54 protein-coding genes and 1 pseudogene (2 of these 55 running past the window's edge) are annotated in these 55,779 nt (G+C 61.9%); 24 read left to right on the forward strand and 31 right to left on the reverse strand.

The features are described 5' to 3' along the window. Both AERO9A_RS09615 and AERO9A_RS09620 read left to right on the forward strand, forming a co-directional pair. Nucleotides 1–679 carry the 3' portion of a GTP-binding protein gene (locus tag AERO9A_RS09615; RefSeq protein WP_159971731.1) on the forward strand. Its footprint begins 299 nt before the window's first position, so only the last 679 of its 978 coding nucleotides appear in the window; its start codon lies beyond the left edge, outside the window; its stop codon occupies nt 677–679. Nucleotides 680–715: 36 nt separating this feature from the next. Then, entirely contained in the window at nt 716–1,594 is an 879-nt protein-coding gene (locus tag AERO9A_RS09620; RefSeq protein ID WP_159971732.1) for an alpha/beta fold hydrolase, read from the forward strand. 31 nt (nt 1,595–1,625) lie between these two features. On the opposite strand, the gene AERO9A_RS09625 is transcribed toward AERO9A_RS09620, so the two are convergent. Further along, nucleotides 1,626–2,018, reverse strand: coding sequence for a DUF3301 domain-containing protein (locus AERO9A_RS09625; RefSeq protein WP_159971733.1), 393 nt, complete (start codon nt 2,016–2,018; stop codon nt 1,626–1,628). A gap of 123 nt (nt 2,019–2,141) precedes the next feature. Here AERO9A_RS09625 and AERO9A_RS09630 point away from each other — a divergent pair, with 123 nt between their 5' ends. Continuing rightward, nucleotides 2,142–2,675 (forward strand): zf-TFIIB domain-containing protein, encoded by a 534-nt coding sequence (locus AERO9A_RS09630; RefSeq protein ID WP_159971734.1) that lies wholly within the window; start codon nt 2,142–2,144, stop codon nt 2,673–2,675. Between the two features lie 36 nt (nt 2,676–2,711). Here AERO9A_RS09630 and AERO9A_RS09635 read toward each other — a convergent pair whose 3' ends face one another. From AERO9A_RS09635 to AERO9A_RS09645, 3 genes are all read right to left on the reverse strand, one after another. After that, a complete protein-coding gene (locus AERO9A_RS09635; protein WP_159971735.1) occupies nt 2,712–3,206 on the reverse strand; it encodes an acyl-CoA thioesterase in 495 nt (164 codons plus the stop codon). A gap of 140 nt (nt 3,207–3,346) precedes the next feature. Then, nucleotides 3,347–4,714, reverse strand: coding sequence for a glutamine synthetase family protein (locus AERO9A_RS09640; protein ID WP_159971736.1), 1,368 nt, complete (start codon nt 4,712–4,714; stop codon nt 3,347–3,349). Between the two features lie 100 nt (nt 4,715–4,814). Beyond that, nucleotides 4,815–6,206 carry an aspartate aminotransferase family protein gene (locus AERO9A_RS09645; protein ID WP_159971737.1) on the reverse strand — a complete coding sequence of 464 codons (1,392 nt, stop codon included), beginning with the start codon at nt 6,204–6,206 and terminating at the stop codon, nt 4,815–4,817. A gap of 216 nt (nt 6,207–6,422) precedes the next feature. Between AERO9A_RS09645 and AERO9A_RS09650 the strand changes: the two genes are divergently transcribed. The 3 genes from AERO9A_RS09650 (at nt 6,423) to AERO9A_RS09660 (ending at nt 9,424) form a co-directional block, all read left to right on the forward strand. Further along, nucleotides 6,423–7,073 carry a GntR family transcriptional regulator gene (locus AERO9A_RS09650; protein ID WP_159971739.1) on the forward strand — a complete coding sequence of 217 codons (651 nt, stop codon included), beginning with the start codon at nt 6,423–6,425 and terminating at the stop codon, nt 7,071–7,073. Between the two features lie 69 nt (nt 7,074–7,142). Beyond that, nucleotides 7,143–8,747, forward strand: coding sequence for a tetratricopeptide repeat-containing response regulator (locus AERO9A_RS09655; RefSeq protein ID WP_159971740.1), 1,605 nt, complete (start codon nt 7,143–7,145; stop codon nt 8,745–8,747). Continuing rightward, entirely contained in the window at nt 8,744–9,424 is a 681-nt protein-coding gene (locus AERO9A_RS09660; protein ID WP_159971741.1) for a sensor histidine kinase KdpD, read from the forward strand. Before AERO9A_RS09655 ends, AERO9A_RS09660 begins: the two co-directional genes overlap by 4 nt. A gap of 41 nt (nt 9,425–9,465) precedes the next feature. Here the strand turns inward: AERO9A_RS09660 and AERO9A_RS09665 are convergent, their stop codons facing one another. Beyond that, entirely contained in the window at nt 9,466–9,873 is a 408-nt protein-coding gene (locus AERO9A_RS09665; RefSeq protein ID WP_159971742.1) for an SMI1/KNR4 family protein, read from the reverse strand. A gap of 107 nt (nt 9,874–9,980) precedes the next feature. Between AERO9A_RS09665 and AERO9A_RS09670 the strand changes: the two genes are divergently transcribed. Next, complete coding sequence (locus tag AERO9A_RS09670) at nt 9,981–10,439, forward strand: GNAT family N-acetyltransferase (protein ID WP_159971743.1); 459 nt, start codon at nt 9,981–9,983, stop codon at nt 10,437–10,439. A 964-nt stretch (nt 10,440–11,403) separates the two neighbouring features. Here AERO9A_RS09670 and AERO9A_RS09675 read toward each other — a convergent pair. From AERO9A_RS09675 to AERO9A_RS09720, 10 genes are all read right to left on the reverse strand, one after another. Further along, complete coding sequence (locus AERO9A_RS09675) at nt 11,404–12,258, reverse strand: Tim44 domain-containing protein (RefSeq protein WP_159971744.1); 855 nt, start codon at nt 12,256–12,258, stop codon at nt 11,404–11,406. Between the two features lie 145 nt (nt 12,259–12,403). After that, complete coding sequence (locus AERO9A_RS09680; protein ID WP_159971745.1) at nt 12,404–13,486, reverse strand: TRAP transporter substrate-binding protein; 1,083 nt, start codon at nt 13,484–13,486, stop codon at nt 12,404–12,406. 52 nt (nt 13,487–13,538) lie between these two features. Next, nucleotides 13,539–14,633 (reverse strand): TRAP transporter substrate-binding protein, encoded by a 1,095-nt coding sequence (locus tag AERO9A_RS09685; RefSeq protein ID WP_159971746.1) that lies wholly within the window; start codon nt 14,631–14,633, stop codon nt 13,539–13,541. Nucleotides 14,634–14,708: 75 nt separating this feature from the next. Further along, nucleotides 14,709–16,892, reverse strand: a complete 2,184-nt coding sequence (uvrD, locus tag AERO9A_RS09690) for a DNA helicase II (protein WP_159971748.1) — start codon at nt 16,890–16,892, stop codon at nt 14,709–14,711. Between the two features lie 117 nt (nt 16,893–17,009). Then, the gene (locus AERO9A_RS09695; RefSeq protein WP_159971749.1) at nt 17,010–18,362 is read right to left on the reverse strand and encodes a D-serine ammonia-lyase; all 1,353 of its coding nucleotides are present in this window, start codon (nt 18,360–18,362) and stop codon (nt 17,010–17,012) included. A 24-nt stretch (nt 18,363–18,386) separates the two neighbouring features. Continuing rightward, nucleotides 18,387–19,877 (reverse strand): amidase, encoded by a 1,491-nt coding sequence (locus AERO9A_RS09700; protein WP_159971751.1) that lies wholly within the window; start codon nt 19,875–19,877, stop codon nt 18,387–18,389. A 49-nt stretch (nt 19,878–19,926) separates the two neighbouring features. Beyond that, complete coding sequence (locus AERO9A_RS09705) at nt 19,927–21,555, reverse strand: ABC transporter ATP-binding protein (protein ID WP_159971753.1); 1,629 nt, start codon at nt 21,553–21,555, stop codon at nt 19,927–19,929. 2 nt (nt 21,556–21,557) lie between these two features. After that, nucleotides 21,558–22,436: an ABC transporter permease gene (locus AERO9A_RS09710; RefSeq protein WP_159971755.1), complete on the reverse strand. Its 879-nt coding sequence runs from the start codon at nt 22,434–22,436 to the stop codon at nt 21,558–21,560. Continuing rightward, nucleotides 22,436–23,377 (reverse strand): ABC transporter permease, encoded by a 942-nt coding sequence (locus tag AERO9A_RS09715; protein WP_159971757.1) that lies wholly within the window; start codon nt 23,375–23,377, stop codon nt 22,436–22,438. The genes AERO9A_RS09710 and AERO9A_RS09715 overlap by 1 nt, the downstream gene beginning before the upstream one ends. Before the next feature lie 52 nt (nt 23,378–23,429). Next, on the reverse strand, nt 23,430–25,037 hold the full coding sequence (locus AERO9A_RS09720; RefSeq protein WP_159971759.1) for an ABC transporter substrate-binding protein: 1,608 nt from the start codon (nt 25,035–25,037) through the stop codon (nt 23,430–23,432). 157 nt (nt 25,038–25,194) lie between these two features. Here AERO9A_RS09720 and AERO9A_RS09725 point away from each other — a divergent pair, with 157 nt between their 5' ends. Both AERO9A_RS09725 and AERO9A_RS09730 read left to right on the forward strand, forming a co-directional pair. After that, nucleotides 25,195–26,097: a LysR substrate-binding domain-containing protein gene (locus AERO9A_RS09725; protein ID WP_159971761.1), complete on the forward strand. Its 903-nt coding sequence runs from the start codon at nt 25,195–25,197 to the stop codon at nt 26,095–26,097. 104 nt (nt 26,098–26,201) lie between these two features. Continuing rightward, nucleotides 26,202–29,084 (forward strand): bifunctional diguanylate cyclase/phosphodiesterase, encoded by a 2,883-nt coding sequence (locus AERO9A_RS09730; RefSeq protein ID WP_159971763.1) that lies wholly within the window; start codon nt 26,202–26,204, stop codon nt 29,082–29,084. Here AERO9A_RS09730 and AERO9A_RS09735 read toward each other — a convergent pair whose 3' ends face one another. Next, on the reverse strand, nt 29,085–29,510 hold the full coding sequence (locus AERO9A_RS09735; RefSeq protein WP_159971765.1) for a VOC family protein: 426 nt from the start codon (nt 29,508–29,510) through the stop codon (nt 29,085–29,087). It lies immediately after the preceding gene. Nucleotides 29,511–29,652: 142 nt separating this feature from the next. Between AERO9A_RS09735 and AERO9A_RS09740 the strand changes: the two genes are divergently transcribed. Continuing rightward, nucleotides 29,653–30,522 carry a LysR family transcriptional regulator gene (locus AERO9A_RS09740; protein WP_159971767.1) on the forward strand — a complete coding sequence of 290 codons (870 nt, stop codon included), beginning with the start codon at nt 29,653–29,655 and terminating at the stop codon, nt 30,520–30,522. Nucleotides 30,523–30,582: 60 nt separating this feature from the next. Here AERO9A_RS09740 and AERO9A_RS09745 read toward each other — a convergent pair whose 3' ends face one another. From AERO9A_RS09745 to zur, 10 genes are all read right to left on the reverse strand, one after another. Further along, the gene (locus AERO9A_RS09745) at nt 30,583–33,195 is read right to left on the reverse strand and encodes a TonB-dependent receptor (RefSeq protein WP_159971769.1); all 2,613 of its coding nucleotides are present in this window, start codon (nt 33,193–33,195) and stop codon (nt 30,583–30,585) included. A 103-nt stretch (nt 33,196–33,298) separates the two neighbouring features. Next, on the reverse strand, nt 33,299–34,234 hold the full coding sequence (locus AERO9A_RS09750) for a FecR family protein (RefSeq protein ID WP_159971771.1): 936 nt from the start codon (nt 34,232–34,234) through the stop codon (nt 33,299–33,301). A 61-nt stretch (nt 34,235–34,295) separates the two neighbouring features. Further along, entirely contained in the window at nt 34,296–34,817 is a 522-nt protein-coding gene (locus tag AERO9A_RS09755; RefSeq protein ID WP_159971772.1) for an RNA polymerase sigma factor, read from the reverse strand. 247 nt (nt 34,818–35,064) lie between these two features. Beyond that, nucleotides 35,065–35,835, reverse strand: coding sequence for a MetQ/NlpA family ABC transporter substrate-binding protein (locus AERO9A_RS09760; protein WP_159971773.1), 771 nt, complete (start codon nt 35,833–35,835; stop codon nt 35,065–35,067). Between the two features lie 55 nt (nt 35,836–35,890). Further along, a complete protein-coding gene (locus tag AERO9A_RS09765; protein ID WP_159971774.1) occupies nt 35,891–36,559 on the reverse strand; it encodes a methionine ABC transporter permease in 669 nt (222 codons plus the stop codon). Continuing rightward, the gene (locus AERO9A_RS09770; RefSeq protein ID WP_159971775.1) at nt 36,559–37,566 is read right to left on the reverse strand and encodes a methionine ABC transporter ATP-binding protein; all 1,008 of its coding nucleotides are present in this window, start codon (nt 37,564–37,566) and stop codon (nt 36,559–36,561) included. Before AERO9A_RS09770 ends, AERO9A_RS09765 begins: the two co-directional genes overlap by 1 nt. A 170-nt stretch (nt 37,567–37,736) precedes the next feature. After that, nucleotides 37,737–38,111, reverse strand: a complete 375-nt coding sequence (locus AERO9A_RS09775; protein WP_159971776.1) for a hypothetical protein — start codon at nt 38,109–38,111, stop codon at nt 37,737–37,739. Between the two features lie 97 nt (nt 38,112–38,208). Beyond that, nucleotides 38,209–38,997 carry a zinc ABC transporter permease subunit ZnuB gene (gene znuB / locus AERO9A_RS09780; RefSeq protein WP_159971777.1) on the reverse strand — a complete coding sequence of 263 codons (789 nt, stop codon included), beginning with the start codon at nt 38,995–38,997 and terminating at the stop codon, nt 38,209–38,211. Continuing rightward, the gene (znuC, locus tag AERO9A_RS09785) at nt 38,997–39,785 is read right to left on the reverse strand and encodes a zinc ABC transporter ATP-binding protein ZnuC (RefSeq protein WP_159971778.1); all 789 of its coding nucleotides are present in this window, start codon (nt 39,783–39,785) and stop codon (nt 38,997–38,999) included. The genes znuB and znuC overlap by 1 nt, the downstream gene beginning before the upstream one ends. Continuing rightward, nucleotides 39,782–40,267 (reverse strand): zinc uptake transcriptional repressor Zur, encoded by a 486-nt coding sequence (gene zur, locus AERO9A_RS09790; protein WP_159971779.1) that lies wholly within the window; start codon nt 40,265–40,267, stop codon nt 39,782–39,784. The genes znuC and zur overlap by 4 nt, the downstream gene beginning before the upstream one ends. Nucleotides 40,268–40,333: 66 nt before the next feature. On the opposite strand from zur, the gene znuA reads away from it, so the two are divergent. Continuing rightward, nucleotides 40,334–41,272: a zinc ABC transporter substrate-binding protein ZnuA gene (znuA, locus tag AERO9A_RS09795; protein ID WP_159971780.1), complete on the forward strand. Its 939-nt coding sequence runs from the start codon at nt 40,334–40,336 to the stop codon at nt 41,270–41,272. 207 nt (nt 41,273–41,479) lie between these two features. After that, complete coding sequence (locus AERO9A_RS09800) at nt 41,480–42,721, forward strand: MFS transporter (protein WP_159971781.1); 1,242 nt, start codon at nt 41,480–41,482, stop codon at nt 42,719–42,721. 20 nt (nt 42,722–42,741) lie between these two features. Here AERO9A_RS09800 and AERO9A_RS09805 read toward each other — a convergent pair whose 3' ends face one another. The 3 genes from AERO9A_RS09805 to AERO9A_RS09815 form a co-directional block, all read right to left on the reverse strand. After that, the gene (locus AERO9A_RS09805) at nt 42,742–43,026 is read right to left on the reverse strand and encodes a hypothetical protein (RefSeq protein ID WP_159971782.1); all 285 of its coding nucleotides are present in this window, start codon (nt 43,024–43,026) and stop codon (nt 42,742–42,744) included. A gap of 76 nt (nt 43,027–43,102) precedes the next feature. After that, nucleotides 43,103–44,146 (reverse strand): hypothetical protein, encoded by a 1,044-nt coding sequence (locus AERO9A_RS09810; protein ID WP_159971783.1) that lies wholly within the window; start codon nt 44,144–44,146, stop codon nt 43,103–43,105. Nucleotides 44,147–44,154: 8 nt separating this feature from the next. Next, nucleotides 44,155–44,634 (reverse strand): hypothetical protein, encoded by a 480-nt coding sequence (locus AERO9A_RS09815; protein ID WP_159971784.1) that lies wholly within the window; start codon nt 44,632–44,634, stop codon nt 44,155–44,157. A 152-nt stretch (nt 44,635–44,786) separates the two neighbouring features. Between AERO9A_RS09815 and AERO9A_RS09820 the strand changes: the two genes are divergently transcribed. The 9 genes from AERO9A_RS09820 to AERO9A_RS09860 all read left to right on the forward strand — a co-directional run bounded on the left by AERO9A_RS09820 (nt 44,787) and on the right by AERO9A_RS09860 (nt 49,675). Beyond that, complete coding sequence (locus AERO9A_RS09820; protein WP_159971785.1) at nt 44,787–45,062, forward strand: hypothetical protein; 276 nt, start codon at nt 44,787–44,789, stop codon at nt 45,060–45,062. A gap of 82 nt (nt 45,063–45,144) precedes the next feature. Beyond that, nucleotides 45,145–45,651 carry a HEAT repeat domain-containing protein gene (locus AERO9A_RS09825; RefSeq protein WP_159971786.1) on the forward strand — a complete coding sequence of 169 codons (507 nt, stop codon included), beginning with the start codon at nt 45,145–45,147 and terminating at the stop codon, nt 45,649–45,651. A gap of 88 nt (nt 45,652–45,739) precedes the next feature. Next, entirely contained in the window at nt 45,740–45,976 is a 237-nt protein-coding gene (locus AERO9A_RS09830; RefSeq protein ID WP_159971787.1) for a hypothetical protein, read from the forward strand. Beyond that, nucleotides 45,973–46,443: a hypothetical protein gene (locus AERO9A_RS09835; protein WP_159971788.1), complete on the forward strand. Its 471-nt coding sequence runs from the start codon at nt 45,973–45,975 to the stop codon at nt 46,441–46,443. The genes AERO9A_RS09830 and AERO9A_RS09835 overlap by 4 nt, the downstream gene beginning before the upstream one ends. A gap of 87 nt (nt 46,444–46,530) precedes the next feature. Beyond that, complete coding sequence (locus AERO9A_RS09840) at nt 46,531–47,001, forward strand: hypothetical protein (RefSeq protein WP_159971789.1); 471 nt, start codon at nt 46,531–46,533, stop codon at nt 46,999–47,001. Between the two features lie 802 nt (nt 47,002–47,803). Continuing rightward, nucleotides 47,804–48,295 carry a YfbU family protein gene (locus tag AERO9A_RS09845; RefSeq protein WP_159971790.1) on the forward strand — a complete coding sequence of 164 codons (492 nt, stop codon included), beginning with the start codon at nt 47,804–47,806 and terminating at the stop codon, nt 48,293–48,295. Next, on the forward strand, nt 48,292–48,789 hold the full coding sequence (locus AERO9A_RS09850) for a hypothetical protein (protein ID WP_159971791.1): 498 nt from the start codon (nt 48,292–48,294) through the stop codon (nt 48,787–48,789). Before AERO9A_RS09845 ends, AERO9A_RS09850 begins: the two co-directional genes overlap by 4 nt. A gap of 82 nt (nt 48,790–48,871) precedes the next feature. Next, nucleotides 48,872–49,282 (forward strand): hypothetical protein, encoded by a 411-nt coding sequence (locus tag AERO9A_RS09855; protein ID WP_159971792.1) that lies wholly within the window; start codon nt 48,872–48,874, stop codon nt 49,280–49,282. Nucleotides 49,283–49,384: 102 nt separating this feature from the next. Then, entirely contained in the window at nt 49,385–49,675 is a 291-nt protein-coding gene (locus tag AERO9A_RS09860; RefSeq protein WP_256665899.1) for a hypothetical protein, read from the forward strand. Between the two features lie 270 nt (nt 49,676–49,945). Here the strand turns inward: AERO9A_RS09860 and AERO9A_RS09865 are convergent. Continuing rightward, nucleotides 49,946–50,386: pseudogene (locus AERO9A_RS09865) on the reverse strand (transposase); the annotation flags it as partial. Nucleotides 50,387–51,059: 673 nt separating this feature from the next. On the opposite strand from AERO9A_RS09865, the gene AERO9A_RS09870 reads away from it, so the two are divergent. From AERO9A_RS09870 to AERO9A_RS09880, 3 genes are all read left to right on the forward strand, one after another. Continuing rightward, nucleotides 51,060–51,890: a p-hydroxycinnamoyl CoA hydratase/lyase gene (locus AERO9A_RS09870; protein ID WP_159971793.1), complete on the forward strand. Its 831-nt coding sequence runs from the start codon at nt 51,060–51,062 to the stop codon at nt 51,888–51,890. A gap of 64 nt (nt 51,891–51,954) precedes the next feature. Further along, nucleotides 51,955–53,397, forward strand: coding sequence for an aldehyde dehydrogenase (locus AERO9A_RS09875; protein WP_159971794.1), 1,443 nt, complete (start codon nt 51,955–51,957; stop codon nt 53,395–53,397). Between the two features lie 164 nt (nt 53,398–53,561). Next, nucleotides 53,562–55,430 carry a feruloyl-CoA synthase gene (locus tag AERO9A_RS09880; protein ID WP_159971795.1) on the forward strand — a complete coding sequence of 623 codons (1,869 nt, stop codon included), beginning with the start codon at nt 53,562–53,564 and terminating at the stop codon, nt 55,428–55,430. Nucleotides 55,431–55,778: 348 nt separating this feature from the next. Here the strand turns inward: AERO9A_RS09880 and pobA are convergent, their stop codons facing one another. Next, nucleotide 55,779, reverse strand: a 1-nt sliver of a protein-coding gene (gene pobA / locus AERO9A_RS09885; RefSeq protein ID WP_159971796.1) for a 4-hydroxybenzoate 3-monooxygenase. It continues 1,184 nt past the right edge of the window; only 1 of the gene's 1,185 nt is visible here; its start codon lies off the right edge, out of view; only part of the stop codon is in view: it crosses the right edge, with 1 base visible at nt 55,779.

Consider the following 55,779-nt stretch of genomic DNA (forward strand, 5'->3'; position numbering starts at 1 on the left):
GGGCCATCCTGCACAGTTGTTGGCGCAATTGCGCCAGCCGCCCTGGTGCGGCGTGTTGGCCGTGCAGCCGCCGTTGATGGTGCTGGATGCCGCCGCGCTGGCAGCCGGAGAGCCCATGGCAGAGGTACAGCGCCAGGCGTTGCCCGAGGCCGGTCTGCTGCTGCTGAACAAGAGCGAAGCGCTGGACGAGGCGCAGCGCGCGCGGATTGCCGCCGAGCTGCCTGACGTGCCGTTGCGCTGGAGCGAGCAGGGCCGACTGGAGCTGAGCGCATTGCCGGGCGTGAGCGTACAGGCTGCGGCGGCGCTATTGCCGAGCGACTTACCCACAGGCGCTGTGGGCCTGGCGCAGGTCTGGCGCAGCGCCGCTGAGCCAATCTGCCAGGTGCAGGCACAGGCTGAAGGCTGGAGCATCGGCTGGCGCTGGCAGCCGAGCCAGCGCTTCGACCTCGCCCAAGTCAGCCGTTGGCTGCAGGATCTGCCCTGGCGCCGGGCCAAGGCCGTGCTGCAGGGCGCCGAGGGTTGGCGTGCGCTCAATGCCGTGCACGGGCAAGGTCCGCTGCTCTGGGTGCCGAGTGAGTGGCGCAAGGATTCGCGCCTGGAACTGATCTTCGCCCAAGCGCAGGAGGCCGAAGCCCTCAGCGCCGCCTTCACGGCCTGCCGAATCGCCCCGGCTGGCTGATACACTCGCCGACGTTCCTCGCTGTGGATAACCTTCATGCAATTGCTGCCCTGGTCTCACGACACCTCTGCTGGCTTCACCCTGCGCGGCTGGCACACGCCGCCGTCGGGTAAGCCGCTGCTGCATTTTCTGCATGGCAATGGTTATTGCGGGCGCGTTTACACGCCCATGCTGGCCGTGCTGGCCGAGGACTTCGACCTCTGGCTGTGCGATGCACAAGGCCATGGCGACAGTGACCACGGCGGCCGTTTTCACGGCTGGAACCGCAACGCCGAGCTGGCCGTGGAGGCGTTCGAGGCGCTGCGTGGGCCGTTCGGCGAGGTGCCGCGTTTTGCTGTGGGCCACAGCTTCGGTGGGGTGCTCACCAGCCTGATCCTGGCGCGCCACCCGCAGTTGTTCCAACGCGCGGTCTTGCTCGACCCGGTGCTGTTCAGCCCGGCGATGATCGGGGTGATGGCGTTGTCGGATGTGGTCGGCCTGGCGCAGCGCAATAGCTTGGCGAAGAAGGCGCGCAAACGTCGACGGCAGTGGCCGGATCGCGCCAGCGCGCATGCGGCGCTGCATGGCCGGGGCATGTTCCGGGGCTGGGACGAGGCGGCCTTTGACGCCTATATCGAGCATGCGCTGAAAGACGTCGACGAAACTGTCGAACTCAAGTGTCGGCCTAGCCGCGAGGCGGAAATCTTCAGTTCTTTCCCGCGCCGTCTTTGGCCGTCACTGGCCAAGGTGATGACACCCACCGAGGTGATTCACGGCGCCGACACTTATCCTTTCGTGGTGCGTTCGGTGGCGCGTTGGTGCGCGAGCAACCCGCACGTGCGCGCTCAGGTGGTGCCGGGTGGGCATTGCTTCATGCAAGAACATCCCGCAGACAGCGCGGCGCAGGTAGCGGGCTTTCTGTTGCAGCGTAGCTAGTAGGGCGGGTGAAACCCGCCACCCGCGCGGGTTACGCCTTGCGCCGCCAATCTTCCAGGCGGATCACGTTACTGCGCAGTTGCACCGCTACCGGCTCGGGTTGCGGCTCCAGAACCGGATGAGGCTCCAGCTCGATGCTGCCGACATGCGGGCCGAACATGCGGATATGCCCGCGCAGGCGCTGCTCGCCGGTGACGGTGAACTCGAAATCGTAGAGCCGCGCCAGGCGTCGATGCCCCTTGGCGTCGCGCTCGATGGCCAGGCGGCGTAACGCCACCGCACCGTCGAGCAGTTCCACGTCGAGCTTGGCGCAGTGCTGCTTGGCGCACGCCAGTGCCCGCTCACGGATACCATGGCCACGCCATAGCCAGGCACAGGCGGTGGCGAAGAGCATCAGCAGGAAGACATCGAACAGGTTGATCATGGCGACTCCAGCTTCGGGAGGCAGAGCTTAGCCTATCTGCCCGGCCGTTCTTAGCATAGCTGCTTGCTCATTGCATGGCTGTACACTAGCGTGCACGCACTTCATTGCGAAAAGGACGTCTCCATGCATTGCCCCGCCTGCCGTAGCCCCCGTCTGCAACCGGCAAAACTCGAAGATGGCCTGCTCGGCCATGGTTGTCCGCAGTGCTCGGGCACGCTGGTCAGCCTGCTGCATTATCGCGATTGGGCCGAGCGCCAGCCTGTCACGGATGTGCCTGTGACCCTGGCGGCCGAGCCGCAGGTGGACGAAACCAGCCATGCCCTGAGTTGCCCCAAATGCGCCAAGCTGATGAGCAAGTTCCAGATCAGCGGCACCCGCGCCAACCGCCTCGATCTGTGTGGCACCTGCGACGAAGCCTGGCTCGATAGCGGCGAGTGGCAATTGCTCAAGGCGCTGGAGCTGAGCCACAAGATGCCGGCCATTTTCACCGACGCCTGGCAGCGCCAGGTGCGTCAGCAGGCCAGCGAGCAGGCGCGGCGCGAGCGCTTCAGCCGCATCGCCGGGGATGAGGCCATCGCCCGTGCCGATGAGATCCGTGAATGGCTCAAGGATCATCCGCAGCGCCGCGAGTTGCTGTTCTACATCGGCCACGATTGAGCAGCGAGACGCCTTCTGCGGCGGCCTGTACCCGCCCTAGGCTTCGGCGTTCTTCTCTTCGCTCAGCGCTTTGTAGCGTTGCTGCAGTTCATCGCGGATCTGCCGCCGCTGCATGGCCTGGCGCTGACGGCGCAGGCCGTCCGGGGAGTCTGGCTGCAGGCTTGGCACCTGCGCTGGGCGGCCCTGGTTATCCACAGCGACCATGGTGAAGAAGCAACTGTTGGTGTGGCGCACCGAGCGCTCACGGATGTTCTCGGTGATGACCTTGATGCCAATTTCCATGGAAGTACGCCCGGTGTAGTTGACCGAGGCGAGAAAGGTGACCAACTCGCCGACATGCACCGGCTCGCGGAACATCACCTGATCCACCGACAGGGTCACCACGTAGCAACCGGCATAGCGGCTGGCGCAGGCGTAGGCCACTTCGTCGAGGTACTTGAGCAGCGTGCCGCCGTGGACATTGCCGGAGAAGTTGGCCATGTCCGGGGTCATCAGTACGGTCATCGTCAGGTGTGCGGTTCCAGCTTCCATGGCTACTCCTAAGGCCTGTGGGAGAACGCAGGTCATGCAAGAAGCCTGCTAGAGCGGCCAATGATCGCACAGCCATATGACCATACGCTTGAATCCCGGCGGCGTGCTGCTTAGTGCGCGCGCTGGCGGTGCAGGGCTGCTCAGGCGTGGTTCAGATACCAGCGCCAATCCTGCTCGCCCACTTCGCCCATGAACTGGCGAAACTCGGCCCATTTGATCGCCAGGAACACCTTGAGGAAGTCTTCGCCCAGCGCTTCGCGCGCCCAGGCTGAGCCTTCCAGGTTGCGCAGGGCGGTGAGCCAGTCGGTGGGCAGGGTTTCGCGGGCTTGCTCGTAACCGTTGCCGACGATGGCTGCCCCTGGATCGATCTGCTCGCGGATGCCTTTGTGAATGCCGGCGAGGATCGCCGCTGCCGCCAGGTAGGGGTTGGCGTCGGCGCCGCAGATGCGGTGTTCGACGTGGCGGCTGCCCGCCGGGCCGCCCGGCACCCGGAACGATACGGTGCGGTTGTTCACGCCCCAGCTCTTGGCCAGCGGCGCGTAGCTGTTGGCCTGGAAGCGGCGGAAGGAGTTGGCGTTGGGGCAGAAGATTGCCAGGGCGTCATTGAGCGTGGCCATCATGCCGCCGATGGCATGGCGCAGCAGCGGCGTGCCCTGTGGGTCTTCGCTGGCCATCAGGTTGTTGCCCTCGGCATCGGCCAGCGAGACGTGCATGTGCAGGCCGCTGCCGGCCAGGTCGCTGAACGGTTTGGCCATGAAGCAGGCCTGCAAGCCGTGTTTGTTGGCCACGCCCTTGACCAGGCGCTTGTAGCGCACGCCTTCATCGACCGCCTGCAGCGCATCGAAACGGTGCTCTAGGGTCAGTTCGAGCTGGCCGGGGGCGTATTCGGAGATCGCCGTACGCACTGGCAAACCCTGTACTTCGCAGGCGGCGTAAAGGTCGTCGAGGAACGGCTGCACCTGCTCCAGCTCGTAGACGCCGTAGACCTGCGGCGCCTGTGGGCGCACGCCGTTCATCTGTACGGCCGGCTGCGGGCGGCCATTGGCGTCGCGCTGTTTGTCCAGTAGGTAGAACTCCAGCTCCACCGCCATCACCGGGTGGTAGCCGTCGGCCTTGAGCGCGTCGATGGCGCGCACCAGCACATGGCGCGGATCGCCCGGTGTGGCCGGCAGGCCTTGGCTCGGGTGCATGCTCACCTGCAACTGCCCGGTGGGCACTGCGCGCCAGGGTTGCAGAGTCAGGCTGCCGGGCAGCGGATAGGTCCAGCAGTCGGCGTCGGCCACTTCCCAGACCAGGCCGCTTTCCTCGACGTCCTTGCCCTGGATGGTCAGCGACAGGATCGAACTGGGCAGTGGCCGACCGTTCTCGTAGATGGCCAGCAGTTCGTCGCGATGCAGCAGCTTGCCGCGTGGGATGCCGTTGGCGTCGAACAGCATCAGCTCGATGCTGCGCACCTCGGGGTGGCGGTCGAGAAAGTCGCGGGCTTCCTGGGGATCGGCGAATTGCATGGTGGTTCTCGCAAAAAGGGGGGGCGTAGCTGATTCCGTGGGAGGCGCTTCAGCGGCGACTATCGCGGCTAAAGCCCCTCCCACAGGCATCCTTTTGAGCTCACTCGCGTGCGCCGGGGATGGCCAGCAACTCGGTGAGGGCCGTATCGAGGGTTGCGATCAACTTATCCACATCTGCTGCCGTGGTGCTCGGGCAGCACAGGGTCATGTTGTGGAACGGCGTGATCAGGATGCCGCGGTTGATCAGGTACAGGTGCAGGGCCATCTGCAGTTCGTCATGGAACGCCGCCTCGGCCTCGGCGCCGGTGCGTGGCGCGGTGGCGCAGAACTGAAACTCGCAACGCGCGCCCAGTTCGGTCACCGACCAGTTCAGCCCATGTTTGCTGATCAGCGAACGGAAGCCTTCGGCCAGGCGTGCCGCCAGCGGCAGCATGTGGTCGTAGGCGGCCTGGGTCATCACCTGCTCCAGATTGGCGCGCATGCAGTGCATGGCCAGGGCGTTGGCCGACAGGGTGGTGCCCATGCCGCTGTGGCCGTGACCATGGCTTGCCTCGCTGACGCGTTGGCGGGCCTGGGTCATGGCACCGGCCATCGCTGCGCTGCAGCCGAAGATGCCGCACGGCACGCCACCGGCGATGGGCTTGCCGACCACGAAGAAGTCCGGGTCGAGGCCCCACAGGCGCGTGCAGCCGCCGATATCGGTGGAGATAGTGTGGGTTTCGTCGATGATCAGCAGGCTGCCGTACTTGCGCGTCAGCTCGCGGCATTTCTGCAGGAACCCCGGATCGGGCAACACCATGCCGATATTGGTCATCGCCGGTTCGCAGAGCAGGGCGCAGACATCGCCCTGAGCCAGCGCGGCTTCCAGCGCCTCGATATCGTTGAAGGGGATGGCGCGGCTGTGCTCGGTCAGGTCATAGGCCTGGCCGACCAGGCCCGAGCGGTGCACGGTCTGACCGTCACGGTGGCGCACCATCACGTCGTCGACGGTGCCGTGGTAGCAACCGTCGAACACCAGCAGCGTCTTGCGCTGGGTGATGGCGCGGGCCCAGCGCAGCACGTAGCGGTTGGAGTCGGTGGCGGTGGCCGTCACCTGCCAGTACGGCAGGCCGAAGCGTTGCGCCAGCAGTTCGCCGCAGACCACGGCGTCTTCGCCGGGCAACATGGTGGTCAGGCCGTTGTTCGCTTGCTCGGCGAGTGCGCGTGCCACTGGGTCGGGCGAGTGGCCGAACATGGTGCCGGTGTCGCCCAGGCAGAAGTCGATGTACTCGTGCCCGTCCACGTCGAAGAAGCGCGCGCCCTTGGCGCGTTCGACAAACAGCGGCACCGGGGTCGACCAATCGGCCATCCAGTGCATCGGCACGCCGCCGTACAGCGAGTGGCGGGCACGCTCGGCGAGGGCCTGCGACTTAGGATTACGTTCGAGGAAACGGCTGCGTTCACGAGCAGCGAAGGTTTCCACAGCCGTTGCGGCGAGACCACTGGCAGTCATCTTGAACGCCTCGTTCGATTTTTCGCACATGGTATTTTGTGATCACAAAAGGCGCAAGTTATCGATCAAGGGGCGCATGGGTTAGCATTGACGTTTATTTGTGATCACAAGTGGCGGCGATCGACGTCTTGTGTCACCTGATCCCGTGGAGAACCTTATGCGCGACTGCCTGCTTACTCTGTGCCAACTGCCTGCCCCGCCGAAAGGCCTTGAAGCATGAGCGACAATCTGCAGGAACAGCTCTATCAACGTATGCGCGCGAGTCTGCTGGCCGGGCGTTTTCAGCCTGGCCAGGCCATGAAGATTCGCGATCTTGCCACGCAATGGGGCACCAGCTCGATGCCGGTTCGTGCAGCCCTGCAGCGCCTGGTGGCCGAGGGCGCGCTGGAGGGCGAGCCGCAGCGTTCGGTGCGGGTGCCGGTGATGACCTCGCAACGCTACGAACAAATCGTGCAGGTGCGCCTGGCGCTGGAGGGGCTTGCCGTGGAGTTGGCCACGTCGCGTCTGGACAAGGCTGACCTGGCAATCCTGCGCGACTGCGTGCAGCGCATGGATCAGGCCATCGAGCAGCGTCAGGTGCAGGCTTACCTGGATGCCAACAGCCAGTTCCACCTGCATCTGTACGGCGCCTGTGGCAACCCGGTGCTGCTGCGTTCGATCGAGTCGCTGTGGCTGCAGATCGGGCCCTTTTTCAACCGCCTGTTCACCGATGCTGACTTGTCGCTGCGTCTGAACGACCTTCACGAAGAGGCCTTTACCGCCATCGAGGCGGGTGACGCCAAGGCCGCTCGTCAGGCCATGGAGCAGGATCTCGCCTACTTTGCGCGTTTTCTGCTCAATCTGCTGGAATTAGAACAGGTGAGATAGCAGAGAGCCATCTCGCCTGGCCTGCCCGCTGCCTTATAATTCGCGGCTGGTTTAATAAAGGATGCTTTCATGCTGGATTACAGCGGCAAGCGGTTTCTGATTGTCGACGACTTCTCCGATTTCCGTAATTCGGTCAAGGCGATGTTGCGCGAGATGGGCGTCAAGGATGTGGACATGGCCGACCGTGGCGAACAGGCCATCGCCATGTGTCGGCACAAGCGCTACGACATCATTTTGCATGACTACAACCTGGGCGCAGGCAAGAACGGCTTGCAGACCCTGGAAGAGCTGCACGCCGCGCGGCTGATCAGCAACCAGTGCATCTTCGTCATGGTCACGGCTGAGAGCAGCCAAGCCATGGTCCTCAGCCTGCTCGAACACGAGCCGGACGCCTACCTGACCAAGCCTTTCAACCTCGCCAGCCTCGCTCAGCGCCTGGATAAACTGGTCGAGCGCAAAACCCTGCTCAAACCTGTGCTGCAAGCGCTCGACAAGCGCAACCCGGCAGAGGTGCTCAGTGCCTGCGAAACCCTGGCCAAGCAGGATAAACGCCTGCAGCCGCTGTGCCTGAAGTACAAGGCCGGAGCCTTGCGTGACCTGGGCCAGGTACAGGCGCTGGAGCGGCTGCTCCAGGCGGTGCTGGCCGATCGCGCCGTGCCCTGGGCTTACCAGGCGTTGGGTGCACTGTTGCTTGAACGTGGCGATCTCGACCGCGCTCGCGAAATCTACGAGCAAGGCCGCAAGGCGTTCCCCATGCAGCCTGGCCTGTACGACGGTTTGTCTGCCGTGCTGGAGCAACAGGGCGATGCCAAGCACGCCCAGCAGGTGCTCGAAGATGCCGTGCGGATCTCACCGCTGGCCATGCGCAGGCAGATGCAGCTCGGCAAACTGGCGATGCACAACGAAGACTTCGCCGGTGCCACCAAGGCCTATCGCAGTGCGGTCGAGCAGGGCAAGAACTCGCGCCTGAAAAGCCCGGAGAACTACCTCGCATTGAGTCAGGCGCTGATGGCCGACGCCGGTGAGGAAACGCTGAGCAAGCGGGCCCAGCTTGAGATCAGTCAGACGTTGAGCGAGCTGGGTAACCAATATTCCGCCGACAAGACCATTCAGGTACGCCGCCGCCTGATGCAGGCGAGCAGTTTGCAGAAATCCGCAGAGCCCAAGCGCGCCGCGCAAATCGCCGCAGAGGCGGCAGCGGAGTTGCAGGAGTTGGGTGAATTTCTACCCGCCGAAGTGGCGCTGACCTTGGTTGGGCAACTCCAGCAGCTGGGCCAGAAAGAGGCCGGTAACAAACTGCTCAAAGATTGTCTGGAAGTCTACGGTGATGACGCCAAGGTCTTGCAGTCGATCAGCCGCTTGACCGATGACCCGAGCGTTTTCGCCGCCAGCAAAGAGGCCACCGACCTCAACCGTCAAGGCGTTCAGGCCTACAAGCAAGGGCAGGTCGGCGAGGCGCTGGCGCTGTTCCGCCGGGCACTGGGCATGCAGCCGAAGAACATCAGCATCGCCCTCAACACGGCCCAGTCGCTGTTGCGTCTGAGCACCGAACAACCGTCGGGCGAATGGCTCGAAGAGGCGCGTCGCTGTCTCGATGGCGTGCGTATGATCGCGCCCAGCGATGCCCGCCATGAGCGTTATCAGCAACTGCGACGCAGGGTGTTTGACACATGAGCGGCCTCGATCTCAGCACCATCATTGCCTCCACCGTGCACGACATGAAGAACTCCCTGGCGCAACTGGGCCAGGCGCATGCCCACTGGTTGGCGCAGTTGCCATCCGAGTTGCAGCACACGCCCGAGCGCGGGGTGATCGAGTACGAAACCACGCGCCTGAACGGCATGCTGGTGCAGTTGCTTGGCTTGTACAAGCTGCAGGTCAACCAGTTGCCGTTATTCCCGGCCTATCACGAGGTGGACGACTTCATCCAGGCGCAACTGGCGCGTCACCATGACGTACTCGACAGCCGTGGTATTCAGGCGCGTGGCGAGGTCAGCGAATTCGACCTGATGGGCTTCTTCGACCAGGAACTGCTGGGCTCGGTGCTGGGCAACGTGATCGCCAACGCCATCCGCTATGCGCGCAGTGCCTTGTTGATCAGCGCCCGTGAGGAAAACGGCGAGCTGCTGCTGTACGTCAACGACGATGGCGCCGGTTATCCACAGGCCATGCTCGAACGCCAGGGTGACTACATCCTCGGCCTCAGTCAGAGCAGCGGCAGTACCGGACTGGGCTTGTACTTCGCTGCACGCATCGCCCAATTGCACCAGCGCGATGGCCGTCGTGGGCGCATCGAACTGAGCAATGGCGGCCCACTAGGCGGCGGCGAATTTCGTATCTACTTGCCCTGACCCTCGGCGGCGCGATGCCGCGAGGGGGGGCAGGTCTTTGTTCAGCTTTCCAGCCAGACGTCACGGCACCAGTGCCAGACCGAATCCCAGCTCTCATCGGTCAGCTCGCCTTCGTCGCCATCCCATAGCCAGACCTGGCCTTCCACGTCCACCGCGTAATAATCGCGGCCATCCTGGCACAGCGGCACCAGATCGCGCGGCAGGCCGAGATCCCAGGCCACCGAGGTGACTTCCGGCAGGTAGGTGTGTGACTGCGGGTCACTGGCAGTGACTGGCTCCAAGCGACCGTAGACCACATCGCTGACCTTGAGCAGGAACTCGCGTAGCTCGAAAGGCAGGTGGATAAGGATTTGCTCCTGAATCTCCACCAGCGTCTCTTCATCCGGCAGCTCCAGCGGCACCGGTACTGGCTCGTTGAGTTCGCGCAGTTGTTCGATGACTTCTTCCACAGCTTCGGCTCCTCTTCAGGTGGGGGTCGGCTTTATACAGTAGCCGGTGGCTGCAATGAAAACATGCTGCCGTCATTGCATACTGGCGTTTTTCATGGAGCCTCTGCATGTCATCTTTTGCCTGGCACTGTCTGCACCACCGCGAACTCGATACGGCCACGCTCTATGAGCTGCTGGCGCTGCGCACTCAGGTGTTCGTGGTCGAGCAGCGCTGCCCTTATCTGGAAACCGATGGCCAGGATCTGCTCGGCGATACCTGCCACCTGCTGGTACGTCAGGACGACGTGCTGGTTGGCTATCTGCGCCTGCTCGATCCGCAGCGCATGGGTGGTGAGGCGGTGATCGGCCGCGTGGTAATTACCGAGGCTGCACGGGGCTCAGGCCTGGGCCATCGGCTGATGGAGCGGGCGCTGGTCGAGTGTCAACAGCGTTGGCCGGGTGTGCCGGTTTATCTGTCGGCGCAGGCGCACCTGCAGGGCTATTACGGGCGGTATGGGTTTCAGGCGGTGACCGAGGTGTATCTGGAGGATGACATCGCGCATATCGGCATGCGCCGGGCGGTGTAGCCGGTAGGAGCGGATTTATCCGCGATGGGGCATGGTGTTTCGTTTTGCAGATGGGGTGATGCCGGACTGGCAAGTTTGTGTGTGATCTTGTTGTCTTGGTTTGGTGTTCAGGACGCCGCATTGGGTGTTTTCAGATATTCCGGGTTTCGCCCCCTCGGGCGACTCACTTTTCTTTGAAATGCGCAAAGAAAAGTAAGCAAAAGAAAGCGCACCCCATCATCCGGCCCCGGCTGCGCCGGGGTTCGTTCGCTCCATCGCTGCTTCGAGGGTCGGCGTACATGGGCCATCCCTGGCCCATTACGCCTCTCGCGGCATCCATGCCGCTCGCCCCTCTACGCAACGATTCCGCTCACCCTCCTGAAGGGGACACTTGCGCGCCTGAACGAGTGGGCATTCCATAGGTTGCTCGGCGTGCTCTAGTTATTGTGAAGTCGCGGCTGGGTCGTCGAGTTAAACCAAAACTTTCATTCGCGCAGTTTCATGCGCTTGGATCGCTTGCCGGCTTTCAACCGGCATCCCGGTCAGCCCTAGGGCTGACCATGTTCAAGAACTCTGTGCCCATTCTGGGTTACCTCTGGTTCAGGCGCGTGCAGAGCCCGCCCAGGAGGGTGAACGGAATCGTCGTGGAAGAGGTTGAGCGACATGGATGTCGCGAGAGCCACGGCGGGCCATGGATGGCCCATCGTGGCGGGCCTCTGGAGCGGCGATGGAGTGAGCGAACCCTGGCGCAGCCAGGGCCGGATGAACGGGCGGAGGTTTTGGTTACTTTTGCCTGCAAAAGTGACTCGCCCAGGAGGGCGAAACGAGAGCCATCAGCAGAACGCTGATAGACAGCTTTACACCGAAAACGAAAGCACACTCACACAAACTTGCCAGTCCGGTATCAAACCCACCCTCGCATCACATCGCCAACACCATAAAAAACCCCGGGAAATCCCGGGGTTCTGGATGACACGATACGCGATCAGTTCTGACGGATGCCCGCCACCAGCCAGGGCTGGTTTTCACCCTGGGCGCGCTCCAGGCGCCAGCTTTCGCTGAACGGCTCGCCCTGGTCGAAACGCGAGGTCTTCGACACGCCGCTGAAGGTCAGGGTGGCGATGGTCTTCTCGGCGTTGTCGTCGACGCCATCGAGCTGTACCTGCAGGTCGTCGATGTAGGTGGACTGGAAGCCATCACCCAGATCAGCACGCTCGCGCTTGAGGAATTCCAGCATCTGCGGGGTGACGAACTCGGCGATCTTGTCCATCTCGTTCGCGTCCCAGTGTTGCTGCAGGCTCAGGAAGTGCTCACGGCCAGCGGCGATGAAGCTCTGCTCGTTGAACCAGGCTGGGGCGTTGATCACCGGCGCGGCGGAGGCCAGGCGAGCGCCGAAGATGTTGCTGCCTGCGGCTGGCGCGTTGTCGGTGCTTGGCATTTCACGCTGGTAGGGTGCACCGGCAGCGGCCATCTGCGGCTGCTGGCGAGCGCGACGGGCAGCCAGGAAGCGGAAGATCAGGAAGGCGATCAGGCCGAAGATCAACATGTCCATGATCTGCAGGCCTTCAAAGCCTTCACCCATGAACATCGAGGCCAGCAGGCCACCAGCAGCCAGGCCAGCCAGCGGGCCGAGCCAGCGCGAAGCGCCACCGGCGGCTGCAGGTTGACGGCCAGCGGTCGGTGCGGCTGCGGCCGGTTGCGCAGGCGCTGCAGCCTGGCGGGTTTGGTGGCTCGGGGCGGAACCGAAGGATTTACCACTGCCGAGGCGCTTGGCGTGGGCTTCGAAGCTGAAGGTCAACGCCAGGCAAAGCACCATGGCGATACTGAGGAAACGCTGCATCAGGGTCTTCTCTCTGATAGGGATTGCTGCGCGGCATCTTGCCCGGCGTGCTCCGGGTTGACCAGCCGCAGAATGTTTCCGGCTTTTGCTCAGGGTGTGCTGGCCGGTGGTGTGTGGCCTGCCGGCTGGGCAGGCCTGGGAGGTGTCAGCGCCAGTTGTACAGTTCCTTTTCCGTCAGCGCCTGCATGGGGGTGGCCAGGGCTTGGAAGGCTTTCATCGAGGCCCAGATACGGCCATTGAGGTCGCTCTGGGCGGCCAGTTCGCCGAGCACGTTTTCGGTTTCGTACTGCATGGCGTGCAGCACGTCGTCGGGGAGGCGTTTGAGCTGGGTGCCGCCTTTTTTCAGCTCCTGCAGCGCCTTGGCGTTGTTGAACACGTAGTCGTCCATCATATCCAGGGTCGAGGCGCGCGCGGCTTCGCTGACGATGGCTTGCAGGTCGGCCGGCAGGGCGTCGTAGGCTTTCTGGTTGATCAGCAGTTCCAGCACCGACTGCGGTTCCTGCCAGCCGGGGTAGTAGTAATACTTGGCGGCTTTTTGCAGGCCGAAGGCCAGGTCGTTGTACGGGCTGACCCAGTCAGTGGCGTCGATAGCGCCGGTTTGCAGGGCGGTGAAGATTTCCCCGCCCGGCAGGACTACGGTGGTGGCGCCGAGCTTGCTCCAGACTTCGCTGCCCAGGCCGGGTATGCGGATCTTCAGGCCTTTGATGTCGTCCAGGCTGTTGATCTCTTTGTTGAACCAGCCGCCCATCTGCATGGTGCTGTTGCCGGCGGTCAGAGGTTTCACGCCGAAGGGGGCGTAGGCCTCGTCCCACAGCGCCTGTCCGCCGCCGTGGCTGAGCCAGGCGTTCATCTCCAGGGTGGACAGGCCGAAGGGCACGGCGCCGAAGAACTGTGCGGCCGGCACCTTGCCCTTCCAGTAATACGGCGCGCCATGGCCGAGTTCGGCGGTGCCGCGCGAAACGGCGTCGAACACTTCCAGGGCGGGCACCAATTCGCCCGCGGCGTAGACCTTGACGGTCAGGCGCCCGGCGCTCATGGCGTTGATACGCTCGGCCAGGCGCTCGGCAGCGGTGCCGGTGCCCGGAGCGTTCTTCGGCCAGGTGGTGACCATCTTCCAGTGGAAGGTCTGCGCGGGCGCGGCGGCCTGGTTGGCAGGGGCGGAATCGTCCTTGCAGCCGATCAGGCCGAGGGCGAGCAGGGGCAGGAGAAGCAGAGAGCGAAGGCGCATGGGCAGTCATTCCTAAGAAAAACGGGGCCTGTTTCGGCCCCGTTCGGTTGGCTTAACGCCAGTTGTACAGCTCTTTCTCGGTCAGCGATTGCATGGCGCTGGCTTGTTCGAGGAAGGCTTTCTGCGAGGCCCAGATACGGCCATTGAGGTCGTTCTCGGCGGCCAGGCTGTTGAGCACGACCTCGGATTCCTTGCGCATGGCCTGCAGCACGTCATCCGGCAGGCGCTTGAGCTGCACGCCCTCTTTCTTCAGGCTGTCCAGCGCCTTGGCGTTGTTGAACACGTAGTCGTCCATCATGTCCAGGGTGGCGGCACGTGCGGCTTCGACGACGATGGCCTGCAGGTCGGTCGGCAGGGCGTCGAAGGCCTTCTGGTTGACCATCGACTCGACCACCGCCTGCGGCTCTTGCCAGCCGGGGTAGTAGTAGAACTTGGCGGCCTTGTGCAGACCGAAGGCCAGGTCGTTGTACGGGCCGACCCAGTCGGTGGCGTCGATGGCGCCGGTTTGCAGCGAGGTGAAAATCTCGCCGCCAGGCAGGTTGACGGTGATGGCGCCGAGCTTGCTCCAGACTTCGCCGCCGAGGCCCGGCATGCGGATCTTCAGGCCCTTGATGTCATCCAGGCTGTTGATTTCCTTGTTGAACCAGCCGGCCATCTGCATGGTGGTGTTGCCCGCCGACAGCGGTTTGACGCCGTACGGTGCGTAGGTTTCGTCCCACAGGGCCTGGCCGCCGCCGTGGCTGAGCCAGGCGTTCATTTCCAGGGTGGAGAGGCCGAACGGCACGCTGCTGAAGAACTGCGCAGCCGGCACCTTGCCCTTCCAGTAGTAGGGGGTGCCGTGACCCATTTCGGCGGTGCCGCGCGAGACGGCGTCGAACACTTCTAGGGCCGGCACCAGCTCACCGGCGGCGTAGACCTTGACGGTCAGGCGCCCGGCGCTCATGGCGTTAATACGCTCGGCCAGGCGCTCGGCGGCGGTGCCCAGGCCGGGGAAGTTCTTCGGCCAGGAGGTGACCATTTTCCAGTGGATGGTTTCTGCCGGCTTGGCAGCGGCTTGTTCGCTGCCGGCCTTGTCATCCTTGCAGCCAACCAGGCCGATGGCGGCCATCAGGGTCAAGGCGGCGCCGAACAGATTGCGGCGTTTCATCGAGTCGTCTCCAGAGTAGGGGTCAGTGGCGTGTGGGGGGCGCCAGTCGCGCCAAGGCCCATGCACGCCCGGTCGTTACAGGGCTTCGAGCTTGGCGTACGCCAGCATCAGCCATTTGCTGCCTTCGTTTTCAAAATTCACCTGCACCCGCGCCTGCGCGCCGGCCCCCTCGAAGTTGAGGATGGTGCCTTCACCGAACAGGCTGTGCTGCACGCGCTGGCCCAAGCTGAAGGGCGTTTGCGGCACGGCGCTGCCGGCGAACAGGCTGCTGCCACCCATGCTGGTGGTGCTCACCGGGCGGCTGACGCTGTTGGACAGGCGCACTTCCTGAATCAGCGGTGCGGGTATTTCGCGGACGAAGCGCGAGACTTTGTTGTAGGTCTCGCTACCGTAGAGACGTCGGGTTTCGGCGTAGCTGATCACCAGCTTCTGCATGGCACGGGTAATGCCGACATAAGCCAGGCGGCGTTCTTCTTCCAGGCGGCCCGGTTCTTCCAGGCTCATCTTGTGCGGGAACAGACCCTCTTCCATGCCTACCAGGAACACCAGCGGAAATTCCAGGCCCTTGGCGCTGTGCAGGGTCATCAGTTGAATGCTGTCTTCGTTCTCGGCGGCCTGGGTGTCACCGGCCTCCAGCGAGGCGTGGGTGAGGAAGGCCTGCAGCGGGGTCAGCTCGTCGTCTTCGTCGTTCTCGAAGGTGCGCGCGGCGCTGACCAGTTCCTCCAGGTTTTCCACCCGTGCCTGGCCTTTTTCGCCCTTTTCCGCCTCGTGGTAGGCGAGCAGGCCGCTCTGTTCGATGACCACCTGGGTCATCTGGTGCAGCGGCATAGCCAGTACCTTTTGCGCGAGGTTTTCGATCAGTTCGATAAAGCCTGTCAGTGCACCCGAGGCGCGGCCAGGCAGCACCTTGTTAGCGAGCATCAGGCGAATCGCTTCCCACATGTGCACGTCATGCGCGCGGGCATATTCGCGGATGGTCTCGATGCTCTTCTCGCCGATGCCACGGGCCGGCACGTTGATGATGCGCTCCAGCGCCGCGTCGTTGCCGCGCCCGTCGAGCAGGCGCAGGTAGGCCATGGCGTTCTTGATCTCGGCGCGTTCGAAGAAGCGCTGACCGCCGTAGATGCGGTAGGGAATCTTCTCGCGCAGCAGCGCCTCTTCGAGCACCCGCGACTGGGCGTTGGAGCGGTAGAGAATGGCGATTTCACTGCGCTTGAGGCCGTCCTTGCGCAGGGCGTCCTCGATGCTCTCGACCACGTAGCGTGCTTCGTCGTGCTCGTTGAAGGCGGCGTACAGGCTCAGCGGCTCGCCGTCGCCGACATCGGTGCGCAGCTCCTTGCCGAGGCGCCCGCTGTTGTTGGCGATCAGCGCGTTGGCGGCGTTGAGGATATTGGCCGTGGAGCGGTAGTTCTGCTCCAGGCGGATGATTTCCGCGTCGGCGAAGTCCTGGTCGAACTGCTGGATGTTCTCGATGCGCGCGCCACGCCAGCCGTAGATCGACTGGTCGTCGTCGCCCACCACCATCAGGCTCTCGCCACCCTGGGCGAGCAGGCGCAGCCAGGCGTACTGCACGGCGTTGGTGTCCTGGAACTCGTCGACCAGCACATGGCGGAAGCGTTTCTGGTAATGCGCCAGCAGCCCCGGATCGTTGCGCCACAGGTCGAGGGCGCGTAGCAGCAGCTCGGCGAAATCGATCACCCCGGTGCGCGCGCAGGCCGCTTCGTAGGCCTCGTAGATGCTGCGCATGGTGGCCAGGAACAGGTCGCCGCTGGCCTGGATGCCTTGTGCGCGAATGCCTTCGTCCTTCTGCCCGTTGATGAACCACTGCGCCTGCTTCGCTGGCCAGCGCTGTTCGTCCAGGCCGAGGTCGCGGATCACTCGCTTGATCAGGCGCTGCTGGTCGTCGGAGTCGAGAATCTGGAAGTTTTCCACCAGCCCGGCTTCCTGCCAGTGCGCGCGCAGCAGGCGATGGGCCAGGCCGTGGAAGGTGCCGACCCACATGCCGGCCGGGTTGTGCCCAAGCATGTCCTCGATGCGCTGGCGCATTTCGGCAGCGGCCTTGTTGGTGAAGGTCACCGACAGGATGCTGTGCGGCGAGACGTCCAGGCGCTGGATCAGGAAGGCGATGCGGTGCACCAGCACGCGGGTCTTGCCCGAGCCGGCACCGGCGAGCACCAATTGATGCCCAGGCGGGGTGGTCACCGCATGGTGTTGGGCTGGATTGAGGGTGGTGAGCTTGTCGTCGAGGTCATTTTGCATCGCGGCATTCTAGGGGGGCACTTGCGCCATCACAAGCCAAGAGCGGCGCAGCCTGCAAGGCAGTGCCCCTGTTTTTAACCCAGTAGGGCCGACGCGCAGCCGATCATGCACAGGCTCTTACAGCAGTGCCTTGCCCTGTGCGTAGTAAGCCTGCATCTCGTCCTCGGGCACCATGCTGCCGCCCGTGGCCCAGATCAGGTGGGTGGCGTCACGCATCAGGTCGATCTGGGCCAGTTCTGGCGGCAGTTCGGCCTGCTGCGCGAGCAGGCGGGCGAAGCCGCTGGCGCCCGCGACTGCCGAAGGCTCCAGGGCCAGGTTTTCGCTATCACGCAGCAGTGCCAGGCAGGCGAACATATGCTCGTCGCTCACGGTGTAGATGCCATCGAGCAACGGCTCCATCAGCCGCCCGACGAACGCCGACGCACGGCCAACCGCCAGGCCGTCGGCGCAGGTGAGGTTGTCCAGGCCCATGTCCTGCACGCTGATGCCGTTATGCAGGCCGCTGTGCATGCCCAGCAGCATGCACGGTGAGTGCGTCGGTTCGACGAAGAAACAGTGCACGGCATCGCCGAACACCTGCTTGAGGCCGAACGCCACGCCTCCGGGGCCACCGCCGACGCCGCAGGGCAGGTAGACGATCAGCGGGCGCTGCTTATCCACAACCACGCTTTGGGCCTGAAGTTGCCCCTGCAGACGCTGCGCGGCGACCGCATAGCCGAGAAACAGCGCGCTGGAGTCTTCATCGTCGACGAAGTGGCAGCGCGGCAGGTTGGCCGCCTCGGCGCGACCTTGGGTCACCGCCACGCTGTAGTCGGAGGCGTATTCGATCACTGTCACGCCCTTGCTGCGCAGCAGCGCCTTCTTCCATTCGCGGGCGTCGGCGGACATGTGCACGGTGACGCGAAAACCCAGTTGCGCGCTGAGAATGCCGATGCTCAGGCCGAGGTTGCCGGTGGAGCCGACCATGATCGCGTGCTCGGCGAACAAGGCGCGAAACGGCGCGCTGGCGAAGCAGGCGTAGTCGTCGCCCTCATGCAGCAGGCCGTGTTCCTGAGCCAGGCGCTCGGCGTGCAACAGCACTTCGTAGAAGCCGCCACGGGCCTTGATCGAGCCGGAGATCGGCAGCTCGCTGTCGCACTTTATCCACAGATGCTGCGGCGTTTGTGCATCGAGCCAGTGCGCCAGGGTCTGCGCAGCCTGTGCAATGCAGCGCAGTGGCGATTCGATGATGCCGTCGCTGGCGGCGGTCTGTGGGAACACCGTGCGAAAGTAGGCGGCGAAGCGCTGCAGGCGCTGGGCGGCGTCGGCGATGTCTGCCGGGCCCAGTGGCAGCGTATCGCGCACCGCCTCGAACGGTTGGCGCAGTGGGTTGATCCACAGCGTTTCGCGCGCGTCGCGCAGGCGTTCGAGTTGCACATCGTGGCGGGCGCTGGCATCGGCCAGCCAGCGTTGTTCGGGGGAATCGGTCATGTCCGCTCCTGTGGATAAGTTGACTCAGGCGAAGCCCAGGAAACCTTCGGCTTCACGCAGCGGCGTGGCGCGGCTGAGGTAGTCCAGGTCTACCTGCGGGCGGCGCAGTTCGGCGTCTGCGGCGAACAATGCCTCCAGTTCAGCGGCGAACGCCAGGGTCTGCAGGTCGCTGCCACGGCGGCCAATGATCTGCAGGCCGAATGGCATGCCGTTGCGGTCGCGCCCGGCGGGCAGGGTTACCGACGGGTGGCCGACCAAGGTAGATGCATAGGCCAGCGACAGCCAGTGGTAATAGCTCTGCGTCGGGCGGCCATCGATCTGTTCGGGGTACAACTCGTGCCAGTCGCGCGGGCTGATGGTGGTAGTCGGGGCGAGAATGAAATCGTGCTCCTCGAAGAACGCCTGCCAGCGGCGATAAAGCTGGGTCTGGTTGGTCAGGGCGCGCACCACGTCGAGCGCCGAGTAGCTTTCGCCTTCGCGGATGTTGTCGGTGATGTTCGGCCCCATCTGCTCCGGGTGGCGGTAGAGCAGGTCGCGGTGATGGCCGGAGAAACCCAGCGCGCGAATCACCGCGAAGGTGTCGTCGGCATCGCTGCAGTCGGGATGCGTGCGTTCGCATTGGGCGAAGACATGGCCGAAGCGCGCCAGTTTGTCGCTGAGGCTGTCGGCGATCAGACCTTCGGTAAGGGTGAAGCCGAAGTCACTGGTGACCGCGACCTTGGCGCTGCACAGATCCATCGGCGGCAGTTGGCGATAGGCAGCGGCGTCGTGGGCCAGGGCGTTGTCGATCACCGGCACCCAGGGGTCGCGGCGGTCGGCGCGAATCATCGCTGACAGCATCAGGCCGACATCGCCAACGGTGCGCGCCATTGGCCCGTTGATCGACATGGGCAGCAAGCCCAGCGGGCGGCTGTGCCCCGGTACCAGGCCTGGCGTGGCGCGAAAACCCACCACGGCGTTGAAGGCCGCCGGGCTGCGCAGGCTACCGCCGGTGTCCGAGCCGGTGGCCAACGGCGCCATGCCGCAGGCCAGCGCCACGGCCGAACCACCGGAGGAGCCGGCGGCCGAGCGGGTCAGGTCGAAGGGGTTGGCGGTCACGCCGTAGACCGCGTTGCGGGTATTGCCGCCGGCGCTCCACTCGGGGTTGTTGGCCTTGGCCATGACCAGCGCGCCGGCACCACGAAGCTGGGCGACCATGGGGTCGTCGCCACGGGCGATGTTGTCGGCGTAGATCGTGCTGCCGAAGGTGGTCGGCAGGCCGCTCACGTCGACCATGTCCTTCACGCACAGCGGCAGGCCGTGCAGGGCGCCAAGTGGCTCGCCACGGTCGATGGCGCGTTGCGCGGTGATGGCGGCCTGGCGCATGTTCGCGTAGTCATCGGCGACCAGGGCGTTGACCGCCGGATTGACCGCCTCGGCGCGGGCGATGCAGCTCTCGGCGAGTTCTACGGCGGAGAGTCGCTTGGTTGTTAGCAGGCGGCGCGCTTGCTGGGCGCTTAGATCGCAGGGTTGCATGGATGAGGCTCTCTTCAGACGAAATAAAAAGGTGCGGCGCAGCGTGGCATCACAGGGCGGGGGCGAAGGCGGCGAAATCCCAGGAGCGGCCGGGCGCAACCTCGATCAACTGGCGGGTGTAGTCCGCCTTGGGCGCGCCTAGCACCTGCTCGGCGGGGCCGTACTCGACCACCTGGCCGCGCTGCATCACCAATACGTCGTCGCAGATTTGCGCGGCCACGCGCAGGTCGTGGGTGATAAACAGCACGGCGATACCCAGGCGTTTCTGGATATCGTCGAGCAGGGCCAGCACCTGCGCCTGCACCGACACGTCGAGGGCCGAGACAGCTTCGTCGGCGACGATCACCGCAGGCTCCATGGCCAGGGCGCGGGCGATGGCGATGCGCTGGCGCTGACCCCCGGAGAATTGGTGTGGGAAGCGTTGCAGGGCATCTTCCGGCAGCCCGACCAGGCTCAGCAGCTCGGCGGCGCGGGCCAGGGCCTGCTCGCGTGGTACGCCGTAGTTCATCGGCCCCTCGATAAGACTCTGGCCAACGCTGCGGCGTGGGTTGAGCGAGCGGTAGGGGTCTTGAAAGATCATCTGGATGCGCTGGCGATGCGGTTTAAGCGCCGCCGGGCTGAGGTCGGAGATGTCCTGGCCGCTGACACGGATGGCGCCGGAAGTCGGATCGATCAGGCGCATGACGCAGCGCGCCACGGTCGATTTGCCCGAGCCCGATTCGCCGACGATGCCCAGGGTGCGGCCTTCATAGAGCTGGAAACTGACGTTCTGCACGGCGGCGGTGCCGGTGCGCTGGCGCCACCACAGGCGCCGTGGCCCGGCATACACCTTGTGCAGTTCGGCGACATCCAGCACCACCCGTGGCCCGCTGGCGGGGCGTGGTGCGCGCGGCGTCAGGCTGGGTACGGCGGCCAGCAGGTCGCGGGTGTAGCGTTCCTGTGGGGTGCTCAGCACCTGGCGCAGCGGGCCTTGCTCGACGAGCGTGCCGAGGTGCATGACGCAGACGCGGTCGGCGATATCCGCCACCACGCCCATGTCGTGGGTGATGAACAGCACCGCCGTGCCGTGTTTCTCCTGCAGCTCGCGAATCAGCTTGAGAATCTGGTGCTGAGTGGTGACGTCCAGCGCGGTGGTCGGCTCGTCGGCGATCAGCAGGCGCGGCTCCAGCAGCAGCGCCATGGCGATCATGATGCGCTGGCGCTGGCCGCCGGAGAGCTGGTGTGGATAACTCGCGTAGATGCGCTCGATATCCGGCAGGTGCACCTGCTCCAGCGCGGCCAGCACGCGTTCACGGCGGGTGGCGGCATTGTCGCGGGTATGCTGGGCGAGCACTTCGTCCAGTTGCCGCCCAACGCTGAGCACCGGATTGAGTGCGGTCATCGGCTCCTGAAAGATCATCGCCATGCGGCTGCCGCGCAGCTCGGCCAGGCGCGCGGGTGAGGCCTGCAGCAGGTCTTCGCCGTCGAGCAGGATGCGTCCGCCGCTGGCGCGCAGGGCGCCTTGTGGCAGCAGGCCCATGGCCGTCAGCGAGGACACCGACTTGCCCGAGCCGCTTTCGCCGACCAGGCACAGGGTTTCGCCAGCATGAATTTCAAAGCTGATGCCCTTGAGGATGGGCCGCGGTGCGGCGCCGGTGGTTTCGACCTGAAGGTTTTCCACTTGCAGTACGGCGGTCATGTTCAGCCCTCCCGGTTCTGCATTTTCGGATCGAGGGCGTCACGCGCCGCATCGCCGAGCAGGTTGATCGACAGAATGCACAGCGACAGCAGCAAGCCGGCCCAGAAGATCAGCGACGGCTTGAGCTGAAAGAAGGTGCGGCCATCGGCCATGATGTTGCCCCAGGTGGGCGTCTCCGAACTCAGGCCGACACCGAGGAACGACAGGGTGGCCTCGGTGAGGATCGCCGCCGCGCAGATGTAGGTGCACTGCACGATCAGCGGCGCCAAGGTATTGGGCATCAGATGGCGGCAGATGATGGTCAGCGTCGGTGTGCCCATCAATTGCGCGGCTTCGACGTAGGCCTCCTCACGGATCGACAGCACCTGCGAGCGAATCAGCCGCACCACCTGGGGAATCTCCGGGATCATGATGGCGACCATCAGCGTCCACAGGTTGGCACTGGTCAGCGAGACGATGGCGATGGCGGCAAGAATCCCTGGAATCGCCATCAGGCCATCCATGACGCGCATCAGCAGCGCGTCGATGCTGCGAAAGTAACCCGCCAGCAGGCCCAGTGGCAGGCCCACCAGCAGCGTGGCGATGGCGACACCGATACCGACGGTCAGCGATACGCGGGCGCCATAGATGACCCGTGCGAAGAGGTCGCGGCCATAGGCATCGGTGCCTAGCCAGTGCTCTGCGCTCATGCCTTGCAGGCGCTGCGCCGGGGCGATTTCGCTGGGGTCGTGGTGGGTCAGCCAGGGCGCGAAGACGGCCATGGCGACGATCAGCACAAGCAGGCCGACGGCGACCAGCGTGGCGCCGCGCGGGCGCTTGCGACCGAGGCTGGCGAGCAGGCGCGGCATCGTCCGCGCCTGTGGATAAATGCTCTGGCTCATCAGTAGCGGATCCTCGGGTCGGTGATCGCGTAGGAAAGGTCGATCAGCAGGTTGATGACCACGTACAGGCCGGCGGTGAGCAGGATCAGCGCCTGAATCACCGGGTAATCGCGGGCCAGCACGGCATCGACGATCAGGCGGCCAAGGCCGGGGATGTTGAACACGCTTTCGGTGACCACCACGCCGGAGACCATCAGCGCGAAGCCGGCGCCAACCACCGTGAGAATCGGCACGGCGGCGTTGCGCAGGGCGTGGCGGAACAGCACCACGCGCTGGCTCAGACCCTTGGCGCGGGCGGTGCGGATGTAATCCTCGCGCAGCACTTCGAGCATGCTGGCGCGGGTCATGCGGGCGATCAGCGCGATATACACCGAGGCCAATGTCAGCGCCGGTAGCACCAGGCGCGAGAGGAACTCGCCGAGGCCATGGTCGAGGCCCCGGAAGCCCTGCACCGGCAGCCATTTCAGCTCGATGGCGAAGACCTGGATCAGCAGGTAGGCGATGACGAACACCGGCACCGAGAAACCCACCACCGAGCTGGACATCACCAGGTTGTCGATCCAGCTACCTTGGCGCCAGGCAGCAATCACGCCCAGTGGCACGGCGATCAGCACCGTGATCAGGATGGCGGCCACGGCCAGGCTGACGGTGGGCTCCAGGCGCTGGCTGATCATTGAGGCCACCGACGTCTGGGAGATCAGCGAGGTGCCGAAGTCACCGTGCAGCAGGTTGCTGATCCAGAGCAGGAACTGGGTCAGGAGCGGTTCGTCCAGACCCAGGGCGCGGCGGATATTGGCGACCTGCTCGGGGTTGGCCATCTCCCCGGCGATGATCGTCGCCGGATCGCCCGGCGCCAGGCGCAGCAGCAGGAACACGCTGAGCGCCACCACCAGCATGACCGGAATCGCGGTCAGTAGGCGGCGGATGAAGTAACTGAACATGGGAACCCCCGCAAGTGCGTACGATGAGCGCCCCGTGCGGGGCGCTGCGGCGTCAGTCGGCCTTCTTCATGCCCCAGAAGGCCGTGACGGTGCCGTGGACGATGTCGCTGAGTTCGTTGCGCCAACTGGTGACGTTCTGGAATTGCCCCAGCGGAACCACGATCACCTGATCCATCGCCTCTTTCTGTACCGCCTCGGACAGCGCCTTACGCTGCACTGGGTCGCTGGACAGGGAGAACTCGCTGCGCAACTGCTCCATGCGTTCGTCCTTCGGCCAGCCGAACCAGGCATCGTCGCCGCCAGTGGCGATCAGCGTCGGGTTCACGGCCGGGCTCCAGATGCTGTCCACCGCGAAGTTGGTGAACATCATGTTCCAGCCGCCCTCAGCCGGGGATTTCTTGCTGGCGCGCTGGCTGACCAGGGTTTGCCAATCCATCTGCCGCAACTCCACGTTGAAGCCGACCTTGCGCAGTTGCTGGGCGACGACCATCGGTTGCGCCGCCAGGGTGCCGACATCGGAGGGCTGCAGGATGACCACCGGGGTGTTCTGGTAGCCCGCTTCCTTGAGCAGGCGCTGGGCCTGGGCGAGGTCGCCGTCGTTGATCAGCGTTTCGGCGCCCACTTCGCTGCTTTGCGCGGTGTTGCAGCCGAATACCGAGCCGCACAGTTGGTAGTAACGCGGGTCGCCGACCAGCGCGGCGAGGACGTCCTTCTGCTTGATCGCCAGGAACGCGGCACGGCGGATGCGTACGTCGTCGAACGGCGGTTGCAGGAAGTTCATGCGCCCAAGGGTGTGCATGCCGAGCTTGTCCAGCACGGCGCTGGTGATCTCGGCGTTGCCTTCGAGCAGCGGCAGCAGGTCGAAGGGGGTGCGTTCGATGTAGTCGATGTCGCCGCTGTTGATGGCGTTAACCGTGGTCTGCATGTCCGGCATGTTGATCCACTCGACGCGGTCGACGTAGACCTGCTTGCTGCCAGCGGTGCCGCTGGGCGCTTCGCTGCGCGGTTTGTAGTCGGTGAACTTCTCGAACACCGCTTTCACGCCAGGCTGGAACTCGGCGTCGATGAAACGAAACGGGCCGGAGCCGATGTGATTGGCCAGCGGCTCGCCGGGCGCGGCGGAGGCAACCTTCTCCGGCATGATGAACGGCGCCACCGAGGACGGCTTGGCGATCAGCTCCAGCACGTCGCCGAAGGGGCGGGTGAGCTTGAGTACGAACTGTTTGTCGTCGATCGGCTCGATGCTCTGGACGTTGGCCATCAGCAACTTGCCACCGGCATCGAACACGCCCCAGCGCTTGAGCGAGGCCACGCAGTCACGCGAGGTCACTGGCGTGCCGTCGTGCCAGAGCAGGCCGTCGCGCAGGGTGAAGGTGTAGCTCAGGCCATCGTCGGCAACCTTCCAGTCGGCCATCTGTGGCTGCAACTGATTGTCGCCATCGAGGCCGATCAGGGTGTCGTAGACCATGTAGCCGTAGTTACGGGCGATGGTCGCGCTGCTGGATACCGGGTCGAGCGCGCGTAGCGCAGCGTGCATCACGGCATGCACGGTGGTATCGGCCTGGGCTTGAGTCGCCAGCGACAGTGCGCCGACTATGGCCAGGCTGGCAAACAGCTTGCGGCGGCATGGAGCGTGGCGCGTGACGTTCGACTCGGACATCGTCTGGTACCCCTTCAGCAGATCTTTGGTGGCGAGTGGATGACTCTGGGTTGAGGTCGATACTAGCGCTGGCTCCGATCATGTCGTTAGATTCATTTTTCGATGGATATATTGCTATTTCAGCAATACCAGAAAGAGCCTCTGAGGAGCGCAAAAGATGGCGGAAAAGGTTCTGGTCGATACGGCACTGCGCTATTTTCTGGCCGTGGTGCGTTGCGGTTCGATCAACAAGGCGTCGGTGCATCTGCACGTTGCTGCGTCAGCGGTGAGCCGCCAGATCGCCCGGCTGGAGGCGGAATTGGATACGCAGTTGTTCGAGCGCACCAAGACGGGCATACGCCTGTCACCGTCCGGTGAGCTGCTTGCCGACCACGCGCGCAAGGCCCGCTTGGAGGCGCTGCGCGTGGTCAATGAGATCACCGGCCTGGAGGGCATTCAAAAGGGCACGGTACGCATCGCCAGCATCGAAGGGCCGGCGACCTACTTTCTGCCGCAATTGATCAGCCGCTTTCGCGAGCGCTACAGCGGCATCCACTTCGAACTGATTGCTTGCTCCAACAGCAATGTCACTCGGCGTGTGCAGGAGGGCGTCTCAGACATCGGCCTTACTCTGAGCCCGCCGCCGGTACGTGGTATCCGCGTGGAGAAACGCAGCATGGCGCCAGTGCATGCGGTGATGAGTGTCGATCATCCGTTGGCGGGCAAGCAGCAGGTCACCCTGGCGCAATTGGCGAGCTATCCGCTTGGCTTGCCGCAGGAGAACACCAACCTGCGCAACCTCTTCGACATCGCCTGTAGCCGCCAGGGCTTGCTGATCGAGCCGGTGATGGTGAGCAACTACGTCAACGCGCTGATCGCCTTTTCCGCGACCGGTGGTGGGGTCACGTTGTTCGGCGAGCTTTCCGTGCGCCACCACAGTGATCGTGCACGCTTGGCGGTGTTGCCGATCAAGGATCGCGAGATGAGTGCGCGAACCATCGAGGTACAAACCCTGGCTGGGCGTACGCTGCCCAAGGGGGTGGCGGCCTTTCTCGAATTGCTCTGTCAGGAGCTGGATTAGCAGGTAGCGTTGGGCATGGCGGCTGTCTCGGGTATCCTGCCGTGATGTCAGGGGTGGCCAATGGAGCAGGCGCCTCTGAGGTAACCATTACAAGAACACTGCCCATGAACACCACCCGTGCCGTATTCCATGAGTTGACGCCGGATCCACAGTGGGTCGAGCAGCAGTTCGCCACGGATATCGCCGTTGAGCGCACGCGCCTGCTCTACCAAGGCTCGCGCCTGCCCACCTTGCTGATGCTGTTGGTCGGCGTGCTTTGCGCCTGGCAGATGTCGAGCCAGCAGAGCACAACGCTGTTGATGCTTTGGCTGGGCTCGATGGTGTTGCTCGCGCTGCTTCGTCTGACCCAGTTAAGCGCCTTCCAGGCCGCCGCGCCGAGTCGCCAGGCCGAACCCTATTGGCAGCAGCGTTTTCTTTTCGGCGCCGGGGCCAGCGGGCTGATTCTGGCTTTTGCCGTGATCGCGCTGGTGCCTGAGGATGTGTTCTACCAGCAGGCGCTGGTCTACGGCCTGATCGCCATGGCCATTCTCAGTGCCAGTGTCGCGTATGCCGTCAGCCTGCCGGCCTTTCTCTCCTTTGCCTTGCCCTGCCTGATACCCTCGATCGCTTACCTGCTGCTGAGCGAGAGCAGCCAGCAGCGTGGCTGGGGCGTGCTGGGTACGCTGTTGTTCCTGGCTCTGCTGATCGTCGCCTGGCAGGTTCATCGTCTGGTGCAGCGCAGCCTGGTGCAGCGCTTTCACAATCAGGCGCTGATCGCTCATTTGGAGCATGCCAAGCGCCAGACCGAGGTGCTCAACGGCGAGCTGGAACATGAGGTGGAGCAGCGTCGACACGTCGAGCATGAACTGCGCCGCGCGCATGGTGATCTGGAAGTGCGCGTGGCGGCGCGTACTCTGGCGCTCGATGAGGCGACTCATGCCCTGGGCAAGAGCCAGGCACGCCTGACCATGGCGTTGGAGGCCAGCGAGCTGGCGCTGTGGGACTGGGATCTGCAGAGCGATCAGGTGCACCATTCGCACCTGCGCGAGTTGTTCGGGCTTGACCCCGAGCAGCCTGTGGAAATGCGCCGCGACCTCAAGCCACGCCTGCATCCCGATGACCTGGCAACGCTACGTCAGGCACTGCTTGAACACCTCAAGGGCCGCTGCGAGGACTATCACGCCGAATACCGCGTGCGCCATGCCGACGGCCATTGGGTGTGGGTCGAGGATCGTGGCCGTGCGGTCGAGCGTGACGCCAGCGGGCGTGTGCTGCGCATGCTCGGCACGCGGCGCGACATCAGCGCGCGGCGCCAGCAGGAAGAGCAACAGCGGCTGGCTGCCACGGTGTTCGAGGCGGCCAGCGAAGGCATTTTCATCCTCGATACGCAGTACCGCCTGCTGGCGGTCAATCATGCGTTCAGTCTCGTCACCGGCTATGCCAGCGAGGAAGTGCTCGGGCGTCGAGCCACCAGCCTGCTCGGCAGCGATGAGATGCGCCGCCAGTTGCAGTCGATACGCCAGGAGCTGGACAGCAGTGGCAGTTGGCAGGGTGAGTTGCTCGAAGCGCGCAAGAGCGGCGAAATTTATCCACAGTGGTTGCAGCTCAATCTGGTGCGCGATGGCGCGGGGCGGCCTAGCCATATCGTCGGCTTCTTTGCCGACCTCACTGCGCGCCGAGAGGCCGAGGAGCGCCTGCGTTACCTCTCGTATTACGACGGCCTGACCGGCCTGGCCAACCGCAGTTTGTTCCGCGAGCGTTTGCATGAGGCTTGTCAGCGCGCGCGGCAAACGGGGCGTAGCATCGCCCTGCTGCACATTGACCTGGATCGCTTCAACCTGCTCAACGACAGCCTCGGTCATGAAATTGCCGACCAGGTATTGCGGCAGATGAGTCGGCGCCTGCTCCACAACGTGCCGGAGGCCGACTGCATCGCGCGTTTGTCCGGTGATGAGTTCGCCATCGTGCTCGACGCCTACGGCAGCCTCTCCAGCCTGACGCGTGTGGCCAGTCGCCTGTTGGGCAAACTGCGCGTGCCGATGCAGGTGGCAGGTCATGAATTGGTCGTCAGCGCCTCGCTAGGGATCAGTCTGTTGCCTGACCACGCGCGTGAAATTGGCACGCTGATCAGCCAGGCCAACATGGCCGTGCAGCATGCCAAGCACCTGGGCGGCAACACCTTGCAGTTCTTTACCGAGCATCTGCAGACCCGCACCCTGGAGCGCCTGCAGTTGGAGAATCGCCTGCGCAAGGCGATCGATGACGGCCAACTGGAGGTGTTCTACCAGCCCAAGTTGAACCTGCGTGACGACAGCCTCAGCGCAGCCGAAGCGCTGGTGCGCTGGCGCCATCCTGAGCAGGGGCTGATCGCGCCGGGTGAGTTCATTGGCTTGGCCGAGGAAACCGGACTGATTCTGCCCATCGGCGAGTTCGTCCTGCGCCAGGCCTGCCGCCAGGTGCGGCAATGGCAAGTGCAGGGGCTGGCCGATATCCGCGTCTCGGTCAACCTGTCGGTGCACCAGTTGCGCCAGGGCAACCTGGTCAGCCTGGTGCGCCAGGTGCTGGAGGACACCGGTATCGCCGCGCACAACCTGGAACTGGAGCTGACCGAAAGCCAGATGCTCGACAACGTCGACAGCGTCATCGCCACCTTTGAGCAACTGCGCGAGCTGGGTGTGAAGCTGGCCATCGACGACTTCGGCACCGGCTACAGCTCGCTCAGCTACCTCAAGCGCTTCCCGGTGGATTACGTGAAGATCGACCAGACCTTCATCCGTAACCTGTCACCGAACAGCGAGGATGCCGCGATCACCCGCGCCATCATAGCCATGGCTCATAGTCTGGAGCTGAAGGTGGTGGCCGAAGGGGTCGAAACCCAGGCGCAGATGGACTACCTCAAGAGCCAGCAGTGCGACGAAATTCAGGGCTACCTGATCAGCCGACCGCTGCCCGCCGAGGCGTTCGCCGAGATGCTGCACGTGCAACTCGACGAGCCAAGGGGCGATTGATTATTTGGCGAACAACTGGCCGATATCCTTGAACGCCTTGAACTCCAGCGCGTTACCGCATGGGTCGAGGAGGAACATGGTGGCCTGTTCGCCGACCTGGCCCTTGAAGCGCACGTAGGGTTCGATCACGAATTTTGTTTCGCGGCTGCGCAGGCGCTCGGCCAGCGCTTCCCAGGTGTCCCAGGCGAGCACCACGCCGAAATGCGGCACCGGCACGTCGTGGCCGTCTACCGGGTTGCTCACGGCTTCTTCCTGATAGGCCATCTTAGGCGCCTCGTGGATCACCAACTGGTGGCCAAAGAAATCGAAATCCACCCAGTGCTCGCTGCTGCGGCCTTCGGCGCAGCCGAACACTTCGCCGTAGAAGTGGCGTGCAGTCGCCAGGTCATACACAGGAATTGCCAGGTGAAAGGGAGCAAGTGCCATCACGGATTACCTCAGGTTGTTATGGATAGGGCGGGTGCAGCCCGCCGCAGATGTTTGTTGCATCAGCCTATCAACAGAAAAATTGCTGAAAAGCGAATATCCTTGCTCGCAAGCACAAATAATTTTGATCATTGGGGCGTCGATGCTGCGCGAACTGAAAACCTTCGTCACCGTTGCCCGCTTGGGCACTTTCGCCGCAGCAGGGCAACACATCGGCCTCACTCAGTCGGCCGTCAGCGCACAGATGCGCGTGCTTGAGCAGCACCTTGGCGTGCGTCTGTTCGACCGTAGCGGGCGCGCCGCCGTGCTCAACGCCGCTGGCCGCCATGCCCTGCCATTGGCTGAGCAGATGCTCGCACTCTATGCCCAGATGGCGCTGCCGCAGGCGCTCGATCAATGGCAGGGCGAACTGCGTGTCGGCGCCATCGCCACCCTGCAAACCGGCTTGCTGGCCGAGGCGCTACCGCGCTTTCGGCAGCGGGCGCCGCAGGTCGAGCTGAAGCTGGTGCCGGGGGTGTCGCTGCAGCTATTCAGCCAGCTCGATGCTGGCGAGCTGGATCTGGCTCTGCTGATCAAGCCGCCGTTTCCGCTGCCCAAAGAACTGCTGGAAGTGCCGCTGGCGCGTGAACCTTTCGTGCTCATCGCGCCTCTTGCCGTGGACGGCGATGACCCGTTGCGCCTGCTGACCGAGCAGCCCTTCGTGCGCTACGACCGCGCCTCATTCGGCGGGCGTCAGGTCAGCCGTTTTCTGCGTGAGCAGCAGTTGCCTGTACGTGAGGCACTGGAGCTGGACGAGCTGGAAGCCATCGTGCGTCTGGTGGAAAACGGCATGGGCGTGTCCCTGGTGCCGCGCGCGGGCCTTTGGCTACACAGGCCGACGCGGCTGCGGGTGATCGAGCTGGGGGCGCTGACTTTCCACCGCGAACTGGTCGCGCTGGTACGCCGGGCGCAGCGCCAACCGGCGCTGGATTGTTTGTTGGAGTGCCTGGGGCGTAGTGGCGCTCTTGCTTGATGCTGCCTCGTTGCCGGTCTAGGCCGGAAGTGACGGTTGTGGTCACTTCCGGCTGCCAGTTCAGATATCCCAGACCAGATTGACCGAGAAGTTACGTCCCGGTTGAGTCAGGCGGTCGAGATTGGCAGGGGCGGTTACGCCTGCCTCTCCGTTGCCGTCGTAGCCGCGCACGTCGTCCCATTGCCAGTACTTTTTATCGGTCAGGTTGTACAGGCCTGCATTGACGGTGAGATCGTCGGTCAGCTTGTAGTAGCCAGTCAGGTCGACAACGCCATAGCCCGGGGTGGCGAACTGGCTGCCGTCACCGGTTGGGGAGTTGAAGCCGCTTTGGTCGATGCGGGTTTTGCGCTTCACCAGTGTCCAGTTCAGCAGGCCGCCGAAGCGCTCCTGTTCGTAGCCCAGGCCGAATACGCCGGTCAGCGGGTTGATGCTGTTCAGTGGTTCGCCGGTTTCTTCGTCGCGACCACGGGCGTAGGCGATTGAGCCCTGAGTGTACAGACCCGGCACCGCGCCAAAGTTGTCCAGATTCAGACGACCCTTGGCTTCCGCCCCGCGAATACTGGCTCGGCTGATGTTACGGCTCTGGAAGACGGTCAGGCCGCCAGCCGCACCTACGGCATCCTCGTCGATAAAGTCGCGATAGCGGTTGTAGAACACCGCCAGGCTGAAGCTACCGCCTTCGAAGTTGCCGCGCAGACCGGTTTCCAGGCTGCGGCTGGTTTCCGGGTCGAGGTTGGGGTTGGGCTCCACGATGTAGGGCGGGTTGTTGTTTTGGAAGCGGCCATACATTTCCTTGGCCGTAGGCGTGCGGAAGCCTTCGGCGTACTGGGCGAAGCCGGTGTAGTGCTCATCGAAGGCATAGGTCACACCAAGCTTGGGCGAAACATGCTGCCAGGTGGTGCTCGCGTCTGTGGGGTCGAAGGTACTGCTTGCGGGGGCGCTGGCGAGGTACTCGTCGGTTAGCTCGGGCTTGAGTTTGGTTCGGTCGTAGCGCAGGCCTGGCAGGAACGTCCACTGGTTCCAGTCGATTTGGTCTTGCAGAAATACGCTGTAGACATCGATGGTCGGATCCGGGAAGTCGCTCTGGGTGGTCAGGGTATCGCCGGCATTGTTGCTGATCACGCCAGCGGTGGGGCAGTTGGCGCCCAGCGCCTGCAGGCAGACGCCATAACCGCTGCGCTGGCCGGTAACTTCCTGGTGCTTGAGGTTGAAGCCGTAGGTCAGCAGGTGCTCGGTTTCGCCTAGCGCGAAGGCTTTGTCCAGTTGTGCGTTGAGCACCCACTGGCGATCCTTGTAGTCGGTGCTGCGATAGCGCATCACGTCGCGGGTGATGGCCTGGGTAAAGAAGTTTCGGGGGGTGTAGCGCTCCTGGGTGCTTTGGTCGGTCTTGGCGATCTGATAATTCAGACTCCATTTCAGGCTGTCGGCCAGCAGGCTGTCCAGCGCCAGGCTGTGCTCCAGACCGAAGCGCTCGCGGGTGATGGTGTCGTTGCCAGTACGGCTTGCGTAGTAGTTCTGCCCTGCACCGATAGTGGGAGCGTTGAATGGCCCGCCGACGGCGCTGAGTTGATTGCTGTCGCGATCATCCTTGTATTTCTCATAGGTCAGTTGCAGGCGGTCGCTGTCGTTGTAATTCCAGCCCAGCTTGGCCAGTACATTAGTCGTGCGTACATCTTCCGGGTTGGCCGCCGTGCGATCCAGGCCGGTGCCGCTCTGGTTGCCGTAGGATTCGGTCTCATGGCCGTTGCGCTGGGAGAGGTGCAGCAACGCATCGATATCCTGATGGCGACCGGCCAAGGTTGCCGAGTTCAGCCAGCTTTCATCGGCGGAGCTATAGCCTGTTTTCAAACGAGCACCGCTGTTGCGGCCTTCCTTGATGATGTCGTCAGCATCGAGGGTGAAGTAGCTGACCGCCCCTCCAATGGCATTGCTGCCGTAAAGGGCAGAGGCCGGGCCGCGGAGGATTTCTACTCGCTTGATGATTTCCGGGTCGACATAGTTGCGCTGGGTATTGGCGTAGGGCCCGTAATAAAAGCTGGCAGGGATCTCGACGCCATCTACCTGTGTTAGCACCCGGTTACCATCGATCCCTCGGATGTTGTAGCCGGTGAGGCCGGAGCGCTGGCCTGCGCCGCCGACCGAGACGCCAGGCTCATCGCGTACCAGTTGTTTGATGGTATTGATGTTGCCGCGATCAAGCATGGATCGATCACGCATGCTGACGGTACTGGGTACGGCGTTTACATCCTGCTCGTGAAGCGTGGCGGTAATCGTCGTCGGCTGCAGTGTGAGCGAGTGCACTGGATTTTTCAGCAATACTACGCTGCGCTCCCCAACGCTGCGGTAACTCAAACCGGTGCCTTCGAGCAGGCGCGTCAGGGCCAGCTCCGGTGATTGCAGGCCGCTGGTGCCCGGTGAGTCGATGCCGTCGGCCAATTGTGCCGGTAGACCGATCTGCCAGCCCGTAACGTCGCTGAATGCGTTTAGCGCTGATACCAGTGGCTGGCGTCCGATGGCAAAGCTGTAACCGTTCTGGCTCTGCTGTCGTGCCGTTGGTGACTGCTCTGCAGCATGGGCCAGCGGCAGGCTGGCGCAGGCGATGGAGAGGGCCAGCAATGACAGGCTGGCGGTGGACAGTCGCGGGAAATGCGGGCGCCGGGTGTGAAGGGGCATCGTTGTGCTCTCTGCGGGTGTCGTCGGAATGTCAGTTAATGCGAATTGTTTGCATTGATATGACAGGACGAACAAACCCCTTGCAGAGCGTAAAAATTCTTTCTCAGTTGAGAATCAGCAGCGCTGGATACTCTTGCAGTTGAGCCGAGGCCACTTGCGCCAGAGAGCGCATGATGTCGGTTGGTTCGCTCAGGCGATAGTTGCCGGTGATGCGCAGGTCATTCAGGTGGGCGTTGCGGTTGATGATCCAGCCAGGGTAGTAGCGGCGCAGTTCATCCAATACTTCGCGCAACGGGCGATCATCGAAGATCAGGCGGCCCTGAACCCAAGCGAGCTGATGGGCTGTGGCGCCATGGATGCGCGTGCCGACACCGTTCGGGCCGATGCGGATGCTGTCGCCGCTTGCCAGGTAGGTGTGCGTGTCGTTGCCGCGCGCATAAACCTCGATCTCGCCCCGTTCGACGCTGACTTCGGCGCTATCGTCGAGATAACGCACGGAGAATGCTGTGCCGCGTACCGAGATGCGGACGGGGCCTGCATCGACTTGGAAGGGGCGATAGTTGTCCTTGGCGACATCGAAATAGGCTTCGCCTCTGAGTAGTTGGGTGACGCGCTGATGTGCGTCGATCTGACTGGAGAACGCGCTATCGGTATTGAGCAGAACGTGCGAACCGTCGGCCAGATCCAGGCTCTGGCGTTGGCCAACGGCAGTGACATGATCGGCGCGCAGACGCAGCAGAAGATCGCTCTGCAGGGTAATGCCGACCACCAGCAGCAGCGTTGCAGCGATCGCCAGCGATCTGCCGAGGCGCCGTGAGCGCTTGGGCTGCGGCTGCCTGCTTTGTTCCAGGTGTGCGGCTGCGGTTGCCAGTGTGGATGATTGCCAGCACTGCTGCGCACGTTCGAATGCTTCTGCGTTGGCGGGGGAGGCGGCCAGCCACTCAGCGAATTGCGCTCGGCAGTCATCGTCCGCATGTTCCAACAGAAGTAGCCAGTCCAGCGCCTGGCTCAGCGTTGCGTCGCTGTCGTGCGGGGGCATCGGACTGTTCTCAAAACTGGGGGCGACATTCTGGCTGACGGTGCGGGTGAGTGATAGTCACTCATATTGGAGGCGTGAGGCGCTCGAGCAGGGTCACGCACAGTGCCATGATCAGTTTGAGCTCCTTTTGTACTGTGCTGGCTGATACGCCGAGTTCTGCCGCGATCTGCGCCTGACCCTGGCCATGCAGGCGGCTGAGAATGAAAATGCGCTGTTGGCGCTCGCTCAGTTGCTCCAGCGCACTGCCCAGTCGCTGCAGCAGGCGTTTGGCGTGAAGGCTGTCTTCGCTGGAGGCGCCTGGAGCGGGAACGGCCTGCATGATGGCGTCCGGTACGTCGTCGAGCATGGTTCGCGACTGCATACGCTCGCGGCGCAAGTGGTCGAGTGCCAGATTGCGGCCAGTCTGGAAGAGAAAGGGTTCAAGATGGGCGACCGGTTTCTCGCGCAGGCTGCCGGCGACTCGCAGGTAAGTTTCCTGCACCAGCTCCTCGGCGATGCTGGTGTTTTTCACGATTTTTACCAGCGTGCGCAGTAGCGGTAGGCGCTGGCTGATGAAGACGCTGTCTAGATTTGGGTTGGTCACTGGCAAGCCTAATTTGCCGACTTCATAGCGAATGATAATCACTTTTGATATCGGCGACTAGCGGACGCGCCTATGAGGCCGACCTGAGCATACTGCTGACTGACCTGCGCGCTAATCATTTGCGTAGGGATGAGCGGCGGCGTGCGTTTATCTGGACTCGACTTTAAGCCAGGGCACGTTTTACACATCCATAAAAATGCCGCGCAGCTATGCAGCGGCGCGGCATTGGGTACAGCGTTAGCGGCAATCAGAACGCCGGGACGACGGCGCCTTTGTACTTCTCTGCGATGAACTGCTTCACCTCGGCGCTGTGCAGGGCCTTGACCAGCTTCTGCACGGCGTCGCTGTCCTTGTTATCGGCGCGGGTCACCAGAATGTTCACGTACGGCGAGTCGCTGCCTTCGATGGCCAGGGCGTCCTGGGTCGGGTTGAGCTTGGCTTCCAGGGCGTAGTTGGTGTTGATCAGGGCGAGGTCGACCTGGCTCAGCACGCGCGGCAGGGTGGCCGCTTCCAGTTCACGCACCTTGATGGATTTCGGGTTTTCGACGATGTCCTTCGGCGTGGCGAGGATGCCAGCCTCCGGCTTGAGCTTGATCACACCGGCCTTCTGCAGCAGCAGCAGGGCACGGCCGCCGTTGGTGGCGTCGTTGGGGATGGCGACGGTGGCGCCTTGCGGCAGCTCGCTGAGGTTCTTGATCTTGCTGGAGTAGGCGCCGAAGGGCTCGACGTGCACACCGGCAACGCTGACCAGGTCGGTCTTGCGGCTGGCGTTGAACTCGTCCAGGTACGGCTGGTGCTGGAAGAAGTTGGCGTCCAGGTTGCCTTGCTGTACCTGCAGGTTGGGCTGCACGTAGTCGGTGAACACGCGCACCTTCAGCTCCACGCCTTCTTTGGCCAGGGCCGGTTTGACGAACTCGAGGATCTCCGCGTGCGGCACCGGAGTGGCGGCGACGTTGAGGGTTTCGGCCTGGGCCGAGAAGGCGGCGAAGGCCGCCAGGGCAGTCAGCAGTTTCTTCATTTCAAGGTTCCTTTTGGGAAGGTTGGCGCGGGTCTCGCGGGTAGCGAGTCGCCGCTTATTTGCGGGAAAAGTGTATGACCAGGCGATCACCGACCATCTGCAGCGCCTGCACCAGGATCAGCAGCAGCACCACGGTCACCGCCATCACATCCGGCTGGTAGCGCTGGTAGCCGTAGCGCACGGCCAGGTCGCCCAGGCCGCCGCCGCCGACCAGGCCGCTCATGGCGGTGTAGCCGACCAGGGTGATGGCGGTGACGGTGGTGGCCGCGAGCAGGCCAGGCAGGGCCTCGGGCAGCAGTGCGCGGGTGATGATCTGCCAGGTGCTGGCGCCCATGGCCTGGGTTGCCTCGATGATGCCGCGCTCCACTTCGCGCAGGGCTGTTTCCACCAGGCGCGCAAAGAACGGTGTGGCGCCGACCACCAGTGGCGGAATGGCGCCAGCGACGCCGAGCGAGGTGCCGACCAGCACTTCGGTGACCGGCAGCATCAGGATCAGCAGGATGACGAAGGGCACCGAGCGCACGACATTCACCACCAGCGACAGCACGCCATACAGCGCCTTTTGCTCGAACAACTGGCGTGGGCCGGTAAGAAACAGCAGCACGCCGAGCGGCAGGCCGAGCAGCACGGTGAACAGCATCGAGCCGAGCAGCATGTTCAGGGTGTCGAGGCTGGCCTGCCAGATTTCCGGCCAGAACACGTTGGGCAGCAGTTGTTCGAGCATCAGCGCAGTACCTCCAGATGCACGTCGGCGGCTTCGAAGCGCGCCAGCGCGGCGTCGACTTCACCGCCTGTCAGGGCCAGGGTGAGCTGGCCGTAGGGGGTGTCCTTGATGCGGTCGATGCGCCCGGCGAGGATGCTGTAGTCCACCCCAGTCTCGCGCGCCACGGTGCCCAGCAGCGGTGCGTAGGTCGCTTCGCCCTGGAAGGTCAGGCGCAGGATGCGACCGTCGACATGAGCGAAGTCATCGTGCTGCTCGCTTTCATCGACGTGCTCGGACTCCTGCACGAAGCGCCGCGTGGTCGGGTGCTGCGGGTGCAGGAACACCTCGGCCACCGGGCCTTCTTCGACGATGACGCCGGCATCCATCACCGCCACGCGGTCGCAGACGCGGCGAATCACGTCCATCTCGTGGGTGATTAGCACAATACTCAGGCCCAGTTCGCGGTTGATCTCGGCCAGTAGGCTGAGCACGGCGGTGGTGGTCTGCGGATCGAGGGCGCTGGTGGCCTCGTCGCAGAGCAGGATCTTAGGCCGGGTGCTCAGCGCACGGGCGATGCCGACGCGCTGCTTTTGCCCGCCGGAAAGCTGCGCCGGATATTTGTTGGCATGCTCCTGCAGGCCGACGCGGGCCAGCAGTTCGGTAACGCGGGCGTCGATCTCGCTGCGGCTCAGTTCACCGGCCAAGCGCAGCGGCATGGCGATGTTGTCGGCGACAGTCTTCGACGACAGCAGGTTGAAGTGCTGGAAGATCATCCCGACCTGCTGGCGGAAGCGGCGCAGGCCAGATGCATCGAGGGCGGTGACGTCGACGCCGTCGATCTCGATACGCCCGCCGGAGGGCTCTTCCAGGCGGTTGATCAGGCGCAGCAGGGTGCTCTTGCCCGCGCCGGAGTGGCCGATGATGCCGAACACCTGGCCGCTGCCGATCTGCAGTGTGGTGGGCTGCAACGCCGGAATCTCGCGGCCCGCGACGCGGTAGGCCTTGTGGACGGATTGAAACTGGATCACGCGAACGACCTTTTGGGTGTGTTCAGGGCGGGCATCGAGGGTGTCGAGCCGACCAGCGGGCGCCGGGTGGGCGCAAAAGGGCGCCAGTTTACCCGGCGCTATTTAGGCCGAGAAAATCTTTGTTGGCCTATGGTTATTTCAAAATGGCATTAAGCGCAGTGCTCAGCACGTTACTGCCGCGCCTGTTCCAGCGTTTGGCGCACATCGTTGCTCAAGGCGGGCGCATCGGGCAGCAGGCTGCGTGCTTGGCTCAGGGCTTTGGCGGCGGCGTTCAGATCGCCACGTTGCAGGGCTTCGCGGCCTTGCAGCATGTAGGCATCGGCCAGTTGCCGCCGGAACTGCGGCAAACGCTCGTCTTGGCGCGCGCGCGGTTCGAGTGCGGCGAGCTGGTCGCGGGCGTTGTCTAGGCGATCCTCGGCGATGTTTTGCTCAATCTGTGCAAACGCCTGGGCTAGCGCATCGGTGGAAGATTGCGTGCTCTGGCAGGCAGCCAGTATGCAAAGCACCAGGCTGATTACCGCACTGCGAAAAGCGAACGACTTCATGACTACGCGTCTCGAATTGTGCAAAAAACGCGCAATCATACAGGGTTATGGTGGGTTTTTCACGTCACCAACTGTCGCCATAATCCGGCGCGGGTCATCAGCCATTGCGCCGGGGCAAGGCGAAGCTGGCGAGGAACAAGCCCGCCGCGCTGACCACGATGGACGGTCCGGCGGGCGTGTCTTGATACCAGGACAGCGTCAACCCGCAGCACACCGCCACCAGACCGAGCAGGCTGGCGCCGACGGCCATTTGCTCCGGCGTGCGCGCATGGCGCTGGGCGGCGGCGGCGGGGATGATCAGCAGGGAGGTGATCAGCAGCACACCGACCACTTTCATCGCCACGGCAATCACCACCGCGATCAACAGCATCAGCGCCAGGCGGATCGCCGCCACCGGCAGACCTTCGACCCGCGCCAGCTCTTCGTGCACAGTGATTGCCAGCAGCGGTCGCCACAGCCACGCCAGTAAAGCCAGCACCAGCGCGCTGCCGCCGACGATCCAGGCCAGATCGGTGGTGCTGACGGCGAGCAGGTCGCCGAACAGGTAGCTCATCAGGTCGAGGCGTACGTCATGCATGAAGCTCAGCGCCACCAGGCCCAGCGACAGGGTGCTGTGGGCGAGGATGCCGAGCAGGGTGTCGGAGGCCAGCGGCTGGCGCTGTTGCAACGTCACCAGCAGCGCGGCCAGCAGCACGCAGCCGACGGTTACGGTGAGAGTCGGGCTGACGTCGAGCATCAGGCCCAGTGCCACGCCGAGCAGGGCGGCATGGGATAGGGTGTCGCCGAAATAGGCCATGCGCCGCCAGACCACGAAGGAGCCGAGCGGGCCGGCTACCAGGGCCAGCGCCAGACCGGCGAGCAAAGCGTTGAGGAGAAAGTCAGGCATCAGTGTTTACAGTTCGGGCCGTGGACGTGAGCCGGGCCATGAATGGTCAGGCCGGGCTGAACCACGCCGCCATGCAGGTCGTGAGCGTGGTCGTGATGGTGGTGATAGACGGCCAGGCTCTTGGCGTCCTGGCCGAACAGTTCGATAAAGGCCGGATCAAAGCTGACCTGCTCCGGGTGGCCGGAACAGCACACGTGGCGGTTGAGGCAGACCACCTGATCGGTGGCGCTCATCACCAGGTGCAGGTCGTGCGAGACCATCAGCACGCCGCAGTCGTGACGCTCGCGCAGCCGTGAAATCAGCCGGTACAACTCGGCCTGGCCGGCCACGTCGACACCCTGCACCGGTTCGTCGAGCACCAGCAGTTGCGGCTCGCGCAGCAGAGCGCGGGCCAGCAGCACGCGCTGCATCTCGCCACCGGAAATGTTCTGCAGCGGGCTGTCGATCACCTGCTCGGCGCCGACCTCGGCCAGTGCCGCCAGCGCGCGTTTGCGATCGACCCCCGGCACCAGGCGCAAGAAGCGCAGCACCGACAGCGGCAGGGTGGCGTCGACATGCAGTTTTTGCGGCATGTAGCCGATGCGCAGGCGCGGCGTGCGGCGCACGCTGCCACGCTCAGGTTGTAGCAGACCGAGCACCACGCGCACCAGGGTGGTCTTGCCCGCGCCGTTGGGGCCGATCAGGGTGACGATCTCGCCAGGCTGTACGCTCATCTGCACATCATCAAGCACCACTTGGCCGTTGAAGCTGACCGCGATGCCTTCGAGCTGGATCAAGGCCTCGCTCATGCCTTGCCCTTGCAACCGGCGCAGAGGCCGACCACTTCCACAGTCTGGCTTTCCACGGCGAAACCGACACTGGCGGCGCTGTCGACGATGGCCTGGCTGATGCTGGGCTGTTCCAGCTCGGTGGCGGCATGGCAGGCCCGGCATATCAGGAACTGGCCTTGGTGCGAGTGCTCCGGGTGGCTGCAGCCGACGAAGGCGTTGAGCGAAGCGATGCGGTGCACCAGGCCGTTTTCCAGGAGGAAGTCCAACGCGCGATAGACCGTGGGTGGCGCGGCGCGGCGGCCGTCTTCATCGCTCAATACGCCGAGGATGTCGTAGGCACCGAGCGGCTTGTGGCTGGCCCAGACCAGCTCCAGCACGCGTTTGCGTAGAGCGGTCAGGCGCAGCCCTTGGCGCGCGCAGATGGCTTCGGCTTCGGCCAGCGCATGGCTGACGCAGCGGGAGTGGTCATGAGGGCGTGCAGCCAGGGGCGTGTCGGACATGGGCAAGGACGGCGCTGGGAAGAGACGTTATTATGTTACCTGTTCAATCCCGCTTGAGTATGCCCCGTGTTGCGTCTTTTCTGCCTTATTGCCCTGTTTTTCGTCGCCAGCGCCCAGGCTGAGGTGCGCGTTCTGACCAGTATCAAGCCGCTGCAATTGATCGCCGCAGCGGTGCAGGACGGCGTCGGCGAGCCTGAAGTGCTGCTGCCGCCTGGCGCCTCGCCACACCACTACGCGCTGCGCCCATCCGACGTACGGCGGGTGCGCGAGGCCGACCTGCTGTACTGGATCGGCCCGGATATGGAGGCCTTTTTGCCGCGCGTGCTGGACGGTCGCGACAAGCCGCAGGTAGCGGTGCAGGATTTGCCCGGCATGAGCCTGCGCCGCTTTGGCGAGGGCCATGCTGAGCATGACCACGACGAGCATGCTGATGAGCACGACCATGCCAGCGATGAGCTGGGCCATGACCACGAGCATCGCCCCGGTAGCCTGGACGCCCACCTCTGGCTGCTGCCGACCAATGCACGGGTGATCGCCGCCCGCATGGCCGCCGATCTGAGCCAACTGGATGCGCCCAACGCGCAGCGCTACGCCGCCAACCTGCAAGCCTTCGAGCAGCGTCTGGATGCGCTCGACACGCGCATTCGCCCGCAAATGACGGCCCTGCACGGCAAGCCCTACTTCGTCTTCCACGAGGCTTTCGACTACTTCGAGTCCACCTATGGCCTTGAACATGCCGGTGTATTCAGCGTGCTCACCGAAGTGCAGCCCGGTGCCCAGCACGTCGCCGCCATGCGTGAGCGCCTGCAACAGGCTGGCCCGAGCTGCGTATTCAGTGAGCCGCCTATGCGCCCACGCCTGGCCGAAACCCTGACCGCTGGCCTTCCGGTCAAGCTGGCCGAACTCGACGCCCTGGGCGGCACCCTGCCGGTCGATGCCAACGGCTACGAACATCTGCTGCAGAACCTGGCCAACGGCCTGAGTGAGTGCCTGAATAGCCTGTAGGGCACAGTCCAGCGGCAGACCCTGTGTAGGAGCGAATTTATTCGCGATTGACGAGGCCCCGGATTGCATCCAGGTCAGCGGGCTGGCCGGGGCTTTTGTGGGAGGGGCTTCAGCCGCGACCCGCCAAGCTACGAACTGTAACCACCGCCACGTTGCCGCTCGCAGGCGCAAACCACTAGGCTTGCGCTTTTGCCGCGAGCGCCCGCCATGCCGCCCACTGCACCTCGCCCGTCCAACGCCACACTGGTGCTGCTGGCCTCGCTCTATTGCGCGCAGGGCCTGCCCTCCGGGCTTATCGCCCACTCGTTGCCGGTGCTGCTGCGCCAGCACGGCGTCGATCTGGCCTTGATCGGCCTGCTCAAACTGCTGGCGCTGCCCTGGTTGCTCAAGGTGTTCTGGGCGCCCTGGATTGATCGCTTGGCTTCACCTCGCTTCGGCCACCACCGTGGCTGGATTCTGCCACTGCAAAGCGGGGTGACCGGTTGCGTCGCCGTGCTTGCGATGCTGGCACCGCAGACCCTGTTCGGCGCCGGCCTGTGGTGGCTGCTCGGTCTCTTGCTGCTGATCAACCTGCTGGCCGCGACCCAGGACGTGGCCACCGATGGCCTTACCGTACGCCTGCTGCCCGAACGCTGGCGCGGTCTGGGCAACAGCCTGCAAGTGGGCGGCTACAAGGTCGGCATGATCGTAAGCGGCAGCGGCCTGCTGCTGGTGATTGACCCGCTGGGCTGGAACCTGACGCTGGGTTTGTTGGCCGGCCTGATCCTGCTGATGACCGTGCCGATCTGCTTGTTCCCCGAGCGCCGCGTGCTGCCTTTCCAACCCGCCCAGGCGGAACGCGCCCTCGGCCCGCGTCTGCTGCTCGACCACTATCGCGGCCTGCTGGCGCAGCCCGGCATGTTGCTGTGGCTGGCAGTGGTGCTCACCTTCAAACTCGGCGACTCGCTCGGCTCGCCGATGCTCAAGCCGATGCTGGTGGATCAGGGCTGGAGCACCGCAGCGCTCGGCCAACTGACCCTGATCAGCAGCCTGGCCGGCATCGGCGGCGCCTTGCTTGGTGGCCTGCTCTACGCCCGTATCGGTGTGCTGCGTGCGCTGATCCTGTTTGGCGCCCTGCAGGCCATCGGCATCGCCGCGCTGGCCTTGCTGGTGGGGCAGGGCGCCAACACCGGGCTGGTCTACGCCGTGACCCTGTTCGAACAGGTGGCCGACGGCATGTCCACCGTCGCTCTGTTCGCCGCCATGATGTGCATGTGCCGCCCCGAACACGAAGGCGCCGACTTCACCCTGCAGGCTTCGGCGCAGGTGCTGCTTTCGGGCTTCGTCGGCGCCAGCAGCGGGGTGCTGGCGAAGTGGCTGGGGTATGAAGGATTATTCGTCGGGGCGGGGGGAGTAGGGGTGTTGGTGCTGGTTATGGTGTTGATACATGGCCGCCGAACTCAGGATTGAGAACGGCGGAGTTTGGCCTATCAGGCATTGCTCAGAGAGAGCGTATTCGAGCGCTGAAGCGATTTCTTCGCGCCGAGGATGCCGATGACGCCGACAGGCACGAAAGGCACGCAACCGATGATGAACAGGATGGCCCCCACTTTGGTTTTGTCGAGCGCGACCAGCAGCATGCCGACAAGATTCAACGCCACGAATGGCAGCATCCAGATATACAGGCCTTCATAACGCGGCTCTATGCTGATCCAGACTACGGCGAGTAGATGAATGACGGTGCCTAGTGGCATTCTGAAATCCATTTTCTTCATGGGTTTTCCTTAGATTTGAAGGCTATGCGGGATGTAGCGGGGCGATTCTGACAGCAGCCTATCGCGCTGTCCGGAATTAATCGGCATAACGCACATGGCGATCCATAAGGTTGAGGCGCCCGGTGATGTCATAGGCGTTGACGCGGGCCAGGTTCTGCTTCAACTGCGCCTCCCAGGTCTTATCGTCCATATCACGCCAATAGCGCTCGGGGCGGCCCGTGCGGCGGTCATGTGCCGCCGTGGTCGGGTCGTTTGTGCGGTGTTTCTCGAACAACGGGATATCCGGCAGTGGCCGACCAATGTCCATGTAGTTCTGCACAAAGTCCCAGGCCGCGAAGTGCGGCGACATGCTGGAGTCCTTGGGCACGATGGGGGAAAGATCGATGGCCAGGTCGTGATAGCGATGCACCAGATGCAGTTGATACCAGATCAGCCCCTGACGATCCGGGCCGCTGCTGATATAGGCATCGAACTCATGAAAGGGGTAGGTGAACTCACCGATGGTGCCGCTGCGTTTGTACTCGCCCATATTGTCGTAATCGAAGATCGTGACCATGCCGGTACGGCGGTTGAACTCCCACAGCGGCCCTTTGGAAGGGCGAACGACCCAGTTGGTAAATTTGTTAACGACTAGGGAGCCTATGGCCCAGCAGGCGAGGGGCACCAAAAAAGTCCATGCAGTTTCCTTGATTATTGCCAGTAAGTTAGTGAGATATTCGTCGTCTAGAGCAGCAGCACCTACCAGCCAGGTCAATGGCAGAAAAATTGCCATCACCCAAAAAACAAAACGCCCTCCTCCCAATAGATAAAACCAGAAGGTCGTACTTTTGGAGAATGGGGCATAGCGAATGCGCTCGTGATCGTTGATATGGTGGTAATCACGTTGCGCGAACTTTTCTTCCTGGCGAAGTCCGGCGGCCACGTCCTGTTTGTACTTCTCATGAGTGCGCAACCCAGCAGGCGTGCTTTGCCGCAGCATGCTGAGAGGCACGATGTCCTCGGTATGCCCCCAGGGCAGGCGCGAGTTGCCAAAGCGGAACAGCCAACTGCGCTTGGTCGCTGCAGGCTGATCGGGAATGCGCGCTGGCTGGTAGGCGCTGGGGCTGTAGTGGGCAGTCATGGGGGCAATCAATCGGCATAACGCACATGGCGATCCATCAGGTTAAGCCGGCCTGTGATGTCATAGGCGTTGACCCGGCCCAGGTTCTGCATCAATTGCGCCTCCCAGGTCTTATCGTCCATATCACGCCAATAGCGCTCGGGGCGGCCCGTGCGGCGGTCATGTGCCGCCGTGGTCGGGTCGTTCGCGCGGTGCTGCTCGAACAGCGGGATATCCGGCAGCGGGCGGCCAATGTCCATGTAGTTCTGCAGAAAGTCCCAGGCCGCGAAGTGCGGCGACATGCTGGAGTCCTTGGGCACGATGGGGGAAAGATCGATGGCCAGGTCGTGATAGCGATGCACCAGATGCAGTTGATACCAGATCAACCCCTGACGATCCGGGCCGCTGCTGATATAGGCATCGAACTCATGAAAGGGGTAGGTGAACTCACCGATGGTGCCGCTGCGTTTGTACTCGCCCATATTGTCGTAATCGAAGATCGTGACCATGCCGGTGCTCGTGACGGCCAAAAACGAAGCGCTGAGCGGACAACCTGACCGGTTTTGACTGGTCGGTGCGTTCAAAATCGGCAGAGGTCGAAGTCGGCCGGAAATGTCGGGCTATTTCAGACCATCCCTAATCACTGTTAGAGGCCCGAGTTATGCAGGTGCCAGAATCACTAATAGCTTTACTGGAGTCGGCAATATCTCGTGACTCTGACCTTGCGTCATGCATAGTTGAGTTTGAAACCATTTACTGGCAATTGAGTGATCAGGAAACAGCTCAAGAAACTCCAGTTTGGAAAGCCATTAACAATTTTACGGAGCAGTTGGAATACTTTGAGCCGGGCGCAGACGGTCAACCTGCGCTTTATGGAGAGCGTGGCTTGCTACAGCGTATTGAAAATGTTCTGAACGAGGTGCGTGCCTCTAACTAGTGGTTCAAATTGTTCGCTACGCTCACTGGGACGGGCTAAAGCCCGCCCCTTAACCAAACGTTAGGCACTCTCCGAGTGACATATGAATCAAACACAAAAATGGATTCACTGGATAACATCTAATAACGAGAGTGAAAGGCAATCGGCCACTCTTGCATTGGGCGGTTTAAGTTACGATGCTGATGTAGACATTCCTAGCCTTATAGATGCATTAGGATCAGAGAATGATGATGTTGTCTTCTGGTGTGTAGGCGCACTAGGTTCTTTAGGGGAAAGATCGATAAATGCTGTCGCAAAAATTATCAAACTTACCGACAGCAATAATCTCGGCGTACGACAAGCCTCAATCTACGCACTGTCTAGAATCAACAAAAATAGCGCTGAACTAAATAATGTTTTTGTGAAAAAGTTATCGGACAGCAGCGAATTTGTCGTATGTGACGCCCTGAGCGCACTCGCTCGAATGAACACCGTAGGCCCTGCGGAAATTGATGCCATAAAAGTTTGTTTAACTAGCAAAAGCGAACACGTGGCTTTCCAAGCAGAAGTAGCTCTACGTAATATTATGCTTAATAGTGGCAATGCCTAACAAATGGTTCAAACCGTTCGCTTCGCTCACTGGGACGGGCTAAAGCCCGCCCCTTAACCAAACGTTATACGCTTTCGGAGATTGGAGCATGATCAAGACAAAAAACATCGCCATACAATGCCCGCAATGCGGCCATACAGACTTCGAGCAACCAGATAACGTACAAGATGATGATTTTGTAAAGTGTGTTTTTTGCGGGCATCAAATAATGCTTTGCGACCTAAAAGAAGTGGGTGTTCAGCAAGCAAAGGAAGCCATCATCCCTGAGGCAAAAAAAGAGATTGAGGCAATGCTAAAGAAAGCATTCAAGGGAAAGTTTAAGTGACGCCTTACGAACTGCTCACACTCTTGACATCAATCATTGCCATCGTAATATCTGCGGTTTCCCTTGTGCGAACTCGTAAACTTGCAGCAGAGCAACTTGAGCTTGAGCGAATAACCGCAGAGCTTTCTAGGCTTCAAATCAAGAGCATAGAAGAGCAAGAGAACTTAAAAACCAAGCCTCAGTTAAATGTGGCAATTACAAAGCTGGGAAGTTCCAGCCATTTCATAATTTCCAACACTGGAAAAGGTAGCGCATACAAGGTCAATCTTGAGCTTGTTGATTGCCAAGATAACCCTTTAACAAGCGAAGTTAACCACATCCTTCCCTATGCGGAAATGAAGCCAAATTCACGTATCAAGCTCTTGGCGGGCATGCACATGAACAGCCCGCTTAAATATCAAGTAAAGCTGATCTGGCAAGAATCTTCTGGCGAAGAGCTGTCAGAAATTCATTGGGTATCCAGGTAAGCGTATAACAAATGGTTCAAATCGCTCGCTGTGCTCGCTGGGACGGGCTAAAGCCCGCCCCTTAACCAAACGTTAGGCATTCTTCGAATGATTTCTTCAGCCCACATTTGCTACGATTCCAGTGAAATTCACGTAGAACTACAATCAATCGCTGAACAGGTTGAAAGCAATACGAATTGGAAGACTATTTCTACGGAATGGAGTGGCTTCGGTGTAGTTGTACCGCAATTAATAGTTCTAACTCCCACCCCCTTTATAATTCAAATCGAAAACGATCCAGAGTGGGTTCCTGAAGAAAATAGAGAATTTGCTGAATGGGCAGGTCTAAGCGAAGATAGCGAGATATATCGTAAACTGTCGCGTTGTGATGCAAGGCTTGCCATTCAATCAACAGCCCCAGACCAAATCACTCTTACAGGCCAAGAGATGTTCGTCTTTGCCTTCGGTGATACTGTTGACCCCAAGAACAATGAGATATCTGAAGTATTAAAAATAATCGGCAAAAAAATATCGGGCGTTCTGAATGACTGTGTTAATAATGAGCTTTTACAGTACTGAGTTATCATGCCTAACAAGACGCTCAAATCGCTCACTTCGTTCGCTGGGACGGGCTAAAGCCCGTCCCTTAGCTTAATCGTTATCCATGCAATAGACAGACCGAGTTCAAGGAACCGTAAATGCCAAGGAATCAGGCTGGCGAAAAATCGAAAAAGCAGCTATTACGCAGTATAGACACTCGGCGGAGCTTAACGAAGTTAAGGCGCACGCCGAGTGTCTATACTGCGTTACAACGTGATTTTTTCATTTTTATCCCGCCCGAGTTTTCATTGCATTTACAGCTCTGCTGCGCAGAGCGGAGTGAATTGATGGATAACCAGTCGCTGAAGCGGACGCTCGCCAAAAGCGAGCGAGCGCCGCTTAGCTTCCTACGTTAGGCAATCAAGAAAGAATGACCAACCTTGAATTAGTGGCCGCACTCAAAGCACTTCCAGATGAAGATCTGGCGTTGGTACTCGGAATGGTGCTCCCAGAGCGTAATCCGTTCTCTAAAGAGCCAGAAGTGGTTAGATCCAGAATGTTTCTTGGCATATACACGGAGTACACGGATGAAAGCTCAATTAGCATCGTGGCCTACCCAAAGGATGGCGAGCGCGGGCCTTATTGGGGCTTTTGCCAATCTACTGAGTCACCAATTTCAGGCATAAACTTCGTTTCTCCCCAGAAGCAAGCTATATCGCCTCTAGACGAAACAAGAATAAATCTTACATAGCCTAACAACAGATTCAAATCGTTCGCTGCGCTCACTGGGACGGGCTAAAGCCCGCCCCTTAACCAAACGTTAAGCACCTTGGAGAAAATTTTGGATAAATTCGAACGACTAAACTTTATCAACCAGATGTTGATATTGGAGAAGCTATACCCAGAAGAAGCCGAGTATTACGCAAAAAACAGAAAGGCATTAGAACACGGCTATGAATTACACTACTCATGGCTCGTAGAAAGCATTAGCGATCCACTTTCAGAAGACCAATGCAAGCAAGTATTGGATATTCTAGACATGTACAGGTCTATTACATTTTCCTGGGAACGCCTCCATGACGGAGAGGAAATTCCAAGCAAACTAAAATTTCGAGGATTCGACGGAAATAACGAAACAGCCCAGATGGGCTATACACAATACTTCATCAATGATTTAGACAGATTCAGAGAACTGACTTACGACTCAGACTACTGCGATTTCAACAGTCACTGCCCTATGCTAGGGAAATACTCTCGCATGCTAACCGTATGGAAAAGCCTCGACTCTTTCGAGTTAAGCGAAGAGGAAATTGAAGCCGTGGTGGCAGCATGATTGATGCCATTTCAGTTATTGGATCTATAGCATCTATATTGGGCGCCATATGGGCATGGAAGGAGGCTAATAAATCCAAAACAGCAGCACAACTAGCCCAACGTATAAAAGATCAACTAATCGGCCACAGAAAAACATCAGAATTGGCTGAGTTACAGGCCCTACTTAGCACTGCACAAAAGAAATTCACTAAATACGGAGCCTCCAACCCTAAGGCGCTTGCAGGGATTGATCATCACGCAGACTCCGAGTCACTTCTCTCATTCATGCACACACTAAAGTCTTACAACGAGTACTTTGAAGGCGAGCATGAAAATGTTGCCGACAAATTCTACGATGACATCGAGAAAACTCTTCAACTTTTTAGAAAGTCTAGCTCTATAAACAATATCTCCGAACACGGAAATAGCATTTTAAACAAGCTAGCGAGTTTCTCACCAATACTCAAAAGAGAGTTCACGAGCAAGAAAGAGTCCGTAGTTAGCGGCGCTTAACAACTGGTTCAATTCGCTCGCTCCGCTCGCTGGGACCGGCTAAAGCCGGCCCCTTAACCAAACGTTAGGCAAGGAAACCTGAATGGATCTTGATTCTTACAAGAAAGCTCGGGAAGTCTTCATGAAAGAGCATGAGGAGAAATATGATGGTTTTACTCGCCTTATGCTCGGTCTTTCCGTCACCTTCATAACACTTGTTGTGGGCTTGCAAAGTGCCAGTGCAGGCCAGCTTTCTTTAATGTTAAAATCAGCGGTGGTTGTTCACTCCTTATCAATCCTTTCAGGTGTTTGGGTTCAATACCTAGTTATGGCACAGCCTCTTTACGACCTCAAACGTGCGTATAAACTGGCTGAGGAAGTACTCGAAGAAAAGAGAGCTAACCCAGGATGGTTTGAACGTCCTCCAAGCCAAACACAAGTAGTTTGCTTCAATGTACAGGTGATAACCTTTATCTTTGCTTTTGTATTAGTCGTGTTGGCGGTTGTTGCGTGATATTGCCTAACAAACACATCAAATTCGCTCCCTACCGGTCGCCGGACACGCAAAAAACCGCGTGCCGTTTATGTGGGCGTTATGAGCCATAAGGCAGATCGGATGTTCAAAAAACTATTCGCAAAAAGGAAGCCTGATGATCGCAAGGAAGAAGAATTGGTGCCAACACCCATTCCAGCCTTGATCGTCATTCTGCTAAACAAAGAACGAGAAAAAGGCTCTCCACTAACTGAAGCCGAGGTTATAGAAATTAGAGACAACGCTGTTTGTATGATGCTTCCAGCTTCAGTGAAAATGCAGATGGAGGAATCCAGAGGCTATCCAGACCTAAATCCAGAACATGCCTGGGAGCAATGGCAAACAGCACGTCTTGAGTTCAGTGAAGGCTCATAACAATTGGTATATGGACTCTCCCCACAAGTAGTGAGTAATAGCTTTTCGAACCTGTCGTCAGCGCGGTTGCATTCGTATATCCGGCCTGTTGTGGGCGCTCACGCCCTGGCCATTCTGTAGTTCGCGCAGCGGGGGCCAAGCGTTCAATCGATCACGGTGATCACACTTGTTATCGGCCTTGCTCCGCTGCAGGACTCGCCTGTTCCGACAGTTTCGCTATTCACCACAACCACAAGAAAACCATCACACCTTTACTGATTACCCCCGCCGTCAGGCGGGCTTTACGCTCTGCCAATTGCCATTGAAGCGCCGCTCATGGCACCACACCGCCCAGCAGATCCGCACCAGTTTGTTGGCCAGGGCCACCGCTGCCTTGTTGTGGCCGATACGCTCTGCCGTCTGCACAGCCCAGCGCTGTAACTGCGTCAGCTTTTCCGGTGTACGGGCCTGGCAGCGTTGTGCCGCCAGCAAAGCTGCACGTGAGCCGTGGATCAATAACGTGCGGACATAGAAATTACCCTGTCGGCTGATATGGCCGAGTTTGCGACTATTGCCACTGCTGAACTCACGCGGCGTCATACCCAGCCAGGCGCTGAGCTGGCGACCATTGGCAAAGCGTTCGGGCTTGCCGACGGCGGCAGTCAGGGCGCTGGCAGTCAGCAGGCCAATGCCACTGACCTCATCCAGTTTGCGCACGATGTCATCGTCAGCGCGTAGGGTGGCAACGCGCAGCTTGCCCACCATTTTCAGGCTCCGCGCCGTCCAGGCTGACGAAAATATGACCGATTTATTTTTAGCCAGCCGGGGGGGGTCTAGCGGTCAGTCGCTTCTCTTTTTTGCACGTTCATCGAGCTTTGGCGGTGAGTCGTGCTTCTGGCGACGCGCTCAGTAAAGGGTGAGTCGTGTGTGTAGGGAACGATTGCATTGCTTAACCATTACCTGATGACGGCTGCCTGAATTTTTATGGGGCGTGTGTTTTTTGCTGCTTCTAGTGGTTGAAACGACTTGCTTTATGGGGTTTTTTTTAGTTTTTACTGTTAATGATTAGTCCTGTTCTGGCGGCTTTCTGCTCACTTGAGCGCTCGTTCGATTTGGCTGTCGGCTACGTTCTCTGCTCTATGATGCGGCTTTATGTTGCTTGATCTTGGGCTCCACCTGGTGCCAGGCGCGGCAATGGGGCAGGCGTCGTCTGGGCGTGGCACGTCTGCCGTGCGCCTCTGTTGGTGAGCTTTTTGTTAATCAGGTTAATCATGTGCTCGATGGCGCTTCATCCATCGTGTGTATCGGTGCGGTGATCGAACATTTCGAGCAAATAGTTAATTGACATAACTATCTGCTCGGCCTACCTTGAGCCCATCTACCCCACACATGCAGGACACCCCCTATGAGCAAGTACGAAGCGCGCTGGCAAACCGTGAAGGTCGACGTCGAAGAGGGCATCGGCTGGGTCACTCTCAATCGCCCGGAAAAACGCAACGCCATGAGCCCGACCCTCAACCGCGAGATGGTCGATGTGCTGGAAACCCTGGAGCAGGACGCCGACGTCGGTGTGCTGGTGCTGACCGGCGCCGGTGAGTCCTGGACCGCAGGCATGGATCTCAAGGAATACTTCCGTGAGGTCGATGCTGGCCCGGAAATCCTGCAGGAGAAGATTCGCCGTGAAGCCTCAACCTGGCAGTGGAAGCTGCTGCGCATGTACGCCAAACCGACGATTGCCATGGTCAACGGCTGGTGCTTCGGCGGTGGCTTCAGCCCGCTGGTGGCGTGCGATCTGGCCATCTGCGCCGATGAGGCGACTTTTGGCCTGTCGGAAATCAACTGGGGCATCCCGCCGGGCAACCTGGTGAGCAAGGCCATGGCCGACACCGTGGGCCATCGTCAGTCGCTGTACTACATCATGACCGGCAAGACCTTCGGCGGGCAGAAAGCCGCCGAGATGGGGCTGGTTAATGAGAGCGTGCCGCTGGCGCAACTGCGTGAGACGACTGTTGAGCTGGCGCGTAATCTGCTGGAGAAGAATCCGGTGGTGATGCGTGCGGCGAAGATTGGCTTCAAGCGTTGCCGCGAGCTGACCTGGGAGCAGAACGAAGATTACCTCTACGCCAAACTCGACCAGTCGCGCCTGCTGGATAAAGAGGGCGGTCGTGAGCAGGGCATGAAGCAGTTCCTCGACGAGAAGAGCATCAAGCCGGGTCTGCAAGCCTACAAACGCTAAACGTGTGCTCGGGGCGGTTGTGCGTGGCCGCCCCTGAATAACAATCACAAGATGGAGCCAGACCATGTTCGATGTGCCTTTGCTGATCGCCGGGCAGATGCGCCCTGCCGCCAGTGGTGCGCTGTTCGAGCGCCGCAGTCCGTTTACCGGTGAGGTCGTTAGTCGTGTGGCCGCTGCCACCCTCGAAGACGCCGATGCCGCTGTCGCTGCCGCGCAGGCGGCTTTCCCAGCCTGGGCCGCGCTGGGGCCGGGGGAGCGCCGTGCGCGCCTGCTGGAGGCCGCCCGTTTGCTGGAAGCCAATCGTGAGCGCTTTATGGCCATGGCTGTGGAGACCGGCGCCACGGCTGACTGGTACGGCTTCAACGTCAAGCTGGCGGCCAATATGCTGCGCGATGCTGCCGCTATGACCACGCAGATCAAGGGTGAGGTGATTCCCTCCGACGTGCCGGGCAGCTTCGCCATGGCGCTGCGTCAGCCGTGTGGTGTGGTGCTGGGCATCGCCCCGTGGAATGCGCCGATCATTCTTGGCACTCGCGCCTTGGCCATGCCTTTGGCCTGTGGCAACACGGTGGTGCTCAAGGCGTCGGAGAACAGCCCGGCGGTGCACGCGTTAATCGGCGAGGTGCTGCAGCAGGCCGGTCTTGGTGATGGCGTGGTCAACGTCATCAGCAATGCTCCAGCCGATGCCGCTGCCATCGTCGAGCGGCTGGTGGCTAACCCGGCGGTGCGTCGTGTCAACTTCACTGGCTCCACCCATGTCGGGCGCATCATCGGCCAGCTCGCCGCGAAACATCTGAAACCGGCGGTGCTGGAGCTGGGCGGCAAGGCGCCTTTGCTGGTGCTCGATGACGCGGATCTGGAGCAGGCGGTGGCCGCTTCGGCTTTCGGTGCTTACTTCAATCAGGGGCAGATTTGCATGTCCACTGAGCGTCTGGTGGTCGACGAGCGCATCGCCGACGATTTCGCCGCGCGCCTTGCCGCCAAGGTCGGCACGCTCAAGGCCGGTTTGCCGGGTGAAGCCGTGCTCGGTTCGCTGATCGACGCCGCCGCCGGTGAGCGCATCATGGCGCTGGTGCAGGACGCTGTGGACAAGGGCGCCGTGCTCCTTGCTGGCGGGCAGATCGACGGCAGTGTGATGCAGCCGGTATTGCTCGACCGCGTGACGCCGGCCATGCGCCTGTACCGCGAGGAGTCGTTCGGCCCGGTGGCGGTGATCCTGCGCGGGGAGGGCGATGAGGAGCTGTTGCGCCTGGCCAACGATTCGGAGTTCGGTCTGTCGGCGGCGATCTTCAGCCGGGACGTTTCCCGTGCGTTGACGTTGGCGCAGCGGGTCGAGTCGGGCATCTGCCATATCAACGGCCCAACCGTGCATGACGAGGCGCCGATGCCTTTTGGCGGGGTGAAGGCCAGCGGTTACGGCAGCTTTGGTTCCAGCGCGAGCCTTGAGCACTTCACCCAGTTGCGTTGGGTGACGGTGCAGAACAGCCCACGGCATTACCCGATCTGACAGGCCTTGCCTGATCGGCGCCGTTGGCGTGGCTTGCCGACAGGTGAGCCACGGCTATGCAACGTGCGCGATTGAGGCCAGGCGTCTAGGTGCATGAATTGAACTGGCCGGGCCAATGCCTGGCGTCGCGCTGTGCCTGAAGGCATGGCCGGAGGTGATAACAGATGAACAATGAATCCTCCTCGCAATCGGCAATCCGCTATCGCCCCGTATCGCTGGGGCGGCCGGATGTCGAAATCGAGTCATACGCCGGCAATACCTACCTGCGCTCGCGCGAGGCTCTGGCGGCTTTGCCCGCGCGCTTGCTCGATCGCCTGCTGCACTGGGCCGAGGTGCGCAGCGAGCAAACCTTTATCGCTCGCCGTGGCAGCGACGGGCAGTGGCAACGTATCAGTTATCGGCAGATGCTGGCGCGCGTCCGTTGCATCGCCGCGCACTTGCTCGACTACGAGTTGAGCGCCGAGCGCCCGCTGGTGATTCTCTCCGGCAATGATCTGGAGCATCTGCAACTGGCGTTGGCTGCTATGTACATCGGCGTGCCGTACTGCCCGGTGTCGCCTGCCTATTCCACCGTGGCGCGTGATTACACCAAGCTGCAGCACATCGTTGATTTGCTGCGCCCTGGTCTGGTGATGGCTGCCGATGGCGCTGCTTTCAGTCGCGCCATTGAGGCGGTGCTGCCTGCTGAGGTGCCGGTGCTGCTGGTGCAGGGCGAGCTGGCCGGGCGCGATGTGCAGCACTTCGACGCGCTATTGACGCCGTGCGAGCCGACACGCGCCGATGCCGCTTTCGCTCGCACCGGGCCGGAAAGCATCGCCAAGTTCCTTTTCACCAGTGGCTCGACCAAGCTGCCCAAGGCGGTGGTCACCACCCAGCGCATGCTCTGCGCCAATCAGCAGATGCTGTTGCAGACTTTCCCGGTATTCGCCGAAGAGCCGCCAGTGCTGGTGGACTGGTTGCCGTGGAACCACACCTTCGGCGGTAGCCACAACGTCGGCATCGTGTTGTACAACGGCGGCAGTCTGTACCTTGATGACGGTCGGCCAACGCCGCAGTTGTTCGGCGAAACCCTGCGCAATCTCAAGGAAATATCCCCCACTGCTTACCTCACCGTGCCCAAGGGCTGGGAGGAACTGGTGAACGCGCTGGAGCAGGACGGCGAGTTGCGCGAGCGCTTTTTCGCCCGCGTGAAGTTGTTCTTCTTCGCGGGCGCGGGGCTTAGCCAGCCGATCTGGGATCGCCTCGACCGGATCGCTGAGCAGCACTGCGGCGAGCGCATCCGCATGATGGCCGGGCTGGGCATGACCGAGACGGCGCCGTCCTGCACCTTCACCACCGGGCCGTTATCGATGGCGGGCTACATCGGCCTGCCCGCACCGGGCTGCGAGGTCAAACTGGCGCCGGTGGACGGCAAGCTGGAAGGGCGCTTTCGCGGCCCGCACGTGATGCCTGGCTATTGGCATCAGGCTGAACTCAACGACGAAGCGTTCGATGAGGAAGGCTTCTACCGTTCCGGCGATGCCCTGCGCTTTGCCGATGACGACAACCCGCACTGGGGGTTGATGTTCGATGGGCGCATCGCCGAGGACTTCAAACTCAATACGGGTGTGTTCGTCAGCGTTGGGCCGCTGCGCACCCGCGTCATTCTGCAGGGCGCGCCCTATGTGCAGGACGTGGTGGTCACCGGGCCGGATCGTCAGCGCATTGGCTTGCTGGTGTTCCCCAATCTGCCCGCCTGCCGTGAATTGGCCGGGCTGTCGGCTGAGTCCAGTGCCGAGTCGGTATTGGCGGCTGAGCCGGTACGGCAGTGGCTGGCCGGGCTTTTGCTGGAGCTTAATCGTGAGGCCACCGGGCTGGCTTCGCATATCGCCTGGGCTTGCCTGATGACCGAGGCGCCGAGCCTGGACGCCGGGGAGGTGACCGACAAGGGCTCGCTCAACCAGCGCGTGGTGCTCAGCCGCCGTGCCGAGTTTATCGAGCGTCTCTATGCCGACCCGCAGGCGCACTGCGTGGTGGCGCAGGCGTGGGCATGACGCGGTAGTTCGACGCCTTCGAACAGATCGCGTTGCAAGCTGCTGTCGGCCTGTAACGCGACCCACAGGGGGGCCAGGCAACTGGCCACGCGTGGCACCCGCTACGGTATCGCCGCCATCTGCATCGGGTGGGCAGGGCATGGCGAGCCCGGCCTGTCGGTGAGGCGTTGCCACGCATATATCGGGACTGCTTGAGTGCGCAGTGCTTGCTCATATCGTGGCTGAAGCCACTCCTACAGGGGCTGCAGTGTTTTGAGGGGCTTGAGCCGCGATGTTCGCACTCAAGGCAGCAACTTCCTTGCGTGCAGATGGCGAGGGCGGTGGATCGTCGACCCACCGCCTGCACGTT

It is taken from the genome of Pseudomonas sp. 8Z, assembly GCF_902506535.1.
Classification (GTDB): Bacteria; Pseudomonadota; Gammaproteobacteria; order Pseudomonadales; family Pseudomonadaceae; genus Aquipseudomonas.

Bases quoted from the DNA above. Each gene is read 5' to 3' on its own strand.
- AERO9A_RS09620 (WP_159971732.1), top strand. From the start codon at position 716: ATGCAATTGCTGCCCTGGTCTCACGACACCTCTGCTGGCTTCACCCTG.
- AERO9A_RS09625 (WP_159971733.1), bottom strand. From the start codon at position 2,018: ATGATCAACCTGTTCGATGTCTTCCTGCTGATGCTCTTCGCCACCGCC.
- AERO9A_RS09630 (WP_159971734.1), top strand. From the start codon at position 2,142: ATGCATTGCCCCGCCTGCCGTAGCCCCCGTCTGCAACCGGCAAAACTC.
- AERO9A_RS09635 (WP_159971735.1), bottom strand. From the start codon at position 3,206: ATGGAAGCTGGAACCGCACACCTGACGATGACCGTACTGATGACCCCG.
- AERO9A_RS09640 (WP_159971736.1), bottom strand. From the start codon at position 4,714: ATGCAATTCGCCGATCCCCAGGAAGCCCGCGACTTTCTCGACCGCCAC.
- AERO9A_RS09645 (WP_159971737.1), bottom strand. From the start codon at position 6,206: ATGACTGCCAGTGGTCTCGCCGCAACGGCTGTGGAAACCTTCGCTGCT.
- AERO9A_RS09650 (WP_159971739.1), top strand. From the start codon at position 6,423: ATGAGCGACAATCTGCAGGAACAGCTCTATCAACGTATGCGCGCGAGT.
- AERO9A_RS09655 (WP_159971740.1), top strand. From the start codon at position 7,143: ATGCTGGATTACAGCGGCAAGCGGTTTCTGATTGTCGACGACTTCTCC.
- AERO9A_RS09660 (WP_159971741.1), top strand. From the start codon at position 8,744: ATGAGCGGCCTCGATCTCAGCACCATCATTGCCTCCACCGTGCACGAC.
- AERO9A_RS09670 (WP_159971743.1), top strand. From the start codon at position 9,981: ATGTCATCTTTTGCCTGGCACTGTCTGCACCACCGCGAACTCGATACG.
- AERO9A_RS09675 (WP_159971744.1), bottom strand. From the start codon at position 12,258: ATGCAGCGTTTCCTCAGTATCGCCATGGTGCTTTGCCTGGCGTTGACC.
- AERO9A_RS09680 (WP_159971745.1), bottom strand. From the start codon at position 13,486: ATGCGCCTTCGCTCTCTGCTTCTCCTGCCCCTGCTCGCCCTCGGCCTG.
- AERO9A_RS09685 (WP_159971746.1), bottom strand. From the start codon at position 14,633: ATGAAACGCCGCAATCTGTTCGGCGCCGCCTTGACCCTGATGGCCGCC.
- uvrD (WP_159971748.1), bottom strand. From the start codon at position 16,892: ATGCAAAATGACCTCGACGACAAGCTCACCACCCTCAATCCAGCCCAA.
- AERO9A_RS09695 (WP_159971749.1), bottom strand. From the start codon at position 18,362: ATGACCGATTCCCCCGAACAACGCTGGCTGGCCGATGCCAGCGCCCGC.
- AERO9A_RS09700 (WP_159971751.1), bottom strand. From the start codon at position 19,877: ATGCAACCCTGCGATCTAAGCGCCCAGCAAGCGCGCCGCCTGCTAACA.
- AERO9A_RS09705 (WP_159971753.1), bottom strand. From the start codon at position 21,555: ATGACCGCCGTACTGCAAGTGGAAAACCTTCAGGTCGAAACCACCGGC.
- AERO9A_RS09710 (WP_159971755.1), bottom strand. From the start codon at position 22,436: ATGAGCCAGAGCATTTATCCACAGGCGCGGACGATGCCGCGCCTGCTC.
- AERO9A_RS09715 (WP_159971757.1), bottom strand. From the start codon at position 23,377: ATGTTCAGTTACTTCATCCGCCGCCTACTGACCGCGATTCCGGTCATG.
- AERO9A_RS09720 (WP_159971759.1), bottom strand. From the start codon at position 25,037: ATGTCCGAGTCGAACGTCACGCGCCACGCTCCATGCCGCCGCAAGCTG.
- AERO9A_RS09725 (WP_159971761.1), top strand. From the start codon at position 25,195: ATGGCGGAAAAGGTTCTGGTCGATACGGCACTGCGCTATTTTCTGGCC.
- AERO9A_RS09730 (WP_159971763.1), top strand. From the start codon at position 26,202: ATGAACACCACCCGTGCCGTATTCCATGAGTTGACGCCGGATCCACAG.
- AERO9A_RS09735 (WP_159971765.1), bottom strand. From the start codon at position 29,510: ATGGCACTTGCTCCCTTTCACCTGGCAATTCCTGTGTATGACCTGGCG.
- AERO9A_RS09740 (WP_159971767.1), top strand. From the start codon at position 29,653: ATGCTGCGCGAACTGAAAACCTTCGTCACCGTTGCCCGCTTGGGCACT.
- AERO9A_RS09745 (WP_159971769.1), bottom strand. From the start codon at position 33,195: ATGCCCCTTCACACCCGGCGCCCGCATTTCCCGCGACTGTCCACCGCC.
- AERO9A_RS09750 (WP_159971771.1), bottom strand. From the start codon at position 34,234: ATGCCCCCGCACGACAGCGACGCAACGCTGAGCCAGGCGCTGGACTGG.
- AERO9A_RS09760 (WP_159971773.1), bottom strand. From the start codon at position 35,835: ATGAAGAAACTGCTGACTGCCCTGGCGGCCTTCGCCGCCTTCTCGGCC.
- AERO9A_RS09765 (WP_159971774.1), bottom strand. From the start codon at position 36,559: ATGCTCGAACAACTGCTGCCCAACGTGTTCTGGCCGGAAATCTGGCAG.
- AERO9A_RS09775 (WP_159971776.1), bottom strand. From the start codon at position 38,111: ATGAAGTCGTTCGCTTTTCGCAGTGCGGTAATCAGCCTGGTGCTTTGC.
- znuB (WP_159971777.1), bottom strand. From the start codon at position 38,997: ATGCCTGACTTTCTCCTCAACGCTTTGCTCGCCGGTCTGGCGCTGGCC.
- znuC (WP_159971778.1), bottom strand. From the start codon at position 39,785: ATGAGCGAGGCCTTGATCCAGCTCGAAGGCATCGCGGTCAGCTTCAAC.
- zur (WP_159971779.1), bottom strand. From the start codon at position 40,267: ATGTCCGACACGCCCCTGGCTGCACGCCCTCATGACCACTCCCGCTGC.
- AERO9A_RS09800 (WP_159971781.1), top strand. From the start codon at position 41,480: ATGCCGCCCACTGCACCTCGCCCGTCCAACGCCACACTGGTGCTGCTG.
- AERO9A_RS09805 (WP_159971782.1), bottom strand. From the start codon at position 43,026: ATGAAGAAAATGGATTTCAGAATGCCACTAGGCACCGTCATTCATCTA.
- AERO9A_RS09810 (WP_159971783.1), bottom strand. From the start codon at position 44,146: ATGACTGCCCACTACAGCCCCAGCGCCTACCAGCCAGCGCGCATTCCC.
- AERO9A_RS09815 (WP_159971784.1), bottom strand. From the start codon at position 44,634: ATGGTCACGATCTTCGATTACGACAATATGGGCGAGTACAAACGCAGC.
- AERO9A_RS09820 (WP_159971785.1), top strand. From the start codon at position 44,787: ATGCAGGTGCCAGAATCACTAATAGCTTTACTGGAGTCGGCAATATCT.
- AERO9A_RS09825 (WP_159971786.1), top strand. From the start codon at position 45,145: ATGAATCAAACACAAAAATGGATTCACTGGATAACATCTAATAACGAG.
- AERO9A_RS09830 (WP_159971787.1), top strand. From the start codon at position 45,740: ATGATCAAGACAAAAAACATCGCCATACAATGCCCGCAATGCGGCCAT.
- AERO9A_RS09840 (WP_159971789.1), top strand. From the start codon at position 46,531: ATGATTTCTTCAGCCCACATTTGCTACGATTCCAGTGAAATTCACGTA.
- AERO9A_RS09850 (WP_159971791.1), top strand. From the start codon at position 48,292: ATGATTGATGCCATTTCAGTTATTGGATCTATAGCATCTATATTGGGC.
- AERO9A_RS09855 (WP_159971792.1), top strand. From the start codon at position 48,872: ATGGATCTTGATTCTTACAAGAAAGCTCGGGAAGTCTTCATGAAAGAG.
- AERO9A_RS09860 (WP_256665899.1), top strand. From the start codon at position 49,385: ATGTTCAAAAAACTATTCGCAAAAAGGAAGCCTGATGATCGCAAGGAA.
- AERO9A_RS09870 (WP_159971793.1), top strand. From the start codon at position 51,060: ATGAGCAAGTACGAAGCGCGCTGGCAAACCGTGAAGGTCGACGTCGAA.
- AERO9A_RS09875 (WP_159971794.1), top strand. From the start codon at position 51,955: ATGTTCGATGTGCCTTTGCTGATCGCCGGGCAGATGCGCCCTGCCGCC.
- AERO9A_RS09880 (WP_159971795.1), top strand. From the start codon at position 53,562: ATGAACAATGAATCCTCCTCGCAATCGGCAATCCGCTATCGCCCCGTA.